The following is a 55,774-nucleotide window of genomic DNA, read 5'->3' on the forward strand; positions in this document are numbered from 1 at the left end:
GCGTGAGCAAGAGCGTGCGGGTGGCCGGGCCTGTCGCCGGCGCCAGGTGCTGGTCGATTTGTCCCAGTTGCAGCCAGGCGCGCGCATGTTCCGCCGCCTGCTCCAGCCAGGCCTGCAAGCCCTGCCGGTCCGCTTCGGTGGCAGTGCCCGAGCCGAGCAGCAATTGCCAGGCGATCGCCTGTTCCAGCACACGGGCCGGCACGGGGACATGGGCGTGCATGTCAGTGCGCTTCGCCGAATTGCAACTGATAGGCCAGGCGCGCGGCGTTGGCCAGGTATTGCCTCACGCGCGGCACCGACACCTTCATTTGTGCCGCGATGTCCGCATGCGCCAGTCCGTCGAGGCGGCTCAATAGCCACGCCTGGCGCGTTTTTGGCGTCATGGCGTCGAGGATGCGGCCCAGCGCTTCCAGCGTTTGCAGCGCGAGCAGCCGCTCCTCGGGCGACGGATGCAGCGCCGGCGGCAGGGCTGCCAGATCGGCCAGGTAGGCCTGTTCCAGGTCCGCGCGGCGGAAGCTGTCGATCATCAGGCCGCGCGCGATGGTGGTCAGGTAGGCGCGCGGTGAGCGCAGCGCCAGTGCGCCCGGCGTGGAGGATGTGGCCGGCGGTGCGCCCAGCAGGCGTGCGAAGGTATCGTGCGTGAGGTCGGCAGCCTGGTGCTGGTTGTTCAGCTTTTTGCGCAGCCAGCCCAGCAGCCAGCCATGATGGGCGCCATACAGCGCCTGCAAGCGGGTATCGGGGGTGGGGAGGGGATCGGCCAGCGGCATGGACGCCTTCAGGAATTCTGCCGCCGCGCGGCAGTAATGCAAATAAGAATTATTCGCAATTATAGGCGAAGTGCCGGGGTGGATGCAATCAGGGACATGGAATGAAAAACGCCGGGGTGGTACCCGGCGTTCAATCATGGCTGGCTGCTTATGCGCAGTGGCTTACTCGGCTGCCGGCTCGGCGCCGCAGCATTTCTTGTATTTCTTGCCGCTGCCGCAAGGGCAGTCGTCGTTGCGGCCCACTTTCGGCTCTTCGCGCTTCAGGGTTTGCACGGGAGCCTTGCGGCGCGGCACCCAGAAACGGTGGATGGCCGGCAGGTTCGCTTCCAGTTCCTGCGCCAGCTTGTGCGCCTTGACCGGGTCTTCCACCAGTTTCAGCTCTTCTTCCTTGATTTCATCGGCGCCCAGCAGGTAGATCGGCTGCATCAGCTCGGCCACTTCGGAATCCCAGATTTCGTTCCACGAGCCCGGACGCAGTTCCATGCCGTCCCAGAAGCCCCAGCACCAGGCTTCGGCGTCGATCAGGGTCTGGCCTTCGTAGTCGTGTTCGACGAACAGGGCTTCGAATTCTTTCGGCGCCACTTCAAACGTCACCAGCACTTCGTTCATGAAGCGCATGATCAGGTTGACGATGCGTTCTTCTTCCTTGCTGTTCTTGAATTTCGGTGCATCTTCGGCATCTTCGCCCCACACGCGCGGCAACCATTCGGCCGGCATGATCGGTTCCGGGCCGATGGCCACGGCCGTCAGATAGCCGTGCAGCATATCCATGGTCATGGCATCTTCGGAGCACCGGTCCGACAACAGGAATTGGTCTAATTCGTCAAATTCTTTTTCTGATAATGGCTGTTCGAGTTGCATGGCTTGCTCTTTGATTGAATGTAAGGCGCCAGTATACGCCTTGCTGCGGCTTACCGCCCAAGTGTTTGCACCGGCGGCCCGCGCGCGCCTTACAATGTCGCTCATGCACAATGAAAACCAGCCGCACGAGGACGACCGGCCCGTCCATCCCTTTTCCGCCCTGAGCCCCGACTGCGTGCTCGATGCCCTCGACAGCGTGGGCCTGCGCGGCGATGGCCGCCTGCTGGCCCTGAACAGCTATGAAAACCGCGTCTACCAGGTGGGCATCGAAGACAGCGCGCCCCTGGTGGCGAAGTTTTACCGCCCCCAACGCTGGAGCGATACGGCCATCCTGGAAGAACACGCGTTCGTGTCGGAACTGGTCGAGCGCGAAATCCAGGTGGTGCCGGCGCTGGAGATCAACGGCAGCACCCTGCACCAGTTCCAGGGCTTCCGCTTTGCCGTGTTCCCGCGCCACGGCGGCCGCGCGCCGGAACTTGACGATCCGCACACGCTGGAATGGATAGGCCGCTTCATCGGCCGCATCCATGCCGTCGGTGGACTGTCCGCCTACAAGGAACGCCCGGCGCTCGACCCGGCCACCTTTGGCGTCGAGCCGCGCGACTTCCTGCTGGCGAACGACTTCATCCCGCCCGAACTGCTGGCCGCGTATTCCAGCGTGGCGCAGCAGGCGCTCGATGGCGTCAAGCGCTGCTACGAGCGCGCCGGCGACGTGGCCGTGCTGCGCCTGCATGGAGATTGCCATGGCGGCAACGTGCTGTGGACGGACGCCGGCCCGCATTTTGTCGACTTCGACGACAGCCGCATGGGACCGGCCATCCAGGATCTGTGGATGATGCTGTCGGGCGAGCGGGGCGACATGGTGCGTCAGATGAGCGACATCCTGGCCGGCTATGAAGACTTCTGCGATTTCGACCCGCGCCAGCTGTACCTGGTCGAGGCGCTGCGCACCCTGCGCCTGATCCACTATTCGGCCTGGCTGGCACGCCGCTGGGACGACCCTGCCTTTCCCGTCGCCTTCCCGTGGTTTAACACGCAGCGGTATTGGCAGGACCGCATCCTGGAATTGCGCGAACAGGTGGCCTTGATGGATGAAGCGCCGCTCTGGCCAATTTAAGCGCGCGATAAAACGCCCATGGCGGCGTTGCATTGCCTGGGCGTACTACTCGTACTGTCTTCGGCAATGCGCCTTGCCCTGAGCATTTTCTCGGACGCTTCAATCCCTGGCAAATCCTGAAAAGAGCGGTAAAACTGGCTCTTCTTGCCGCGCTGATTTGTGCATGCCTGTTCGATAATGGTGGTAATAAATTCCCATAAGCAACGGAATTCACCCGAATAAGCGAGAAATCATGCAAGCACAGCAAAACCAGCGCCAGGCCGCCTCCCTCACCGTCGCGTATTCCGCCGACGACGAGTTCGACCAGGACAGCATCGTCTCGCTGCATGATTTCAAGGACCTGGAGCGCAAGGCGGAAGCGCCGGCGCCAGTGACTGCCGTCGCGGCACCCGAGCCGCAGGCCGAAGCGGACGCGGACAGCGACGTCAAGCCGCCCGCCGCCGACCGCCAGAAGATGGAACTCAAAGCCATCCATGAAGCCATCGCCCGCGTGGAAGCGGAAGCGAAGGCCACCTGCGCCGCCGAAAGCCGGGCCCTGGCCGAAGCGCGCGTGCGCTCGCTGGCCGAGGACCGCGCCGCCATCGACGCCGCCGCCGCCGCCGCCGCGCAGCAAAATGCCCAGGCCGCCGAAGAAGCCATCGCCGCCAACCGCGAACGCCTTGACACCATGCGCGCCGCCGCGCAAGCCAGCGTGGCGCGCCTGGAAGCCGTCAAGCAGGAAACGGCCGAACTGCGCGCCCGCGTGGAGTCCGACAATGAAATCCGCCTGGCCGCCGAACAGCGCGCCCGCGCCGAACAGGAAAGCCGTCTGCGCGCCAGCGAGCAGGTGGCCGTGCAGTCGGAACTGGCCGAGCAGGCGGCCCGCGCCGCCGAGGAATTGCAGGTGCAGACGGAGCAGGCGCGCCTGCAGGCCGTCGAGCGCGTCGCCGCCGTGCAGGCGGCCAAGGAAGAAATGGTGGGCATCGCTTCGGCGGACGCCCGTGTCGCCGTGCTGGCGCGCGAACGCGAGCGCCATGCCCACGGCGCGCGCCAGACGGCGCAGATGCTGGCCGAAGCGGAAAGCGAAGCGCTGGAATTGACGGTGCAGCGCGAGCGCGCCGACCAGATCGCTTTGGAATCGGCCTTCAACCGCGCCGCCGCCGAAGTGCGGGCGCTGGAAGAGGCACGCGCACTGGCGCACCTGGAACAGGAACGCGAAGCCATCGCCCTGGCGCAGGCGGAATCGGAACGCCATGCGGCGCAGTCGCTGCATCTGCGTCTGCAGACGGAAAAGGAATTGCGCGACGCGGCCATCCACCGCGAACGCCTGGAAATGGTGGCCGCCGCCAGCGCGCAGGCGCGCCGCGACGCCGATGTGCGCATCCTGGCCGCCACGGAAGCGCGCATCGAAGTGGACCGCCAGCTGCGCGCCGTGGCACTGGCCCGCGTGACGGCCGAACAGGATGCGGAAATCGCCGGCCATGCCAGGCTGGAAGCGGAAACGGCCGCCCTGGAACAAAACGAAATTGCGCGAAGCGGCCGAGCAGGCCGCCGCCGTTGCCGCCGCGCTGGAACTCGACGAGCAGCGCCGCGCCGCCAGCCTGGCGCACGAACGCGCCGAGCAGGCGCGCCAGGCGGCGCAACTGGCCGCCAGCCAGAATGACGCCGAACAGGCCGCGGTAGATGCCGGCACGGCGCAGTTGGCCGCGCAGGAACAGGCGTCGCAACTGGCGCAGGACAAGGCACACGAGGCAGCCCGTTTGCTGCAAGCGGAGCAGGAGCGCGTGGCCGCCGAACAGACGGCCATCGCGGCCCTGAAAGACAAGCTCGCAGCCGAAGCGCTGGCGTTCAACGCGGCGCAGGAACGCATCCATGCCGAAGCGGCACAGGCGGAACTGCTGCGTGGCCAGCACGCGGCCGAACAGGCCTTGCAGCAAGCCGCTGAAAAAGAGGCGCATGCCATCCGCATCCTGCTGGACCAGGCACTCGTCGAAGGCGAACAGAAGGCGGCAGCGGCACAAGCCGTGCAGGCGCAGGCGCGCCTGGCCGTGGAGCTGGGCCAGGTGCACAGCGAGCGCGCCCGCGTGGAAGAGAACAAGGCGCAGGCCGCCGACGCGCTGCTGGCGTCGGAGCGCGATTTCGTCGCCGCCGAGCGCGAATCGCTGGCGCTGATCGCGCAAAAGCTGGTGCAGCAGCGCCAGACGACGGCCGCCGAGGAACGCGCATCGAACGCCATTGCCGGCCGCCTGGAAGCGGAAAAGCAGGCGACGGCGGCAGCCGAAGCGCGCGCCGCCATGGAACAGCAGGCGCTCGATGCCATGCGCCAGCGCGAACAGCTGGAACTGGCGGCGCAGCAGGCTGCCGGCGAGAAGCTGGCAGCGCAGCAAGCCTTGCTGGCCAGTGCCCAGGCCCACGCCGCCTTGCAGCGCAAGGCCGCCGAAACGACGCTGGCCATGGCCGCCGCCAAGCAGCAGCTGCTGGAACTGGAGATGGCCCGCGCACAGCAGCAGGAACGTGAACTGGATGCCCTGCGCGCCAGCCTGGAACCGCAGAACAGCGCCTTTTCCAGCTCGCTGGCCGCCGCCCGCGCCAAGGCGGAGCAGGTCAGCTCGGCCAGCCTGACGCGGGAAGTGATCGAGCGCTTGACGCAGCCGAATGAATCCCCGGCGGGCGCCGTCTGGCGTTCGCGCTGAGAGCCTGGGAGCCTGACAACACGATAACAGCCGGGGGGCGGACCCTGAAGGGCCGACCCCAGTCCTGGCTGTGGCTTACGTCCGTATTTCTATCAGAACTTCCGTCCCACCCCCAGCAGTATCACGTCCGCATCGCGGTGGTAATCCGTGATGACCCGGTTCCACGCCAGTTGCGCCACCCAGCGGCGGTTGACGTGGTAGCGGCCCACGGCGGACAGCAAGCCTGTCAGCCGCGCGCCGTGATCCTGCGTATCGCGCGCGTCCCAGGCCAAGTACGGACCGGCGCCCATGCCGAACTCCACTTTTTCATTGAGCGAGCGGATCAGCCATAGCTGGCTGGCCACGCCGCGCCGGTGCGCCAGGTCGGTGCTGCCTTCGTCGATGGCCGTGGCACTCCAGTCCAGGTATTTTCCCACTGCGCGCCGGTATTCGAGGGTGAAGGGACGCGACGTCTCCGAGCGGAAGCTGTTGACGATGGTGTGTCCCGTCGAGAAGGTAACAGTGTCGTCGTGCGCCCAGTTCTGCAGATGCAGCTTGGCGCCCGGCACGCCGTCATAGCGGTAGCCGGCACCGATCAGCAGGTGGGTGGTGGCGTCCTTGCCAATGGGCACGATGCGGTTCACCTGCGCCTGCGCATACCAGCGGTTGGCGAACTGCCAGCGCGCCTGCAGGCTGATGATGCTGCCCCAGCCGTGGTCATTGTCGAAATTGTGCGGCGCCACGTCGGTCTTGGCCGTGTCGAAGAAAAAATAGCGGCCCACGCCAGCGCCTAGCATCAGGCCCTGGTCGACATTTTTCGTGCGCAGCCAGACCTGGCCCGCCATGCCGTCGCGGTGGTGGTCTTGCGGATGGCCTTCATTGATGTAGGACAGGCTGACGGCATTGTAATTGCCCACCGGCTGCGTGTAGCTGATGGCGGCCACGAAGGTGCGCTCGTCGGTGGCGCTGACTTTCAGGCCGCCGGCCATGCCGGACAGGTCCTGCGCCAGGACGGACAGGGGAGAGGTGGCGGCCAGCAGGGCCAGGACGGAGAGGCGTAGGCGCATGGTGTCTTCCAGTGAGGTTGATTGCAACGCTGAAGCTTGGCCGGACATGCGTCAAGCGCTGGCGCAAGAATCTTGCCCATTTATTACACTAGCAAAATGTTCCAGTCAGAACTAATTGTCTGAGTGTATAAGAAAGTGAGAATGTGTGAGGCGCGCAACAAATGCGCAACAAATGTACAACAAATGCGCAAAAAACGTCTTGCCGGGAATTTATTCTTGCGAAAACTGCATGGCATGGCGGGATAGTGCGGGCAGGGAGGGCGCCGGCCGGGAAAGGCAAGCCGGCGCCGGACTGCGGGAACGGCGCTGTTACTGGCTCAACACGACCTTGTCGGCATAGTATTCCGTCTCGCCGAAGCATTGCGTCGGCACGCCCTTGTGCTGGCTGTAAGTGACGAGGATGCGCTTGCCGGCCGCGGCCGTCAGCTGCTTCGCCACTTCCTCGTCGCGCACGCTGAACTGGAATTTTTCCGGGATGGTGCCCGGCAGCGCCGTCAGCAGCAGTTCACCTTCCCAGGTCTTGCAAATCCAGCCCCGCTTGGAGAACTTTTGCAGGTAGCCCGCCCGTTCGCCTTCCGAGTACGAGAAGCTGAGGGCCATCCACGTATAGGCGGACAGCAGCAGGAAGCCGGCCACGAGGAAGATGACGAAGGCGAAGGTGACTTTTTTGGTCGTAGGGGTCATGTTGACTTTTATCGTTAAATTGAAGAAAACCCGGGGTCAGACGGGGACGCCGAGTTCCGTCGGGACTGCTCCCGGGTTTTCCGCTAGTGGTGCACGTACACTCAGTCTTTCCGTCCGGCTTTCCAGTTCAGGCCAAAGCTGTATCGCTCGTCCATGGCCTGATGCGCCGTGATTTTACCTTGGCCGCCGAAGTATTCCACCAATTTTGTCACCTGCAGGTTGCCGCCGTGGTTTTCCAGCATGGCGATGGCGCACATGGCGTGCTGGCTGTCGCTGTCGAGGCGCACTTCCACCGTTGGCTGGCCGGGAATCTCGATCGTCACGACGCCATCCGTGGCGGCCCAGTTCGGCACGCCTTCGTAGATGAAGGCGTAGACGAGCACGCGCTTGATCTGGTCGAAATGGGTGCCGTTGATGAAGATGTTTTCACCGCTGCTGATGCTGCCCGTGCGGTCGTCGCCTTCCAGGTGGATGTACGGCGGGCGGTCATACGCGCCCCAGCTGTTGCCCAGCGCCTGTACGGCACTTTTGCTGCCATTGCTCATTTCGAACAGGCAGCCGATATCGAGGTCGATGCCGCCCGAGCGGCCGGCCGGCTTGTTGAACAGCTTGCCAAGAAAGCCCGTGTCCAGCTTCGAGGCGGGCGCCTGGCCTTGCGAGGCGTTCTGGTTCCAGTTCAGGTTGACCTTGATGCGGCCGTAGCCGCCGCTGTCGCGCTTGTCGAGCGAGATCTTGTCGCCGCGCTTTTCCAGGCGGATTTTTGACAGCGAAATTTTATTCGCCGGCGGCGCCGCCGCTGGCGTCGGCACGGGTGCCGGTGCTGGCGCTGGGGAGGATGCCCCCGCCTCGCTGCCGCCAAAGTGCTTCAGCAGCGCCGCCAGGCCGCCGGCGAAACCCTGGCCCACGGCGCCGAAGCGCCAGCTGCCGTCGCGGCGATACAGTTCGCCGATGATGACGGCTTTCTCGTCCTGGAAGTCATTGCCCGTGAAGGCGAACGTGGCCGCCTGGCCCAGCGCCATGCTGGAGTTGCCCAGCGCGCGCATGCTGCCCTGTTCCGTCGCCGCCGTGAAGACCAGCCTGTCGATCGAGGCGGGCAGGCGCGCCAGGTCTACCTGGAAGGTGGAACGGGGGCCGTTCAGTTCCAGCGTGACGGCGTTGTCCGGCGCGCTTTTCTGGTTGTAGAAGACCATGTAGCGGTCGTCCGACAGCTTGCCCGCCGCATCGACGCCGAAGCAGCTGACATCGACTTCCATCGAGCCGGAAACGATATCGAGAGTGACGCCAAAGGGACCGTTCAAGCCCAGGTCCGCCAGTTTGCCTTTTTGTCCGCGTGTGAAATTGGTCATGGTCGTGCAGTCCCTTCGTCGCTGGAGAGTTGAGTCAGTGAGTGATTCGGTGCGTGATGCAGTTGGACCGCCACGCCGGCCCCGTCGGCCGCATGGCGGATGCCGAACAGGCGTGCCTGCTCGATGATGCGCAGCGCCCAGCTGCTGTGGGTCGCCACTTCGCACATCGATTCCTGCATGCGGAACACGGCCGGGCTGTCCGGGTCGATGATGCGCAGCGCCAGTTCGATGTCCGACTGCGCCACCTGGTAGTGGCGCTCGATCTGCGGCACCTGGTCGGGGTGAATGGCCGTCTTGGCGATCATGCCGTGCGCCATGTCCTGCGCCACTTCCGCATCGAGCCAGCTGCCTTGCGACAGGTGCTCAAAGACGGGCGCCGTCAGCTGGAAGCCGTGCGGCTTGAAGATCGTCACGAGGCGGCCGATGACCTGGCCCAGCGGCGTCTGGTAGATGGTGCCGCTGGTGGGACGGCGCAGGCCCAGCAGGGCCAGCAGATCGTTGCCGCCGATGCGCAGGGCCAGGATGCGGCGCCGCACTTCCGGCGCGGACAGCACGATGCGGAACTGCTTCATTTCCTCGTCGTCGAACACTTCCGCCGTTTCCAGGGTCGGCATCAGCAAGTGGTGCGTGTGGCGTACCAATTCGAAATACGCGCTGAAATTGCTGCGCGTGGATTTCGGCAGCACGAAGCCGCTCAATTTGTCGGCGCCCGGCATGGCCAGCACGCGCGCCAGCACGTCGAGATTGCGCACGCGTACAAAGCGCAAGGTGTCCGATACGTCGCACATGTTTTGCAGCGCCAGCGACAGGTTGAACAGCGCGTAGCTGAGATCGCGCTCGGCGATGGCGTCTTCGGTGCACAGAATGACGGAACGCAGATGGCTGAATTTGTCGCCATTGGCAATCGCCAGCAAATCCTTGTGCGTGGTCGGCACGTACATGGAAGCGCCCAGCGCCGCCTTGTGTTCATTTTGTGGATGTAGGGAGTTGTTATCCATCGACTGCGCTCCTGATGAGGGCGACCGCCTGGTAAGGCAGCGCCGGTTCTACTGTGACGGGTATGGCTTTTTCCTGCGCCAGAAGCAGCAAATGTGCCACGTCCGGTGCATTCGTGTCGCGCACGATCAGGCGCTCGGGCACGCGGCGCAGCAGCACGCGCGTCGCTTCGCCGATGCCTGGCTTGATCAGATTGATGTCGCTGATGCCGTATGCCTGCTGCGCCGCGGCCATGTAGGCTTGCGAGCGGGCCGCCATGGCTGGCGCATCGGTCGCCTCGGCCAGCGGGATGCCGCTGCTGGCGGCGATCGCCATGGCGTCGGCCACCAGCCCGTCGGCAAAATCGCGCGACTGGTCGTGCTGCTCGAACTGCGCGTAGTAGACGCAGCCATGGAAGTCGTCCGGCCCGATGGCGTCATTCAGCACGGAGCGGCTGACCAGACCCGAGACGGTGGCGTTCAAAATGCTCGACGGGATCAGGTAGTCGCCCGACGAGGCGGCGCAGGCGGCCGTGCCGGCCAGGTCGGACAGCACGAACAGGCCGCCGTCGATCGCCGTGGCATGGGCGGCGTTGAAGTCGCTGACGGTCTGGCGCAGCTCGCGCGAGATCACGCCCTTGCCCGTCCAGCCGTCGACGAAGACGATGGAGTCGGCCGCGTGGCCCTGCGCCAGGATGTGCTGCAGGGCGTTCGTGTCGATGCCGCGGTCACGGATGATGGAAACGGAATAATGGCTGCACTCGCGCTGGAAAACCTGGCGCAGCAAGTGCCCCAGGATGACGCCCACGGGCGTGCCGGCGCGCGCCAGCGAGACCAGTGTGATGGCGCCGCTGCGGCGCGCCGCGATCAGGGCCGCCAGGCGCAGGCAGTCGCGCGCCATCTGCAGGCGGTTGGCCGCGAACGCGCTCTGGAACAGCGCCAGGTAGGCCGGCGAGGGCAGGGATTCCGGCGACAGCATTTCGCTGTAGTGGCGCTGGCCCGACTGGATCAAGCGCTCTTTTTCGGCCAGGTCGAGGATGGGTTCGAGCGCCATGGGCGTGAGCAGGAATTCCACGTCTTCCTGGCGGTAGCTGCCGCTGAAATGCGTTGTCACTGCATTCATAGCGCCGCCACGGTAAGTGCCGCCAGCTGGGTGCCGTTGGGGATGATGGCGTAGTCGCAGGCGGCCATGAAGCGCGCGTCCGAGCGGCTGTCGCCCATGCCGAAGCTCAGGATGGGGCCATGTTCGGCTTCCAGTTCCGCGCGCAGGTAGGCCACGGCGCGCGCCTTGTTCAGGGTCTTGGGCAGCACGGCCAGGTTGTTGCCGTTGCGGTGGATGAAGTAGTCGGAACCTTCACCATCGATCCACTGCTGCAGCACCTGCTCCTCGATGTCGGCCAGGCGCTCGCCGCGCGCTTCATGGTCCTTGACGACGATGTAGAACGGCGTGTTGTAGTCTTCGATCAGGCGCGCGCGCGAGGGCATGCCGGCCTTGGCCTGGAAATCGTCGATGATGCGCATGGCGTCCCGCAGGCCGGGCAGGGCCGTCTGCATGTCGTCCTGCATCAGGGCCAGCCAGCCCGCGTCGAGCGCGCCGCCCGGCTGCAGCACGATGCCGCCGTAATCGAGCACGCTGTAGCTGGTAAACGGCAGGTCGACGCGGCGGAAAGCGTCGCCATTTCGCGCCGTGGCGGGAATCAGGGTCATGCCGCTTTGCGCGAACTCAAAGAAGGCGCGCTGGCGCGCCGTTGTAAACGAACAGGCGTCGCCATTTTTCAGGTAGGCGGCCGCTTGCAGGTCGGTCTCGCCAGGGCATTTTTTCGGGGTCTGGAACAGTGTGTCGTCCAGGTCAACAAACAGGAATTTCTTCAATTTTGGTCTCTGACTGAAAGTGGAACAGGCGGCCATTCAACTGGCCGGCGAGTTGCATGAGGGCCGGGCTGGCCGGGGTTTCATGGCAGATGAAAACGTGCTGGTACTGGCCAGGCGCCACGTTGTACAGGTAATTGGCGATGCCTTCGCCGTAATTGTCGTCGCAGGAGACGATATGGCCAACGGAACCCCATGACAGGATCGGCGAGCGCGTGGTCGACTGCACCACGACGTTCTTGCCCAGGCTTTCCAGCTCGCGCGCCAGCAGGAAGGACGGGTGCATGAATTCGCCCGTGCCCAGCACCAGCACGGAGTCGCCGGCGCCGATTTCCTGTGCCAGTTGCACCGCCAGGCCTTGCGGCGGGGTCAAGGCGCGGCCCACGCCGATGCGCCCGAAGGCCGGGCTGGCGCCGCGTTCTTCGTTCGCCTCGAAGCGCTGCGCGCTGGCCGCCACCGGCGCCGGCGCAGCGCCGGCCTGGAAGGCGTATTGGCCGGAAAGGGACGCGCCGATGCTGGTGGGCAGGCCGAAACGCTGGCTCAGGCCCGCGTTGGCGGCCTGGCCCATGAAATTGGTGATCACGCCCAGGTGCAGTTTTTCCAGCTGCGGATAGCGCGCGCGGCACACTTGCACCAGGTTGGCGAAGGTGTTGCCGGTCGATGCTTCATCGTCGATCAGCACCAGGCTGCGGGCCGTGGAAAACAGCGCGCTGGCCGCGTCCGACAAATGCAGGAACTGGCGCGGCGCGTGGCTGTGCGATTCCTCGAATTCGAAGAAGGGCACGCTGCCCACGCGGTAGCGCGAGCTGTGCAGGAACAGCGCTTTTCCGTTCGGGTTGGCGCGCAGCCAGGCTTCGAACACGCCCTGGCCCAGGCCAACGGCCGTTTCCGCCATGGCGATGAAGACCACGGGGCCTGGCAGGCTGGGAGGAATCTGCGCGGCCAGGTCGTCGTGGATGGTTTGCATGGCGCGCGGCGTGACGGGCCAGTGCTTGCCCAGCACCTTGGACAGGAACAGGAAGCCGCGCTTGGCGTTGGCGCGCGCGGCAAAGCCGATCAGCCAGTCCAGCGGAAAGCGCGCCTCGTCCACCTTCAAGGTCAGTTCGCCCGTGGGCATCTGCTGCTTGACGATGTTCATGGCAGCTCCACGGCGTAGGCGGCTTCCGCCACGCGCATGCCATCGCGGATGGCGGGCACGGTGAGCTTGTCGTAGCCCTGGTCGAAGCCGGCCAGCGCCAGGTAGGGCAGGTTCGGGCCGGCCGCGCAGGCCATGCCGATGCCGCCCGACATGCGCGGGTTGATCTCCAGCAGCGCCAGGCCGTTCGCGCCTTCGCGGAACTGGATATTGAACACGCCGTTCAGGCGGTAGTCGCGCGCCAGCTTGTCGCAGGCGGCCAGCAAGTCATCGCGCAGCTCGATCAGCTGGCCGCTGCCGCCGCCATGCAGCTTCTTGCGCGGCACGGCGCAAATGAGCTTGCCCTGGTCCGCGACGCAGTCGGCGCTGTATTCGTGGCCATCGAGGTATTCCATCAGCAGCAGGGTCTTGAATGTACCCATCTGCGCCAGGCCGCTGCGCAGCTCCTGCGCATTGATCTGGTAGGCGGCGCCGGCCAGCAGCAGCTGGGCGCTGGTGCGCTCCTCATCGAGAATGGCAAAGCCCAGCGCATACACGGACTCGGACGGCTTGATGCACAGCTTGGGGTAGCGCGGGCGCAGTTCGGCGTAGGCGGCATCGTATTCCTCGATGCTGGTCACGGCGCGGTAGTCGGCCGGACGCGCCATGGGCAGGTCGAGGCCGTCGCAGAAACGCGCCTTGTCGTGCATCAGGGCCAGGGTGTCTTCGCTGGCCACGCTGAGCACGCGCGTGCCGATGGCGGCGAAGCGCGCGCTGGCGCTGCCGACCAGGCCCGCTTCCTTGCCGGGCCAGAAAATGGTGATATTGCGGTCGCGGCAAAACTCCAGGCACCACTCCACATAGTTGTGGCCCGTCAGGCCCGACGGTTCGACCGCGTATTCGTGGGCCGACAAAAAGGCCGCCGCATGGGCGTTCGTGTTGCTGCACACGATGTGGTAGCGCGGCTTGCCGCCGGTGGCTGCGCTATCGGCCTCGCGGATCAGGCGCATGGCCGTGCCGACGGAGGAAAATGTTTTGTTGAACCAGACTCTTTGCATGTACGGGGACCGGGTGGAAATAGGGGAAGCCGCGCGCAGGTGCGCGCGCGTGAATTCTAAACGGCCAGGCTTAACCTGGCCTTAGATTTTTTTGAACAACAACGTTGAGCAGCAAACTAACAGCGCCTGACAAAACCGTAGCGAGCGGAAGGAAGAGGTGGCCGAGAAGCGCAACCGTACTAAAGTACGGGGGCGCCGAGCCGGTGAGCATCGCAGGCCGCCTATGCCGAGGCGCAGTAGGTTTGGTCAGGTGCCTCTAACTAGCTTTGCCGCTGGCTGTCCATTTTAAGAACGCATCGCGGTTGCGCGAGCAGATAAATACCTTGCCGGAGCCGGAAAAGCGCAGCACGATACCTTCGCCGCTGGTGACGCTGTTGACGATATTGCCGAGGAATCCGCCGATGCCGCCGCCGCTGGCGCCGCCGCCCGTGGTCACGGAAATTTCGTATTTCAGGCTATTGTCCCAGCACACCACATGGGAATTGTCGATCACGACATCCTTGCCCGGCTCGACGTCGAGCTGGAACATGGAGCCGAAGCCCGACACCACCACTTGCCCGGTGCCGGCCGTCTCCATGACGAAGAAGCCGCCCGACTGCGCGAACAGGGCGTTGCCGATGCTTTGCGTGCGCACCTTCATTTCCGTGCCCGAGGTGGCGGCGACAAAGGCGCCGTCATTGAGCAGGTACTGGCGCGCGCCCACGTCGACCACTTCGATGGCGCCCGGCAGGGTGGGCGAGAGCAGGCAGTCGCCGCTGCCGCGCACCGCTTCGATGTGCTGCTGGAAGAACGATTCGCCATTGGCGAAACGGCGCATGATGGCGCTGCCCAGGCCACCCGTCATCTTGCCCTTCAAATCCAGCGCCGTTTCCATCATCACCATCGCGTCGGATTCGCAATAGATGGTTTCGCCCTGCTTCATGCTGACGTGGAGGAAAGGATCGACGTCGCCGGTGACACTAAATACTGGCATGATAAATCTCCAAAAAAAAGCCGCCTGAATACGTCCAGGCGGCTATGTTTAGCGCATAAAACGTTTAGGCATTCACACCGAACGAGCGAGCCAATGGGCCCAGGCCGCCGTTGAAGCCCTGGCCGATGGCCTTGAATTTCCATTCGCCGTTGTAGCGGTAGATCTCGCCAAAGATCATCGCCGTTTCGGTCGAGCTGTCTTCGGACAGGTCGTAGCGGGCGATTTCTTTTTCGCCTTCCGCGTTCAGGCAGCGGATGAAGGCTTTGGAAACCATGCCGAAGTTCTGGCGGCGCGCGTCGGCGTCGTGAATGGTGACGGTGATGCTGATGCGGTCGATGTCGGCCGGTACGCGCGACAGGTCGATTTCGATGCGCTCATCGTCGCCTTCGCCTTCGCCGGTGGTGTTGTCGCCCGTGTGGACGACGGAACCGTCGGTCGACTTCAGGTTGTTGTAGAAGATGAAGTCGGAGTCGCCACGGACTTTGCCGTCGCTCTTCAGGAGGAAAGCGCTGCCGTCAAGGTCGAAGGTGGCGCCGTCGGTCGAACGAGGATCCCAGCCGAGGCCGACGATGATCTTCTTCAGGTTCGGTGCTTCCTTGCTCAGGTTGACGTTGCCGCCTTTTTGCAAACTGATTGCCATGTGGTACTCCTTTTAGTAATTTAGCTTAAATAACCGGCCGGTGGCGTGTTGTGCCTGGCTGGCCGGTTGTCATGCCTGCATGGGATGAGCGCAAGCGCTCGTGCCATTACTCTTGCAACTGGGGGCGAAACCCCCGATTTCAAGCTTGTGCCGCGTGCCGTTTGCGATAACGCAGCGACGACCACAGCGAAACCAGAATGAAGGCCACGCCAGACAGGCCCGTGAACCATTCCGGAATATGGTACTTGACGGACGCCAGCATGATCAAGGCCAGGATGCCGATTGCATAATGGGCGCCATGTTCCAGATAGACGAATTCGTCCAGGGTGCCCTTGTGCACCAGGAATACCGTCATCGAACGCACGAACATGGCGCCGATGGCCAGGCCCAGCATGATGATGACGACGTCATTGGTGATGGCAAAAGCGCCGATCACGCCGTCAAAGCTGAACGAGGCATCCAGCACTTCCAGGTACAGGAAGCCGCCGATGCTGCCGCGCGCCACCGTTTTCACCAGTTCGCCGTTGCCGTTCTTCGCCGGCGCCGCGCCTTCTTCTTCATCGTCCTGCAGGTCCGGTTCGCCTTCTTCCAGCAAGCCGCTGATCCAGTTCACGCCGATATAGACGGCGATGCCGACGATGCCCGATGCCAGCACGCTGTATTTTTCATCGACGGGACCCATGGCCACGCAGGCGGCCACGGCGCCCATGGTGATGAGCACGGCCAGGCTTTCCGTACCCAGCGCGTTGACCTTTTCCTCGGCCCAGCCCAGCCAGTGCAATTCCTTCTCGTCGTCAAACAGGAAGTTCAGGAACACCAGCAGCAAAAAGGCGCCGCCGAAGGCCGCCACTTGCGCGTGGTTGTCCGTCAGGTGCTTGGCATACACGTCCGGCGTAGTGGTGGCCATGGTCCACACGTCGACCAGACCCAGGCCAGTGGCAACGGAGACGATGACCAGCGGAAACAGCAGGCGCATGCCGAAGACGGCGACGAGGATACCCACCGTCAAGAACAGTTTTTGCCAGAATTCATTCCAGTGGCGCAAGACCGAAGCGTTGACGACGGCATTGTCGAACGACAGCGAGACTTCCATGATGCCCAGCACGCCCGTGATCCACAGGGCCTGGATCATGCCCGGCACGCCGCCATGGCTGTAACCCCACCAGCCGGATACCGCCATCAAAATAAAGGTAACTAAAAAAGAGATTCTGAAATGCCGCATGGGGCCCCCGTTGCAAGTGTGGAAAGACGTTTATTATCAGTGCCGCGCTGCGCGCCGCACCCAGTGTTGATATACGTCAATTGTTGTATATGCCATGATTTTATATTAGTTGCCGCCATGGCCGGCGTTTTGTAGGCGGATAAAGCATAGTTCTGCTGCCGCGGTTGATCTGCGATAATTGCGGCGCGCTGCCTTGCTGCCGCAGCCCCTGACATACTTTATAGACATATAAGAAGGAATAACCCCGTGGATATCGCTTACCTCGTCACGCCCCTGATTACCTGGATCCTGGTCGGACCGGTCAAATTCCTGATCAACAGCGCCCGCACGCGCCAATGGGCGTTCGGCCTGGTGGGCAATGGCGGCTTTCCCAGCAACCATAGTGCCGTCGTGTCCAGCATGGCGACCCTGATCGCCTTGCGCGAAGGCATCGCCCATCCCGCCTTCGGCGTGGCCGTCACCTTGGCGTTCATCGTCATCATCGATGCCAACAGCCTGCGCCAGCACGTGGGCAAGCAGGCGGCAGCCATCAACCGCCTGGCGGGGGAAACGGCCAGCGCCGCGCACAAGACCTTGCGCGAGCGCATGGGCCATACCCTGGTGGAAATCACCGGCGGCCTGTGCACGGGCGTGGCGATCGGTTTCCTGATCAACGCTGTCTTTGCTAAATAACATTTTTTGCGCGGCCCGCGATGGCCGCCGGTAGCGAACAAACCCCGCCTGAAGGCGGGGTTTTGCGTTTCAGGGCGTAAAAACTACGTTTCATCCATTCAATAAAGCATTACAGGAAGCCGCCGATTGACATGCCCGGATGCGCTCATGGATACTTTGGCGCTTGTGGTTTTAATAAAAATAAATGCCTGTCTGTCGCCTGCCAGCCCTATCCGGGCCGTCCGGCTGGTGGCGGTTCAATCTATCCGGAGAAATACCCATGTTGCGCAAAACCCTGTTCGTTCTGGCAATCGCTTCTGCCTTGGCCGCCTGTGGCAAAGAGTCCAAGGATCCTGGCAAAGGCACTGGCAAGGACGCCAAGGAACAAGCCAGCGCCAGCGTCAATTTGCTGGTGTCGCCGGAAGATGTGCTGACCATCCAGAGCAATGCGCTGGCGTCGGGGCCCGTGATCACCGGTTCCGTGCAGCCTGAGCGCAATGCCGACCTGCGCGCCGAAGTCTCGGCCGTGGTCATCCAGGTGCTGAAGGAAAATGGCGAAGCCGTGAAACGCGGCGATGTGCTGGTGCGCCTGGACGAGACGTCCATCCGCGACAGCCTCAATTCGGCCGAGGAAGCCAGCCGCGCCTCGAGCCAGGTGCTGGAACAGTCCGAACGCATGTTCCAGCGCATGAAAACCCTGCGCGCCTCGGGCATGACCTCGACGCAGGCGCTGGAAGACGCGGAAATCCGCCGCAACAATGCGCAAAGCGATTTGTCGGCCGCCAAGAGCCGCGCCGCCCAGGCCCGCCAGCAGCTGCAGCGCACGCTTGTGCGCGCGCCGTTCGACGGCATCGTGAGCGAGCGCAAGGTGTCGAATGGCGACACGGCGCAAATCGGCAAGGAATTGATCCGCGTCATCGATCCCACCAGCATGCGCCTGGAAGGCCTGGTGTCGGCCGACAAGATCGGCGTCGTCAAGGTGGGCCAGCCGGTGTTGTTCCGCATTAACGGTTATCCAGGACAGGATTTCGCGGGCAAGGTGCGCCGTGTCGATCCTGCCGCCAACGCCGTCACGCGCCAGGTGGCCGTGCTGGTTGATTTCAATGACAGGGAACAGCCGCGCGTGGCCGGCCTGTATGCGGAAGGGCGCATCGAAGCGGCTACCGTCAGCGCGCTGATGATTCCGGATTCCGCCCTGGTCAAGGCGGGCGACCAGACCTACACGTGGAAGATCAAGGACAAGGCCCTGCAGAAGGCCGTCTTGCGCATCGGCGCGCGCGACGTGCGCACGGGACAGTGGGAAGTGCAAAGCGGCCTGGCCAGTGGCGACACGGTGCTGCGCACGCCCGGTTCGACCTTCAAGGATGGGCAGAAAGTGGAGTTGACGGCCAGCAAGGCCACGCCGGCCGCCGCCGTGGCCAGCAGCAGCACGGCCGTTGCCGGGAAAGGAAACTAAGCCATGTTCCTCTCCGATTTCAGTATCAAGCGGCCCACCGCCACCATCGTCCTGATCCTGGCGATGATGTGCGTCGGCTTGCTGGCGCTCAAGAAACTGCGCGTCAACCAGAATCCGGACGTCGAAGTGCCGTTCATCGTCGTCAGCATTCCTTACCCTGGCGCATCGCCCGATACGGTCGAGCGCGAAGTGGTCAACCGCCTGGAAAAGTCGCTGCAAAGCATTTCCGGCGTGACCGAAGTCAATAGCAGCGCCAATGAAGGCTCGGCCAGCATCTTCATTCAGTTCTCGTTCAAGACGAACCTGATTGAAGCGTCCGACGATATCCGCAACGCCATTGCCGCCGTGCGCTACAAGCTGCCGACGGAAATGCGCGAGCCGATATTGCAGCGCATCGACCCGTCGGCCGAACCGATCATGCAGCTGGCCCTGTCGTCGAGCGCGCAAAGCCACGCGGAAATCTCGCGCCTGGCCGAAGACGTGCTGTCGGACCGTTTCCGCGCCGTCGATGGCGTGGCGCTGGTGAATGTAGGCGGTTCGCTGAAACGCGAATTGTCGGTGCTGCTGCGCGCGGAAAAGCTGCGTGAATACAATGTGTCCGTCAGCGACGTCGTCACCGCCTTGCGCAACCAGAACACCAATGCGCCGGTGGGCAAGGTGCGCGGCATTCTGGACGAGAAAAGCATCCGCCTGGTGGGCCGCATCGAGTCGCCGTCCGACTTCGAGCAAGTGGTGATCAAGCGGCGTGGCGAGGAAATCGTGCGCCTGGCGCAAGTGGCGACCATTCAGGACGGCTTTGCCGAGATCAACAGCCTGAGCGTGCGCAGCGGCAAACCCAACGTGGGCATTTCGATCACCCGCGTGCGGGACGCCTCCACCGTCAGCGTGGCCAACAAGATTCGCGACATGGTCGCGGAAATCAACAAGACCTTGCCGAAAGGCACCGTGCTGCAAGTGACGCGCGACGGCGGCGAGAATGCCCAGCATAGCCTGAACAATGTGATCGAATCGCTGGTGCTGGGCGCCGTGCTGACCATCTTTGTCGTGTATGCGTTCCTGAACTCGTGGCGCTCGACCCTGATCACGGCGCTGAGCCTGCCGACCTCCGTCATCGCCGCCTTTATTGCCGTGTGGCTGTGCGGCTTTACCCTGAACTTCATGACCTTGCTGGGCTTGTCGTTGGCCATCGGCGTGCTGATCGATGATGCCATCGTGGTGCGGGAAAACATCGTGCGCCACATGCAGATGGGCAAGGACCGCCGCACGGCGGCACTGGAAGGCACGGCCGAGATCGGCATGGCCGTGGCGGCGACGACGTTTTCCATCATCGCCGTCTTCATTCCCGTGGCCTTCATGCCGGGCATTTCCGGCGAATGGTTCCGTCCGTTCGCCCTGACGGTGACGTGCTCGGTGCTGGTCAGCCTGGGTATCTCGTTTACGCTCGACCCCATGCTGTCGGCCTTCTGGGGCGACCCCGTCGAGGAACACGCGGCGCCGAAAAAAGGCATCGGCCGCATGTTGGAAAAATTCAATCACTGGTTCGACCACCAGGCCGACCGCTACGGCAACGTCATCGCCTGGGCCTTGCATCACCGCCGCTGGATGGCCGTGATCGCCTTCGGCAGCCTGGTGGGTGCCATCGCCCTGCATGCGACGCACGGCGGCACGAGTTTCCTGCCAGCCTCCGATTCGGGCAATCTGATGATCAATGTGCGCACGCCATCGTCGAGCAGCATCGAGTATTCGCGCCTGAAACTGGAAGCGGCGGCCGTGCTGGCGCGCACCTTGCCTGAGACCAAGGATACCAACAGCTCCGTCAACGCCAATGGCGGGCGCGTGTATGTCGATATCGGCAAGCGCAACACGCGCAGCCGTTCGGCCAAGGAAATTGCGGTCGAGCTGCGCGAGAAGATGTCGCGCCTGGTGGGCGCCGAATACGTGGTGCAGGATGACTTGAGCAATGGTTCGCAAAAACCGATCCAGGTGGAATTCACGGGTCCCGATTCGCGCAAGCTGATGGAGATCACGAATGCCTACATGGACAAGATGCGTTTGATCCCCGGCGCCGTCGACGTGGGCCTGTCGGAGCAGGATCCGAAGAACGAGCTGCAGATTGAGCTCAACCGTGGTCTGGCCAATTCGATGGGTATTTCCGTCAATGATGCGGCGCAATCCCTGCGCGTGGCGTTTGCCGGCGTGGAGGTGGGCGACTGGGTCGATCCGACGGGCGAGACGCGCGACGTGGCCGTGCGCCTGCATCCCGATGACCGCGTAGCGTCGGAGAATATCGAACGCCTGCCGATCAGCGTGACGGGCACGTCGCAAATGGTGCCGCTCGACCAGATCGCCACCATTACCATGGGCAAAGGTCCGTCCGGTATCGAGCACAAGAATGGCAAGCGCACGATTACCGTGTCGGCCAATGCGCAGGGCCGCTCGAATGGCGAAGTGACCACGGATGCCATGAAGCTGGCCAAGTCGATCGATTTCCCGCCCGGCTACGGCCTGGCCCTGGGCGGTGCCGGCCAGGACCAGCAAGAGCTGTTCACGGAAATGCTGATCGCGTTGGTGATGGGTATCGGCCTGATGTATTTGATCCTGGTGATGCAGTTTGGTTCGTTCACGGCACCCGTGGCCGTGATGATGTCCTTGCCGCTGAGTTTGATTGGCGTGGTGGTGGCGCTGGTGATCACGAATAACACCCTCAACCTGATGAGTTTTATCGGCATCATCATGCTGATGGGGCTGGTGGCCAAGAATGCCATTCTGCTGCTGGACGCGGCGCGCAAGCGCGAGGAAGAAGGCCATGGCCGCGAAGACGCGCTGATGTATGCGGGCCGCATGCGCTTGCGCCCTATCCTGATGACGACGTTTGCGCTGATCGCCGGCATGTTCCCCGTGGCGCTGGGGCTGGGCGAGGGCGGCGAGTTCTACCGTCCGCTGGCGATCGCCATCATCGGCGGCACCATCACTTCGACGATTCTGACCCTGCTGGTCGTGCCGACCTTCTATGACAGTATCGAAATCGCCCGCGATGGCGCCGTGGCCAAGTTCCACCGCCGTGCAGCGCGCATGCCAGTGGCCCTGGCCATGATCCTGACCTTCGTCGAGTGCGTGCTGACCTTGCTGATGCTGCGCTTCGTCTACCGCATGCTGAAGAAAGGCGTGCTGTTCCTGATGGGACGCCGCACGCCGAAATCGGTCAGCCTGCAAAAATAATACCGGGCCAAGGCGCAGCTGATGCTGCGCCGTGGTATTTCAAGAGCCTTCCTCGGAAGGCTCTTTTTTTTGTCCACGCGGCTGGCTGGGGCGCAATGCTAGCTGGTGCGTGGCGGCGTGGTCGTTCCCGTGCCTGTTCCGGTACCTCCCATCCCCGTTCCCGTCCCTCCCCGTGCCCGTGCCGGTTCCTGTGCCCGTGCCGGTGCCCGTGCCCGGCGTGGTGCCGTTCGGTGGCGTGGTTGGCGGCGTCGTCGTGCCATCGGGGTTGGTGGTGCCCGGCGTCATGCCCGGCGTCGTGCCTGGTGTGGTGGTATCGGGCGTCGTGGTGCCCGATGTGCCGCTGGTCCCGCTGGTGCCGGGCGCGGTTGCCGGGTTCGTCGTGTTCGGCGAGGTGGTGGCACCGGTGCCCGTGTCGGTGTCGTTACGTTTGTTGCATCCGCCCAGCAGCGCACAGACGAGGGCGCTACCGAGAACGAGCTTGCTGGTGGTCAGGAGTGGAGCCGTCATGATTGTTCCTTTTCAGTGGAATGCTGTCGTGGAAAAGCATGCCTCGCCAGATAGTGCATCTGGAACAAGGCTGGCATCGTTTGCAAAATTTAGAGTAGGTGGACGGGCACAGGTTCACCGCAGTTACAAATGAGCGGCACTGGCGCGGTATGGCGAGCGTTTGGTTTGACGTAGCGCAAACCTGTAGCGGAAATCGGCGGATGGGCCAGGACAGAACGTCCTGGCCGCGTCTAAACGGCTTACTTGGCGGCCGGGGCCTTGCTTACTTCCACTTCCCAATCCACACCCGATTCGATGTGGTGCTTGGCGGCAAAGTCGCCCTGGCTGATGGCCACGGCCACGTCGAGCAGGCTGTTCAGGTAGACCAGGGGCTTGCCCTTGGCGACGCCGCCAAACGTGTGCTCGAACGGCGCCGTGACCTTGGCTACCTGCTTGCCTTTGTGCAGGATGCGTACTTGCAGCGGATCGTGCAGTTTTACCTGCAATTCGTCGAGCAGGGATTTCGGGATGTTCGTCCACACATTGCCATACTTGACGTCCAGCACGGGCACGATGCCGCGGATGGTATTGCCGTCGCGCACAGGCTTTTGATATGCGATCCTGACCACCGATTCGCTCGGCAGTTGCGGTCCCACCTGTTCATAGCTGATGGCGCCCGAGGCCAGGCGCGCACCCACATACGCGTAGACGTCGCGGCCATGGAAGGTGTACGACTCGGCGGAGCCGGCCAGGCGGTTGACCTTTTCATCGATTTCACGCAGCTCGGCCACGCCATCGCGTTCGGCGATCAGGGTGAACAGGCCATTGTCGGGCCCGACGAAGTAGCGTCCGCCCTTGGTTTTCAGCACCACCGACTTGCGGTTCGTGCCCACGCCCGGATCGATGACGGAAACAAATACCGTGCCTTGCGGCCAGTAGTTGGCCGTCTGGTACAAACGGTAGGCGCCCAGCCAGATATCGTAGTCGGGAATCTGGTGCGTCAGATCCGAGATGGTGAGCTGGGGATCGACGCCATACGCCACGCCATGCATGGCGGAGACGGCACCGTCGGCCGTGCCGAAGTCCGTCATCAGCACCAGCGGGGACGCGGCTTGCGCGGTGGACAGCATGAGTGCGCTCAGGCAGGCGCCGGCGACGAGGTGAGAAATGCGTTTGATGATCATGTGCTCTTTCCGTTTTTAGAATGTATAGCTGAGCTTGGCGTAAAAATACGCGCCGTTCACGCCGATGGGGTTGATGAAATTGTAGGGCAGGGCGCCGCCATAGGTGGCGTTGTTGGTTTCACGCACGCGCTGCGGATAGCGGTCGAGAATGTTGTTGCCGCCCACGCTCAGGGTCAGCTGCCTGCCCAGTTTGAGCTGGCCTTCCAGGTCCAGCGACCAGACGGCGCCGAAGCGCTGCGCGGGGATGCCGTCGATCAGGGGCGCATCGCTGTCATAGGAAAAATCTTTCAACTCGCCGAAGCGCGTGGCGCGCGCCTGCACGCCCCAGCCCGCCGCCTGCCAGTCGGCACCCAGGATCAGCTTGCTGTTTGGCGAGGCGTTCCTGATGCGGAATAAACTCGTCTCCGTCAGCAGGGTCAGGTCCGGGTCGATGGCGGCCAGCGCCGTGGAACTCTGGCGTACCTTGTCCAGGCTGGTCTTGTTCAGGTTCAGCGCCGCATTCAGGTTCAGCTTGCCTGACACGAACGCCAGGTCATGGTTCAGCACCACGTCCAGGCCTTTTGTGCGCGTGTCGAGCAGGTTGGCCAGGTAGGCCACGGACTGGATGTCGCTGCGGCCATTCGCGGCCAGGTAGGCGGTGACGGCGTCGCTTTGCAAGTCGCTCGATCGCGTGATGCGGTCGCGGATGCGGATCACGTAGGCGTCCACCGTCAGGCTGGTGGCGGGCGCCGGTTTCCAGGCCAGGCCCAGCGATACATTGGTCGACTTCTCCGGCTTCAGCTGTTGCGCGCCGAAGCTGCGCGCCAGCGGGTCGCTGGCCGGCAGCAGGGCCGCCGTTTGCAGCGCCGTGCCATCCGCATTGAAGTTCAGGGTGGCGAAACGGAAACCCGTCTGCACCAGGGCCGGCGCGCGAAAGCTGTTCGACAGCGAACCGCGCACCAGGAAGGTGTCCGTCACCTTGTAGCGGCTCGACAGCTTGCCCGTGCTGGCGCTGCCGAAATCGCTGTAGTCCGAATAGCGGGCGGCGGCGCCCAGCAGCAGGCGCGGCGTGAGGTCGGTCTCCACGTCCGCATACACGGAACGGATCTGGCGGCTGCCGTCATACGTATCCGTCGGGCGCAAGCCGGGGCCGGCCTGTGCGCCCGGTGGCGCATCGGTGTTGCCGCCGGCCGCGTACGAAGCCGGGTCGCCGGCCGAGCTGGTGTAGCTCTCGCGCATCCATTCCGCGCCCAGCGCCAGGCTCAAGGGTGCGGGCAAGCCGATGTCGAGGCTGCGCGTGGCGTCGAGGTTCAGCGCGTCCTGGCGGAAGTCGAAGCCGGCCAGGTGAAAACTGGTGGGGCTGGCCGCCCCCAGCGAGGCGTTGACGGAGTGGCGCACGCCATAGTCAAAGCGGTCGCTGCCGTGGCGCGCGCTGGCGTCCCAGTTCCATTCGCCCAAGCTGCCGCGCACGCCGGCCACCACGCTCAGGTCGCGCTTGTCGCCATTGGTGACGGGGCGGTAGCCGTTCGGATACAGGGCCGGCACGTTCGACGGGTCGCCCGGGTAGCGGAAGTAGGCGCTGCCATCGGACTTGCGTTCGTTGAGGGTGGCGAACGAATACAGGTCGAGGCCATTGGCCAGGGTCAGCTGCGTGTTGTAGAACAGATAGTTGTTGCGCTGACGCGAGTCGCCCGACTTGAACAGCACCTTGCCATCGAGGGCCTGGTCGGCGGGCGTGAAATTGTAGGACGTCCAGCCCGCATCGCTGGGGCCGGCCCGCTCCGTGGGCGAGCGCCGCCGCGTTTCCGCGCCGAAGCGGAAGTAGCCGGCCTCGCCCAGCGGCACGCCGTAATCGGCGTTGACGATGACGCTCTGGCCATCCGTCAGGGTTTCACCGGTGGGGTCGAAATGCGTGTGGTTGGCGCCATAGCTGACGGACGCGGTGCCGCCCGTGCGGGCTTTTTTCAGCACGATGTTGATGACGCCGGCCACGGCATCGCTGCCGTACTGGGCGCCGGCGCCGTCGCGCAGGATTTCAATATGGTCGATGGCGTTGGGCGGAATCGCGTTGATGTCCACCGGCACCGTGCCGGCAAAGCTGCTTTCCGTGTCCAGCACGGCGCTGGTGTGGCGCCGCTTGCCGTTGATCAGCACCAGTACTTGGTCGGGCGCCAGGCCCCGCAGCTGGATGCCGCGCACGGAGTCCGACGCGCCGCTCGACTCGATGCGCGGGAAGTTGATCGACGGCGACAGCGCCTGCAGGGCCGCGCCCACGTCGCCCGATGCCAGCGCGTTGTCCACTTCGCGCGCGCCGAAGCGGTCGATCGGCACGCTGCTGTCGAACACCGTGCGGTTGCGCGCGCGCGAACCGACGACGGTAACCTGGTCGATGCTGGCCGTGGCCGTGACCGCTTCGGCGGAAGCGTTTTGTACCTCCTGTGCCCAGGCGGATGGTGCGCCCAGCATGGCGCAGGCCAGCACGATGGCGCGCAGGGGCGTGGCGGGAAGGGGGGATGGCGGGGGTGGCGGGGAGAAATGGCGCGGCTGCACGGCGGTGTCCTTTGGGCTCGATTAGTGTTCGTCTGGAAACAGTTGCCATGAGCTTAAGGGAGGCGCCCGCCGGCGCTAACGATTCTTTCCGGATATGCTTATGCTGTTGTTTTTACACCGCCAGATGGCGCAGCAGGGCGGGAATCTCGGCCGGGATTTCGCGCGCCAGGTAGCCGAGGATGCCGAAGCGCAAGGCCAGCTGTTCACCCGCCAGCGCATGCAGGGCGATGCCCCAGGCACACGCTTGCTCCAGCGGCGCGCCGCGCGCGGCCAGGCCCGTGATGATGCCGGCCAGGGTGTCGCCGGAGCCGGAAATGGCCAGGCCGATATTGCCGCCCGCATGCGTCCAGGTGGTGCCGTCGGGCATGGCGAGCACGCTGAGCGCGCCTTTCAGGGCGACGATGGCGTGCCAGCGCCGCGCCGCTTCCATGGCGCAGGCATGCGGGTCGGCCAGCACGGCCTCTTTCGGGATGCCCATCAGTTGCGCCAGCTCGCCCGCGTGCGGCGTCAGCAGCACCGGCTGCCCGAAGCGGAAATGCGGGGGTTTGCGCACGACCTGCATGGCGCAGGCGTCAAGGATCAGCCGGCTGCCGGCGAACAGGGGCAATAAATGGCGCATCAGTTCGCAAGTGGCGGGCGTATCGCACATGCCTGGGCCGACGAGCACGGCATCGACCTTGCCCGCCAGCGGCGCCAGCTGGTGCCGCGCCTCGTGCCGGAAGCCGCCCGGCGCCGTTTCGTCCAGGCCGATAACGCGCGCTTCCGGCATGGCGATGGCCACTTGCGGTGCCACCGACGTGCCCGTCGCCAGGGTCAGCTTGCCGGCACCGGCGCGCAGGGCAGCCGTGGCCGCCAGCAGGATGGCACCCGGCATTTCCGCCGAGCCGGCAACGATCAGCAAGTGGCCGCGCACTTCCTTGTCGCCATCGGCGGCGGGCATGGGCAATGGCCAGGAGCGCAGCAGGGCGGGCGTGATGTCGGTGGCGGGCATGTTCGATCTCCTGGCAGGAAGACGTTAGGACTTGGGCGCGGCCGGCATGTCGGGCTGGGCCGTGACGGGTGTGCCCGATGCCTCCAGCGGCGCGACAAAGTTGCACAGGTCCAGCTGCAGCTTGCCATGCTTGCCCAGGGCAGGGTTGAAGGCATACGAAGTGACACCGCAATTGGGCACGTCGGCCGCCTTGTCGATGGCCAGGATGGCCTGCTCGTCGCAGCGTTCCAGCAGGTAGCGCAAGCAGTTGACGATGACCTGGTGGCCGACGATCAGCACCCGCTCGCCCCGGTATTCGCGCGTGATGGTGTCGAGCACGCTGCGCAGGCGCAGGATGACGTCGCACCAGCTTTCGCCACCGGGCGGGCGGAAATAAAATTTGCCCACGTGCTGGCGCTGCGCGTGCAGTTCCGGGTATTTGCTGGCGATGCCGTGCACGGTCAGGCGGTCGAGGATGCCGAATTCCTTTTCGCGCAGGCGCTCGTCGGCCACCACGGCATTCAGGCTGTCCGCATCGAGGCGTGCCAGCACGGCCTGCGCCGTCTGGTGTGCTCGCACATACGGCGAATACAGCACCACGGTCGGTTGTTGTTCAGGGGGGAGGGTGGCGAACCAGTCGCCCAGGGCTTGCGCCTGGCGCGCGCCCAGTTCCGAGAGAGGGACATCGACATCGCGCTCGGCGATGGCGATGAGCAGCTGTTTTTCCGCTTCGGCGGCATCGCGCGCCACGTTGCCGGCACTCTGGCCGTGACGCACGATCCACAATTGCTGCGGCCATTTCTGTTCCATCGCCTTGCGCCTTCCTCTGCATTTATTGTTAATAAATATAGACGAAAGCGGCAAGGCGCGGCGCGCCGCTGGATTTTCTGGAAGGCTTAAGCCGTATGTTCCGCTTCGTCCAGGTCGGGCGCGTCGTCGCTGTTGTAGACGGCCAGGTCGGTCTGTCCCATGACCCGGCTGGTGACGGTGCCGGCCGTGATCGAGCCGCTGACGTTCAGGGCCGTGCGGCCCATGTCGATCAGCGGTTCGACGGAGATCAGCAAGCCGGCCAGCGCAACGGGCAAGTCCATCGCCGACAGCACGATCAGCGCGGCAAATGTGGCGCCGCCGCCCACGCCGGCCACGCCGACGGAACCGATGGTGATGATGGCCAGCAATGGCAACAGGAAACTGATGGTGAACGGGTCGACGCCGACTGTCGGGGCGATCATCACGGCCAGCATGGCGGGATAGATGCCGGCGCAGCCATTCTGGCCGATGGTCGAGCCGAACGAGGCGGCGAAGTTGGCGATGCCTTCCGGCGTGCCCAGGCGCTGCGTCTGCGTCTGCACGCTCATCGGGATCGAACCGGCGCTGGTGCGCGAGGTAAACGCGAAAGCCAGCACGGGGAAGACTTTCTTCACGAAGCGCAGCGGGTTCAGGCCGACGCCGGCGATGATGGCCAGGTGCACCAGGAACATCAATATCAGCGCGCTGTACGAGGCGACGACGAAGTTGATCAGTTTCAAGATGTCCGTGTAGCTCGACGAGGCCACCACTTCAAACATCAGCGCGAACACGCCATACGGCGTCAGGCGCAGCACCAGGGTGACCATGCGCATGACGATGGCGTGCGCCACTTTCATGAAACTTTCGAACGCGGCGAAGATCTCCGGCTTTTTCGCGGCAATGCCGGTGGCCGAAATGCCGATGAAGATGGAGAACACCACCACGGCGATGGTCGAGGTCTTGCGCGCGCCCGTCATGTCGAGGAAGGGGTTGGTCGGCACGAAGCTGACCAGCAGTTTCGGCAGCGACAGGGCTTTCGCCGTTTCCAGCGAGCCTTGCAGCTGCACGCCGCGCGCCACTTCGGCGGCGCTTGACGTCAGGCCGACAGCCGTCAGGCCGAACAGCTTGGCCATCAGGATGCCGATCGCGGCGGCGACCGTGGTGGTGATGAGCAGGGTGCCGATGGTCAGCGCGCTGATCTTGCCCAGCGAACTGGCGTCCTTGAGCTTCAGAATGGCGGAGATGATGGAAACCATGATCAGCGGCATGATGATCATCTGCAGCAGTTTCACATAGCCGCTGCCGACGATATCGATGTATTCATTGGTGCCCGCGATGATGGGCGAACCGGCGCCGTACAGCCCTTGCACGGCCGCGCCCAGCAGCACGCCCAGGCCCAGGCCCGTGAACACGCGCACGGTGAAGGTGGCGTGCTTGCGTTGCTGGTGGAACATGAAGGCGAAGACGATCAACGCAACGAGCAGGTTCAGGATGATGTTAATTGCCATGAGTGGGCCTTATCTTGGTTTTATTCGAGACTGCAGAAAGCAACTGTACTACAGCTCACGCCTGCCCCAGCCTGGGGCGGAAGGGCAAGCACTGTACAGTACTATGGGGGCGTTCTGCGCCATGCCGCTGCGAATATTACGCTATATGAATATTCCCCACAGGCATAAGCGCAGCGATAAGCCTTTGGGATGATTGTGCATCTGGCCATTTCATGCCAGCATGCTTTTCCCGTTTGCTAATATGGCGCGCGTTATTTTAATAAGGAAAACAATGAATGCTTTGACGGAAGTACAAGTGCTGGATGCGGAAGAGCGCCTGCGCCAGGCCATGATGGCATCCGACGTGGCCGAGCTGACTGTCCTGCTGGCGGACGACTTGCTGTTTACGAATCACCTGGGCCACTTGCTGAGCAAGCATGCGGACCTGGCCGCGCACGAGCAGCGCCTGCTGACCATCACGGATCTGCGCGCTTCCGAGCGCCATGTGCGCATCAATGGCAACGTGGCCGTGGTCTCCGTGCGCATGCAGCTGACGGGCAGCTATCACGACGTGGAAACGCATGGCGACTTCCGTTTTACGCGCGTATGGGCGCAGGATGAGGCTGGCGCGCTGCAAGTGATCGCCGCCCATTCGGGCGTGGTGGCGTAAGGAGTGGCAGTGGATCATCGTTCCAAAGGGCAGCTGCTGGAAGCTGTCATTGCCGCCGGGCCCGCCACGCTGGCCGTGACGGCCGGCTACCCCGTGCTGCTGTACCAGCTGGTGCGCACCTGGACCGAGGCGCCCGGTGCCAACGCGCTGGCGGCCCTGCTGCTGACGGGCGGCCTGTGGGCCTTGCTGGAATTCTGGCGCATCGCGCTGGCCACCGTGGCGCGCAAGGCCTATGCCTTCAACTGGCGCTTCTGGCTGGCCATCGCCGCTTTCCTTGCCTGCTTCGTGCGTTTCGTGCCGGACATGCCGGCCGGCCTGGCGCTGGTGCTGGTGGTGTTGCCGGCGCTGGCCTGGACGCATTTCATTTTGTTGCAGATCAAGCGCCCGCGCGGGCCCTGAACTGTGGCAAGCCTGCATGCCGTGGCAAGATCATCATGCCACGGCTGCCCGCTATCGATATAATCAGTTTCCACAAGCATGGCAATCAGCCTGCCTGGCGCAACTCCATTACTTTTGAAAGAATGTCAATGAAAGCTCTCTTTTTGTTGTTGTTGGTATCGGGCGCCGCCGTGGCTGATGATGCCGCGCTGTTGCAATGCCGCTCCCTGAACGATGTGCCCAGCCGCGTGAAATGCTATGACGCCATTCCATTGAGCGGCGCCGCCAGGGTGGCCGCCCCCGTGGCCGCCGCAGCGGCCGTGGTCGCCGCGCCGACGCCACAGCAGCGCGAGCAAAGCTTCGGCATGGAAGCGGTGAAGGCGCCAAAATCGGCCGAGCCGGAAGAAAACAAGTCGATCAGCAGCAGCATCGCCGGCAAGTTCGATGGCTGGAGCGGCAATGAGCTGATCAAATTGAGCAATGGCCAGGTGTGGCGCATCATCGATGGCAGCTCCGCCGTGCTGGCGCCGATGACCAATCCGAAGGTCACTGTGGAACGCAATTTTATCGGCACCTACTTCCTGAAGGTGGAAGGCACGAACAATTCGCCGAAAGTACGCCGCGTGCAATAAGCGGCCTTCGTTTCAGTCAGTCCGGGTCTTCGTCCTCGGCAGCCAGCCAGGCAATGCGCCCATTGCCGGCTTCCTCCAGATGGGCCAGCAGGGCGGTGGCCGCCGTTTCCGGCAGGCTGAAGTCGAACAGCACGATGTCGCTATGCGTCACGTTCAGCAAGGTGGCGCCGGCCGCATCGAGTTCGCGGCGCAGCATGCCTTCCATCGCGTAAGGCAGCGTGCAGCGCAGGGTGCGCTGACGCACGATGGCCGTCTTTTCCGCCTGCAGCAGCGCCTGCGCCACGCTATCCGTGTAGGCCCGCACCAGGCCGCCGGCCCCCAGCTTGATCCCGCCAAAATAACGCACGACAGTGGCCAGCACGCCTTCCAGGTCCTGGTGGCGCAGCACGTCGAGCATGGGCCGCCCGGCCGTGCCGCTCGGCTCCCCATCATCGACGGCCGCGGACTGTCCGCCCGCCAGCAGCGCCCAGCACACATGGCAGGCGCCCGGATGCTGCGCCTTCAAGTCATTGACCACCTGCTGCGCGCTGGCGCGGTCCGTCATCGGCTGCACGCAGCCAATGAAACGGCTTTTCTTGATGATCAGTTCGCTGTGGACGGGGGTGGCAATGGTAAACGGCATGGCGGGAGCAAGGGCGGGCAAAGCAGCATGATAGAGGAAATGCGCGCCCGGGACGAGCCAGGGGCTGGCTATGCCCCAGCTTTGGCCACCAGTTCGCGCAGCCGGGTGTCGCGCACCTGCAGAATGTCGAACAGCCCCAGCGCGTGCAAGGCAGGCAAGGCGTCGAGGATGTCGCGCTCGGCAGTGCTGCGCTCAACGCTGCTGCCGGACTCGTCCAGCCATCGCCTGGTATTGCCCAGGAAGGCACCCACCGTGCCCTTGCGCACGCTGATGCCATTGAACTGGCCCTCGTTCTGCTCATCCGGTAAGACGTCTTCCGCACGCATGGTGAACTCCTGAAGTATTGAAAGACTCCACTGTATGATGGCGCAATTGTCTTGTCTGCGTTGTTTATGACTATCGATACGCCAAATCAGTCAATCTTGCCGCCGCAGTTATTGCTGCGTGCCTTGCGCATTTCCCAGGCGCAGGAGCGGGTGACGCCGCCGCATCACCATGCCAGCGGGCAGCTGTTCGGCGCAGTCCAGGGCTTGCTCTCCGTGGCTGCCGACAGCGGGCAGTGGGTCGTGCCGGCCAGTCACTGCGTGTGGATGCCGCCCCATCATGTCCATGCGCTGCGCTCGCACGGTCCGTTTGCGGGCTGGAGCGTGTATGTGGACGAGGCCAGTTGCGCCAGCCTGCCCGCCGCGCCGTGCGTGATGTGTGTTTCCGGCCTGCTGCGCGAAGCCGTAGGCCGCGCCAGCGGCTGGCAAGATGGCGCGCTGGACGCGCGGCAGGCACGGGTGGCAGGCGTGATCCTCGACGAAATCACCGCCTTACCGCATGAATCCTTCGGCTTGCCCCTGCCCACGGACCCGCGCCTGCTGCGCGTGGCCCGCGCCATCCTCGACGACCTGGCCGACGAGCGGGGCGTGGCAGCGCTGGCGACCTGGGCCGGCGTCTCGCCGCGCACCCTGGCGCGCCGTTTTACGGCCGAGACCGGCTTTACGCCCTCGGCCTGGCGCCAGCGCGCCCGCATCCTGCGCGCCCTGGAATTATTGGCGGCCGGCCAGCCCGTCACGACCATTGCGCTGGATCTGGGCTACGACACGGTCAGCGCCTTCATCGCCATGTTCAAGCGGGTGATGGGGGTGACGCCGGGGAGGTATGGTCTTATGTGAATAACCTGATAATTCACGCGCAAGAATATTAGTCTTAGCATGCTCATGTCCAATGGATTACTTAAGAATACAATTTCCGAAGCAAGGCCTGCGTGATCATGCGATATGTGTGAAGCTGGGTGAAATCGGCTAGAGGGTCAGAAATGAACCAGAAAACAAAAAAGCCAACCGCGAACGGTTGGCTTCTCTGACGTATTTGGTAGGCCGTGCGGGATTCGAACCTGCGACCAACGGATTAAAAGTCCGCTGCTCTACCAGCTGAGCTAACGACCCAAAAACTTTTTACAACTGAACTGCGGTAACGCTGTGCGGCATGTGCTTGCCATGAAGGCTTGCAAACAGGCCACAAATTCTTGGTAGGCCGTGCGGGATTCGAACCTGCGACCAACGGATTAAAAGTCCGCTGCTCTACCAGCTGAGCTAACGACCCAAGGGCGGCTATTATGACGGCCAAAGGCGGTTTTGGGAAGGGCAAGGATGGAAAAAAGCCTTGCAGGGCGCGCGGAGACGGCATAATATAGGTAGATAGCCTACCTACTTATATATTCCCATGTCCACTACCGAAGACCTTCCCATCCCCGAGCGCGCGCTGGCGCTGTCCGATGAATTGCGCACGGCGTTCAAGCGCCTGCTGCGCGCCATGCAGCGCGAAGGGGGCGAGCTGGAGGGCGGCGTGTCGATGATGCAGTACATGCTGCTGGCCCTGATCCACGAGCAGCCCGGTATCGGCGTGGCCGCGCTGGCGCGCCTGCAGAATGTGCGCGGGCCCACCGTCAGCGCGCAGGTCAAATCCCTGGAAGAAGCGGGGCTGGTCGAGCGCGGCGCGCCCGATCCGCAGGACCGGCGCCGCTCGGGCCTGCAAGTGTCCGCGCAAGGCCTGGCCATCCTGGAGACCCTGCGCGCGCGCCGCCGCGATGCGCTGGCGCGGCGCATCGCCCGCCTGTCGCCGCAACAGATGGAGGCGCTGGCCGCCGCCATGCAGCCGCTGCTCGAGATTGGGCAGGCATGAGCGCCGCCGGCAAAACTGCGGGCGCGGAAGCGCCGCTGACGGAACGCGAAGTGCGTGCCACCTATCTCGGCCTGATGGCCGTGCTTGGCCTTGGCGCGCTGGATCAGAGTATCGTCGCCACGGCCTTGCCGCGCATCGTCGATGACCTGGGCGGCATGGCGCATCTGTCGTGGGTGGTAACAGCCTATGTGCTGGCCTCGACGGCCACCATGCCGCTGTATGGCAAGCTGGCCGACCAGTATGGCCGCCGCCCGATGATCTTCACGGCCCTGCTGACCTTTTTGCTCGGCTCGGTGCTGTGCGGGCTGGCGCAGAACATGACGGAACTGATCATCTTTCGCGCCATCCAGGGCTTGGGCGCGGGCGGCTTCATGCCGCTGGCGCAGATCATCATCGGCGATATCGTGCCGCCCGCCGAGCGCGGCAAGCGGCAGGGCATGGTGCCCATCGTCTTTGCCGTCACCAGCGTGCTGGGGCCGGTATTGGGCGGCGTCATCACGGATGCGCTGTCGTGGCACTGGATTTTCTATGTGAACCTGCCCGTGGGCGCGGTCGCCTTCTACATCATCGCGCGCGCCATGCGCAAACCCGTGCGCACGCATGCGCACCAGATCGACTATATGGGTTCCACCTTGCTGACGGGCGCCATCACGGCGGCGCTGCTGGTGCTGGCGCTGGGCGGCACGGAGTGGCCGTGGGATGCGCTGGCCATCAAGGTATGCGGCGGCCTGGCCGTGCTGCTGGGTATCTGGCTGGCCGTCCACGTGGGGCGGGTGGATGAACCCGTGCTGCCGCCCGACCTGTTCGGCAACCGCACCTTCAATATCGCCAGCCTGGTCATGGCCGTGACCTTCATGGGCCTGATGGGCGCCAGCGTGTTCTTCCCCCTGTTCTTCCAGCTGGTGATGGGGACGAGTCCCGCCGAGTCCGGCGTGATGACGGTAGCGATGATGGTGGGCCTGGTGGCGTCGTCGATGTTCAACGGCAGGGTGCTGTCGCGCTCGGGCAAGTACAAGATGGTGCAGGTGATAGGGCTGGCTGTGGCGGTCGTGGCGTTTGCCGTGCTGGCCTGGGCCATGGAAACGTCGCAGGGCTACTGGATCATCGAGCCGGCCATTTTCTTCCTCGGCACGGGGCTGGGGCTGGTGATGCCGAACATGACGATTGCCGTGCAAAATGCCTTGCCGCTGGCGCGGCGCGGCGTGGGCACGGCCATGCTGGCCTTCTTCCGCTCGCTGGGCGGCTTGCTGGGCGTGACGGCGTCCGGCGCCATCCTCGCGCACCAGTTGCACCAGCATGGCGTGGAAGCCGTCTCGGCGCTGGGCGCGCACGCGGCGCAGGCGCAGACGGTGGAAGTGTATCGCCACGCCATTGCCAGCGTGTTTGGCGCCGGCGCCGTGTTGCTGCTGGTGGGGCTGGTCTTCCTGCTGTTCCTGCCGGAACTGCCCCTGGATGGGCATCCGGCAACGCAAAAGGCGACGGCCGATCAGTAGCGTTCCAGCCAGTGGGCGTAGGGTGCCGGCAGGGTCCACGAGGCGCGCTCGACGCCCAGTTCCTTGGCGGCAAAGTATGCCCAGTGCGGATTGGCCAGGTGCGCCTTGCCCACCATCACCAGGTCCAGCTGTTCTTCCTTGACGACGCGCTCGGCGATGGCCGGCGTGCCGAAGCCCCAGGCGGACGAAACGGGAACGCCCGCTTCGCGGCGCACGCGTTCGGCGATCGGGCCCATGAAGGCCGGACCCCATGGAATCGAGACGTCGGGAATCGTGAAGCCCATGCTGACGCTGATCATGTCCATGCCGGCATCCTTGAACTGGCGCACCAGGCCGATCGATTCGAGCAGGGTCTGCTCGTCGCGGCCATCGAATTCCAGCACGCCAAAGCGGATTGTCAGCGGCAGGTGTTCGGGCCACACTTCGCGCACGGCTTTCAATGTTTCCAGCAGGAAGCGGCTGCGGTTTTCCAGGCTGCCGCCATAGATGTCGTCGCGCTGGTTCGAGTGGGCCGAGAAGAAACTTTGCGCCAGGTAGCCGTGGGCAAAGTGCAGTTCCAGCCACTCGAAGCCCACTTCACGGGCGCGCACGGCGGCGTCGACGAAATTCTGTTTCACGCGGGCGATATCGTCGAGGTCCATGGCGCGTGGCACTTTCGGCAGGCCGCCGCCAAAGGCGATGGCGGACGGGGCGATGGTTTGCCAGCCGCGCGCGTCGCCTTCCACGATATGGTCGTCGCCTTCCCATGGGCGGTTGGCGCTGGCCTTGCGGCCCGCGTGGGCGATCTGGATGCCGGGCACGGAGCCGGCCGCCTTGATGGCTTTCACGACAGGCACAAAGGCTTGCGCCAGATCATCGTTCCAGATGCCGGTGCAACCGGGCGTGATGCGGCCTTCCGGCGCCACGGCCGTTGCTTCGACGATCACCAGGCCGGCGCCGCCACGGGCCATGCCCGCGTAATGCGACAAATGCCAGTCATTGGCCACGCCATCGACGGCCATGTACTGGCACATGGGCGGCACGGCGATGCGGTTGCGCACGGTGATGTCTTTGAGGGTGTAGGGCTGGAAGAGGGCGGACATGGTGGCCTTTGTGTTGGTTGACATAAAAATAGGATGGAATTTGTTCGGTAGTTCGTAAATATTCGAATAATGGAATAAGTATAGCCGATGCGGTATGATTCTGCTCATGCGTCCACACAAACATCCTCCCGCCAGCGAATTCGTCCTCGAGCGCGTCCTCTACGCCTTGAGCGATTCCATCCGCCTCGACATCGTGCGCCACCTGGCCCGCGTGGAGGCGGCCGCGTGCGGCGACCTCGATGGCGGACGGCCGAAATCGACCGTCTCCCACCATTTCAAGGTCTTGCGCGAAGCGGGCCTGGTGTGCACGGAGAACGTCGGCACCACGCACATGAACACCCTGCGCCGCGCCGATATCGAGAGCCGTTTTCCTGGCTTGCTCGATGCCATCCTGGCGCAGCAGCCGCAGGCCGCGATGGCGGGCGAGGCTGGCGGGCAGGCCGCCGCCTGAGCTTCCGTGCCCCGCCATTTGCCAGGCTCGGCTATGATGTCGGCCTTTCGGTAAATCCTCAGCCGCGCGCCTGTAGCGCGCCAGGCTGGCGACACGACCTGGCACGGCAAGGATAGGGAATGACGGCAGTAGCAGTGGTATCACAGGCGGACCTGGCAAATCGTCCGCAGTTTGGCTGGATCAATGGTTTGAAGGCGGGCGCGGCGCAATTGATCGTGCTGCACCACCTGGCGTTCTATGGCCCCATGTCCGATTACGTGCAGCCGCTGTGGCCCGCCTTGCTGGACTGGCTGGGCGGCAGCGCCCGCATCGCCGTGCAAGTGTTTCTCGTCATTGGCGGCTTCCTGGCCGCCAAGTCGCTGTCGCCGGCCGGACGCGCGGGCATGGCGGCCCCCCTGCAAGCCGTCTGGCGCCGCTATGCCAAGCTGGCGCCGCCGTTCCTCGCCGCCACACTACTTGCCGCCGTGCTGACGCCTGTGGCCGGCATCTGGATGCTGCACGATTCCATGTCCGCCGCCGTCACGCTGGGCCAGTTGAGCGCCCACGCCTTGCTGCTGCACGGCGTGCTGGGCTACGAGTCGCTGTCGGCCGGCGCCTGGTACGTGGCCATCGATTTCCAGCTGTACCTGCTGACCGTGCTGCTGCTGTGGCTGGCTGGCCGCCTGGCGGGCCGGCGGACGCTGCCCTGGCTGATGCCGCTGGCCGTCACTGCGGGCATCACCTTGTCCCTGCTGTATTTCAATCTCGACGCGGATTGGGATGACTGGGCGCCATACTTCTTCGGCAGCTACGGCCTGGGCATGCTGGCCTGGTGGGCCAGCGACCCGGCCCGCAAGCCCGGCGCCATGACGGCGCTCATGGGCATGATGGCGCTGCCCGTCCTGCTGGGACTGGCCATCGACTACCGCAGCCGCATCGCGCTGGCCCTGATCGTCGCCTGCGCGCTGATCCTGTTCGGCCGCGCCCGCACGCCTTCCCATGGCCGGGCCTGGAACATCGTCAACGCGCTGGGGCGTATTTCCTACGCCGTCTTCCTTGTGCACTTTCCCGTCAGCCTGCTGGTCAACGCACTGTTTACCGCCTACGTGCCGCTCGAGCCGGCATGGCAGGCGCTGGGCATGCTGACGGCCTGGAGCGCCAGCGTGGCGGCCGGTGCCGCGTTTCACCGCTGGGTGGAGCTGCCGCTGGGACGGATCGTGCCGCTGGTCGTGGCGCATTTGCGCGCGCGGCCCGTGTTGGGCTGAGGTCCCGTCGACGGCGGTCAGCGAATTGCTGAACGGCACATTATTAGTGATCAAGATGCTATGCTGTAGGGCTTGATAATGGTCGAGCCCCGTTTAATTTCGCCTGTACTTTATAAAAATGATTATAAGAAGTCGCGCTTCATACTGCCGTCGCTTGCGCATTGCTGGCCTGGTGCTTTCTATTTTACCGCTGCTGGCGCTGTGCTATTTCCGGGTTCTCACGCTGGCGTTCGACTTCGCAATGCGTGCATGATGGGCATGAGTTCCACAATGCCGATATTGCCCCCCCCTGGGGGGGGGGGCTCGCCTTAACGGCAAACTCTCGGGGCCGATCTGGTGTCATCGGATTGGCCCCTCGGTCCGCACGCCTGAATGCATCCGAAAAATAATGACAACCAGAGGAAGAAATGACAGTGAAAAATAGTTCCGCCATAACGCTGACTATCCTTGCGGCCGGCTGCGTTAATGTTGCTTGGGCCGATGCCATTGCCGACGCTCAAATTTTTCCAGCCTGCGGTAGCACATACGGAAAGAAGCTGGAATCCAGGGTATTCACAATGCCCCGAATCGGAGTGGAAACTGTCGCCGAGATAGGCCAGACGATGATTGCGACCTATAAAACCGATGTGATGGCGGGCACCGAGAGCTATGCGTTTTCGCTCGATCAATCCGTTCAGTTGTCCGGGCGTTCCTATGGACAGGACTTTACGCTGACCTTGTTTCCCTTGAAGGTTGCAATGACGCCAGGTGCCGCATATCGTGCAGCTGATTATAATTTTCAGTACGCCAATGACAAGGAGCCCCGGACTGGCCTCGGCAAGCCGGACGTGTATTTGACGATGATTCTTCCATCGCAAGAGGTCACGGTCAAGGTCAAGATTGGATTGGGGCAGGAAATATTTCCTATTGGGAATGCGGAAATCTTGAAGACTACTCAATGTACGATTACCGGTCCTGAATCATTCCAAAGGGAGCTGGTGTACTCGGGTGTGGTGAAAGGCGTTGTTTCGGTATCATATCGCGAGTTTATCGGCAATATGGCAAGGCCAGCTTTTTCCAAAGAGTTTCAATTCGATTTGAGTGAAGGAAATGAAATAGGCTTTAAAGGTGCGCGGTTCAAGATTGTAAAGGCCAATAACCTTGGCATTACCTATCAGATGACGAAGAATCTCGATTGATCTGGCGTGTAAGGGCTGAGTAGAAGGGGAATCCTGCCTGATGGCGGGGATGGTACTCGTTTTTTATGTGGAAATTTTCACATCTGTTAGTCTTGCTTATTTGAAATATAACGATAACAAGCAGACGCATGCGTTACACCATCACTTTCATGAAGCTGACGGCAGTTGTGCTGCTAGCCGTCTTTGGCCTGGGCGCCTGTTCCTGAGCTCGTTTGACAAAAGAGGTGTACCTGAAGCAGGTGGGTAGTTCGATATCATGGGGATCGACAAGGGGAGGCGATCAGGTGGATCAGCGATGCGGGATTTATTTGCACGGAGGACCTGTATTACGCCAAAGGAAAGGTGCTTATCATCACCGGCCACGTAAAGGATAGTGGGAGCCCAGCGTCGTGGAGAAAGTGAGTTGCAACAAGGCCGGGTTGGAGTTGATGTGTCCGCAGCGCCGCTTTATCGATTTTGAATACGCAAAAGCGGACCATAAGGTGGTGTACATGCGCCCGTGGCATGGAACACAGCTGTTTCTAGGTCAGGCAGAAACGGCGGCGCAAAACAAAAAAGCCAACCGCGAACGGTTGGCTTCTCTGTAGTATTTGGTAGGCCGTGCGGGATTCGAACCTGCGACCAACGGATTAAAAGTCCGCTGCTCTACCAGCTGAGCTAACGACCCAAAAACTTTTCACAACAACTTCGGTAACACTGTGCCGTAAAAAAATGCTTGCTATAACAACTCGCAAGCAGATCAGTACTGCGTATTCGTGGTAGGCCGTGCGGGATTCGAACCTGCGACCAACGGATTAAAAGTCCGCTGCTCTACCAGCTGAGCTAACGACCCGAAGAAGAAAGATTATAGGGGGTGCCCGGGATTCTGTCAAACCTAACGGGCAACTTTTTCCCCTGTTTTACTTTTTGCCGGCCCGTTCCTTGGCCGTTTGCGCGGCGCTGGAGTCCGGATAGCGGGCGATCAGCGCGTTCAGGGTCTTGGTGGTGTTGGCCTTGTCTTTCAGTTCCGTGTAGCAGCTGGCGATGTTGAGCATGGCATCGGCCGCCTTCGGGCTGTCCGGGTAGTTCTTCACGACGGCTTGCTGGGCGCTGATGGCGTTCTTGCAGTCGCGCTGGGCGTAATACGCGTTGCCCAGCCAGTATTGCGCGTTGGCCGCGTAGGCCGACTCCGGGTAGCGCTTCACAAAGGCGTCCAGCGCCGTGGCGGCACCCTTGTAGTCACCCGACTTGAACTGCGCCAGCGCCGCTTCGTAGGAGCTTTGCTCGGAGACGCCGACGGCCGCTTCCTGGCCGTCGATGGTGACCTGGCGCGGTTCGAGCTTGCGCAGGCGCGCGTCGAGGTCGGCGTAGAAATCTTTCTGGCGCTTTTGCGCGGTCGCCAGGTCATTGCCCAGCACTTCGATCTGTCCCCGCAGGCGGGCGATCTCTTGCATGGTCTGGTCGTGCTGGTTGAGCATGGCGAGGGTGCTGGTCTTGTCCGCCTTGGTATCGATGCGGCTGTTGATGTCGCGTGCCAGTGCGTCGACTTTCGAGCGCAGCTCCAGGATGGCCTTGCGTGCTTCGTCGTCGTCGAACAGGGCTGCGTTGGCGTGCAGGGGCAGGGCGGCAAAGGCGGCCAGCAGGGCGGCGGCGACGCCGGCTTTCGAGAATGTCATCATGGGTCGGGCTTTCAAAAGTTACGCATACATGCAAACGGGGCGCCAGGCGGTAATACTCCGCGCAGCGCCCCATTATTATGCCTATGACTGGCCAGTTAGGTAAGCGCGAATCTTGCTGCGCCTACCGCTGAACATCAATAAACGATGTCAGCGCGGCGGTTTTCTGCCCATGCTGCTTCGTTGCTGCCTTGAGCTTTAGGCTTTTCTTTGCCCAGCGACACGGCTTCCATTTGACCTTCTGGCACGCCCAGGGCGGCCATCGACTTGCGCACTGCTTCAGCACGTTTCTGGCCCAGGGCCAGGTTGTACTCGGCGCCGCCGCGTTCATCGGTGTTACCCTGGATCAGGATCTTGCGTGCTGGCGTTTTGACCAGGTAAGCAGCGTGGTTTTGTACCACTGGCGTTTCCGATTCACGCACGACGTATTTGTCGAAATCGAAGTAGATGCTGCGGTTGGCCAGCACGCCTTTTGGATCGTCCAGTGGATCGACCGATGCGGTCGTTACTGGCTGAACTTGACGGGTGTCAACTGGTTCAGCGACTTTTTCAGGAGCGCGCTCAACCACTGGGGTTTCAGCTACTTTGACTGGGGTGCTGCATGCGGACAGCAGGGCGGCGGTAGCGGCGATGAAAGCCAAACTTTTAAAGTTACTCATTTTTATTCTCCGGGTCGTGGTTAAGGTAAAACGTACTGCATTACTTCATAAAAGGACCCCAGGTGGGCTCCTTGATATTGCCAGCTTGCGTAGTCAAACGCTGTTTGACGCGGCCATCCACCGATACCACTGCCAGCGACTTGCGTCGTCCGGATTCGGTCGCGTACATGATATATTTCCCGTTGGGCGAAAAGCTCGGTGATTCGTCGTTGGCGGTGTCCGACAGGCGCAGTTCCTGGCCACTAGCCAGGTCGAGCGCGTAGAGCTGGAAATTGCCGTCGCGACGGGAAATATAAGCGAGAGTCTTCCCGTCGGACGAGATCCGCGGGCTGATGTTGTAGGAGCCGCCAAACGTCACGCGCTTGGCTTCGCCGCCGCTGGTCGACATGCGGTAGATTTGTGGTCCGCCGCTGCGATCGCTGGTGAAGTAAATGCTTTGGCCATCGGCCGAGAATTGAGGTTCCGTATCGATGCCGCTGCTGGTGGTCAGGCGGCGCAAGCCGCTGCCATCGGCGTTGACGGTGTAGACCTGGGTATGGCCGTCGCGCGACAGGGCCACGGCCAGGCGCGAACCGTCAGGGCTCCAGCTCGGTGCCGAATTGCTGCCTTTTTCGTTCGAGACGATGGTGCGCTGGCGCGTTACCAGGTTTTGCACGTAGACGATGGGCTTTTTCTTTTCAAACGACACATACGCGACCTTGGTGCCGTCCGGCGACCAGGCAGGCGAAATGATCGGCTCGTTCGAGCGCAGGGCGACCTGGATGCCTTCGCCGTCGGCGTCAGCCACTTCCAGGCGGTACTCGCGGCCCGATTGCGTGACGTAGGCGATGCGCGTGGCGAACGCGCCTTTCACGCCCGTCAGTTTTTCATAGATGTCATCGGCGATCTTGTGCGCCAGCAAGCGGTTGAACTGCGGCGCGGCCGCATTATTCATGCTCGACAGCTGCGCGCCCTTGATGGTATCGAACAGCTTGTAGCGCACATCCAGGCGGCCATCGGCCATGGTTTGCACGGTGCCGGCCGCCAGCGCATCGGCGCCGCGCGACTTCCATTGCTCGTAGCTGACGGGCGCCGTTTCCGACACGGGCGCATCGGCGTCGATCAGCTTGAACACGCCGCTGCGCGCCAGGTCGGCCTTGATGATGCCCGACAGCGATTGCGGCGCCGCCGATTCATTGACAAAGCTGGCGACAGCCACGGGGATCTGGTTGCTGCCGATCCCGGTAATCTCCACGCGCAGCTGCGCCTGGGCACCCGATGCTCCCAGCATCAGGCCGGCGCAGAGCACGACATAGCTCATTTTTTTCATGGTCATCATTTAGGCAAATCCTTCATCTCGAATATGAGTTCAATCTCGCGTTCCACGGTGCCGTCTTTTTTCTTCGGCAGTGGCGACGATTTATTAATGGCGTTTTCCACCGAGCTGTCATACGCCGGCAGGCCGCTACTTTTAATCTTTCGGACCGAAATAATTTCCCCAGTTGGCAATTGCTCGATCTTGAACACGGCGCGCGGGTTGCCCGGCACGTCCGTGCTACCGCTGTACGCGATATTGCTCTTGATCTTGCTCGTCAGGGCAGCGACATAGCCGCTGTCCTTGCGTGGCGCAGTCGCTTTCGCGGCCGTGCCTGTTGTTCCCGTACCGACCGCGCCCGTGATGCGGCTCATTTCGGCGGCGCGTGCCTTGTCGGCGGCTTTTTTCTCGTCGGCCGCTTTCTTCGCCTTGGCGGCTTTTTCCGCCGCCGCTTTTTTGTCGGCCAGTTCTTTCTCGGCTTTTTCTTCCGCCGCCTTTTCTTTCTCTTTGGCCTGCTTGGCTTTCTCCAGCTTGTCGGCCTTTTCTTTTTCCAGCTTTTCAGCCTTGTCTTTTTCTTTCTGCTTCTGTTTTTCCAGTTCGCGCTTCTCTTCCTCGCGTTCCTTCAATTCCTGCTTGCGGCGCTCTTCGGCCGCCGCTTTTTCTTTCTCTTCCTTCAGCTTTGCCTTCTTGCGTTCGAGGGCGATTTCCGCCTCGCGCAGGTCGACCTTCGGCTCGGGCGCGGCCACCGGCGGTGGTGGCGGCGGGGCTGGCTGCTCCACTTCCGGTTCCGGCGGCGGCGCAGGCGTTGGCTCCGGTTCCGTCGCCACGTCGGGTGGCGGCGCGGCCGTCTGCACCTGCATGTCCCATACTTCCGCTTCCACGGCGACCGGCTCCGTATTTTGCCAGTGTACGCCTACCCACAGGAAAAACAGCAGCCCAAGGTGCATCGCCAGCGCCAGGCCCAGCGAGGGCCAGCGGCTGCGTTCGCGCGGCACGCTGTAGGGCTTGCCGAGTACATGGTCGATTTGTTTGGTCTGCAAAGTCTAGTCTATCTAAAAACGGTCAAGTCTGGAAACAGGGTGCTGCGCTTACTTGGTGGCCAGGCCAACGCGGGTGATGCCCATCTTCTTCGCTTCCGAAATGAGCTGGATCACGTCGTCGTACTTGCTTTCCTTGTCGCCCGCGATCATCACCGGATACTCGGGATTGGTTTCGTGCAAGCCGCGCAGCTTGCGCAGCAGGGCGTCGCGGTTCGGTTCCGTTTCCGGCGACAACTGCTCCTTGCCGATGACGCCGATTGACAGCGAACCATTTGGCTTGAGCACGATCTGAATATAGTCATCAGGCGGTTTCGCCGATTTTTCCGCGTTGGGCAAGTTCACCACGCTGGGATTGTTCGACGACGGCATCACCATGAAGATGATCAGCAGCACCAGCATCACGTCGATATACGGCACGACGTTGATTTCCGACTTGAACTTGCGGCCACGGCCGCCGCGCATGCCGCCGCTATTGAATGAGGAACCCATGGCTGCTGCTCCCTCTTAGCGCGACTGGCGCTGCAAGATGTTCGAGAATTCCTCGACGAAGCTCTCGAAGCGGATCGCCAGGCGGTCGATGTCATGCGAAAAGCGGTTGTAGGCGACGACGGCGGGAATCGCGGCGAACAGGCCGATGGCGGTGGCGATCAGCGCTTCGGCAATGCCGGGCGCGACGGCGGCCAGCGTGGCTTGCTGCACGTTGGCCAGGCCGCGGAAGGCGTTCATGATGCCCCACACGGTGCCCAGCAAGCCGATGTATGGCGAGACGGAACCGACGGAGGCGAGGAAGGCCAGGTGCGATTCGAGTGCATCCATCTCGCGCTGGAAAGCGGCGCGCATGGCGCGGCGGGCGCCGTCGAGCACGGCGCCGACGTCCAGCGCTTCGCGCGTCGTGTACGAGGCCTTGCCCTTGATGAATTCACCCATGCCGGCATCGAAGATGCGGGCCAGCGCGCCGCTCTGGTCGCGGTTGCCGCTGGCGTTCTGGTGCAGCGCGTGCAGGTTGCCGCCGGCCCAGAAGCTGCGTTCAAACTCGATGGTTTGCTTGCGCGCCTGGCGCACGGCGAACATCTTGCGGAAAATATAGGTCCAGCTGGTCAGGGAAATCAGCAGCAGCAGGGCCATGATCAGTTGCACGATCAGGTGGGCATTGGAGATGAGCGCGAGGAAAGAAAGATCTTGTGTAACGTTCATTGGCTGGCAGTCTGTTGGGTGAATTGTCCGGGGGTGGCGGGTAGGGCTCAGGCGGCGCGCATGCGGGCCGCCACTGCATCGGGCACGGCGCGCGGGCGCAATGCCGAATCGACGCAGCCGATCTTGACGCGGGCCGTGTTGAGCAGGCTGTCGCCGCACCAGGCTTGTTGCAGGAAAACGATGGAGGCGCGCCCCATTTTTTCTATGCTTAACGTTAATCTTAACGTGTCATCGAGCCTGGCTGGCGCATGATAGTCGGCGTTGACGCTTTTGACAACGAACATCGCGTCGTGCTGTTGCAGCAATTCCTGCTGGCCCACGTCGATGGCGCGCAGCCATTCTGTGCGCGCGCGCTCGAAGAATTTCAGGTAGTTTGCGTAATAGACGATGCCGCCGGCGTCGGTGTCTTCATAGTAGACACGTACGTTCCAGGTAAAGACTGAAGGCATGTTTATTGCGCCAGTAGTGAGATTGAGCAACATTTTACGCGATTTTTCTTGTAGTGACTGAAAGCGTTTGCCGGAATGCCATGCAAAAGCGGCATGCAAGTTGCACCGCAGCATTGTAAATCCGGGGGGCGCAATGGCAAGCCTCGTAACATACGCTTACATGCCCTGGCCAGGTTTAAGTTCAGCTTAAGAACCGGCGCCTAGTCCCCGGGCGTGGCCCGCGGCGCGCCCGGGCTGCGGTGGCGCGCGGCGATTATAGCCGCACCGTTGCATTCCTTGCTCAATTTGGGCACTTAACTTACAATTTGCATTCCATTACGTCTCACGTGACTGGCGAAAAGTCGGGCGATCTTCCTCATTGGCGGTCGGCAAACCGGCGAAAGGTGGGCACCCACCGGGAAACGTGAGATTTTTCATCAGCCGTTCGCCTGGGTAGCCACTATGGAAAAGCACGAAGAGGCTGCCCGTCCAATGTTGTTGTTCACTTAACGCCGGCTCCCCTCATTCGATCCAACCTGCCAGTACAAGCACCCTCATACTTGGAGTTTTTACATGTTTGCAAAAGATCATACCCTCGCCAACGTCGATCCTGAATTGTTCGCCGTCATTCAAAAAGAAAACACGCGCCAGCACGATCACATCGAACTGATCGCGTCGGAGAACTACACCTCGCCAGCCGTGATGGAAGCGCAAGGTTCGCAATTGACGAACAAGTACGCCGAAGGCTACCCGGGCAAGCGCTACTACGGCGGCTGCGAGTACGTCGATGTCGCCGAGCAACTGGCCATCGACCGTGTGAAGCAGCTGTTCGGCGCCGAATGCGCGAACGTGCAGCCGAACTCGGGCTCGCAGGCGAACCAGGGCGTGTTCTTCGCCATGTTGAAACCAGGCGACCTGATCATGGGTATGTCGCTGGCCGAAGGCGGCCACCTGACCCACGGCATGCCGCTGAACATGTCCGGCAAGTGGTTCGATGTCGTGTCCTATGGCTTGACGGCCGAAGAAGACATCGACTACGAAGCCATGGAACGCCTGGCCCGCGAACGCAAGCCAAAGCTGATCATCGCCGGTGCGTCCGCCTTCTCGAAAAAGATCGACTTCGAGCGCTTCGGCAAGATCGCCAAGGAAGTTGGCGCCTACTTCATGGTCGACATGGCCCACTACGCGGGCCTGATCGCCGCCGGCCTGTACCCGAACCCGGTGCCGTTCGCCGACTTCGTCACCTCGACCACGCACAAATCGCTGCGCGGCCCGCGCGGCGGCATCATCCTGATGAAGGCCGAACACGAAAAAGCCATCAACTCGGCCATCTTCCCCGGCATCCAGGGCGGCCCGCTGATGCACGTGATCGCCGGCAAGGCTGTTGCCTTCAAGGAAGCGCTGAGCCCCGAGTTCGTCGAATACCAGAAGCAAGTGGTCAAGAACGCCGACGTGCTGGCGAAGACCCTGATCAAGCGCGGCCTGCGCATCGTTTCCGGCGGCACCGAATCGCACGTCATGCTGGTCGACCTGCGCGCCAAGAACCTGACGGGCAAGGAAGCCGAAGCCATCCTCGGTTCCGCGCACATCACCTGCAACAAGAACGGTATTCCGAACGACCCGCAAAAACCCTTCGTCACCTCGGGTATCCGCCTGGGCAGCCCGGCGATGACGACGCGCGGTTTCAAGGAAGCGCAAGCGGAAGAAGTGGGCAACCTGATCGCCGACGTGCTGGACAATCCGCATGACGCCGCCACCATCGAGCGCGTGAAAGCGGCCGTGAAAGTGCTGGCCGATGCCCATCCGGTATACGCAGCTTAAGAGCCTGTTCCGGTAAACGAATACATCCGCAGCAGACACCCCGCGGAAGCGGGTACTGCCTTGCCCGTCGTAGCATGGCGCGCCATGCGTCCTCCTCGCGCCTTGTCCGCGCGACCGATGAGCAATCTGCTGCAGACGCTCCTTACCGGAATAGTCTCTAATTGTTTGTCCAGAATGTGTCATACAGAGTAAGATTGTGTATGACACATTCCTGTCGTGCCCACGGGCGCCCGGAGTGATTCGGGCGCCCGTTGATTTAAGGGCGGCGATTTCCCGTAATTATTACTATAAAGTTGTAGCCAGCCCATGAAATGTCCATTTTGCCAGCACGGCGATACCCAGGTTCTCGATACGCGCGTATCGGAGGAAGGGGATGCCATCCGGCGCCGCCGCCGCTGCAGCAAGTGCGACAAGCGTTTTACCACCTATGAGCGCATTGAACTTATCATGCCGGCCGTCGTCAAAAAGAATGGCAGCCGGACGGAGTTCGCTGCGGATAAGTTGCGCGGCAGTTTGATGCTGGCCTTGCGCAAGCGCCCCGTCGCGGCCGCCTCCGTGGATACGGCCATCGCCTCCATCCAGGAAAAACTGCTGACCAGCGGCTTGCGTGAAGTCGATTCCGGTTATATCGGCGAACTCGTCATGCAGGAATTGAAGCGCCTCGACAAGATCGCGTATATCCGCTTCGCTTCCGTGTACAAGAACTTCGAAGACCTGGCCGAGTTCCAGGATGCGATTGCCGAAGTGGGGCAGGCGCGCAAGCCGTAGGCGGCGCGTTTTGCGCCGGGCGGCTCTTGCCCCGTGCTCTTGCCCCGGTTTCTTATCGGTCTTGTGCCGGTCTCGTGCAGGGTTCTTGCCGGTTCCGTGCCGGTTTTGCGGGTTTTGCGGGTTTTTTTCGCCGGTTTCGCGGAAGCCGCCTGTTCCTGCTGGCAGTCTCCTGGATGCCCCGCGCTGATGCTACTGCTGCTGCTGCTGCTGCGTCTGCTTCTGCTGCGGCTGCCGCTTCTGCGTTTTCTTCACGTGCCTGCAGCACGCTTGACCCTATCTGATTGAACCTTGCGGTGTATCAAATGGATGCGCCATGCCCGCCGCGCCGGCGCCCGGCGTTTGCAGTCATCGCGGCGCGGCGCCGTGTCCGGGCTTTGCTTGTGTCTTGCGCGCGCCGGACGCCGGCCCTCTGTGTCGCTGCGCGATTGCCGCCTCTCCTGATCCGCCAGCGGCTGCGGCAGGCACCCGTCGCGGCACGTCTTCACCATGCATTTCTGCCAGCATCATCGGCGCGCGCCATGGTCGTTCCATCCAGCTATTTTTTCCGCTGGCAAGCCGGCTGATCAATACAAGCCCCGTTTCTGCTGTCTTTTTATCGCCATTCCACCGCCGTTTGCGCTAGCTCATGTCCAGATGTGCGCGCACGCCTATCGTGTAGCTGGGCCGCCTGTTCCTGCGACTCTTTCTGCGAAAAAGGAGTACTCGATGCGCAACGGCGGCCGCGGCATGGTGATGATGGGCGGCAGCACCCTGGTCGAGGTGCTGGTGTCGCTGCTCTTGCTGGCGCTGGGCCTGCTTGGCGCCAGCATCCTGCATCTGACTTCCCTGCGCGCGCGCCATGAATCGGCATTGCTGTCGAGCGCGGTGCAGCTGGCCGCCGGCATGGCCGAGCGCATGCGTGCGAATAGTGTGCTGATGCATGGCCCCGATGCCGGCAATGCCTATCTCGGCGTCTCCTATGAAGAGCCGCCTGACGGCGCCGCGCCTGGCCCGGCCGGTGGCCCCGCCTGTTTTGGCGCCGCCGCCTGCAGCGCCGCGCAGCTGGCGCAGTTCGATATCGCCGAATGGCGCCAGCAACTGCACGCAAGCTTGCCGGGCGCGCGCCTGCATATCTGCCGCGACGTCCAGACGTGGGATGCGTCCGCGCAAGGTTTGCACTGGACGTGCAGCGGCGGCAAGGGCGCGCCCGTCGTCATCAAGCTGGGCTGGCGTGGCCGGCATGCCAATGGTCAGCCGGTCCAGAATGGCGATGGCGTCGCACTGCCCAAGCTGGCCTTGCAAGTGGGCGGGGGCGGGGCATGAACGGCGAGGCGGCCAGGCAAGCCGGCGGCGCCAGGCGCGGCCACCGTGGCCACTGGCGCCGGCATGGCGGCCTGAGCCTGGTAGAAATGCTGGTGGGCATGGCGCTGGGTGCCTTGCTGATGCTTGCCGCCAGTGCCGTGCTGCTGGCGGCTGGCGGCAGCTACGCTGGCCAGTCCGCCAGCGCGCGTCTCGACGATAACGGCCGCTATGCGCTCGACACCATCGCCCGCGCCGTGCGGCAGACAGCCTATGTCAACTGGGACAGCAGCGCCGCGCCCGTCGCCCACGCCACGCATGACAGCGCCAATATCGCCGGACTTGACGCGCGCAGCCTGGGCAAGAACAGCGACGGCATCAGCCAGTCGTTGCCCGGCGCCGCGCATGGCAGCGATGTGCTGGCCTTGCGCTATTACGGCGCGGGCGACGACGCGGGCGGCGATGGCTCCGTGCTCAATTGCGCCGGCTTCGGCGTGGGTGCCGCGCAAACGGAAGCCCAGCGTGGCTGGAGCATCTTCTATGTTGCCGAGGGTGCCGATGGCGAGGCCGAATTGCGCTGCAAATACCGTGGCGCCAATGGCTGGGGCGCCGACGCCATCATTCGCGGCGTCGACGGTTTTCAAGTCCTGTACGGCCTCGATACGGATACGCCTGCCGATGGCGTGGCCAACAGCTATGTCCATGCCAGCGCGCTGGACGCCTACGATGCCGCGCTGGTGCTGGTCGGGGCCAGCGCGGCGGAGCGCCAGCGCGACTTGTTCCGCCGCACGCACTGGAAGCGCATTGTCGGCGTGCGCGTGGCGTTGCTGCTGCATGGCGACTCTGGCGCCGTAGGCAAAGCCGATGACATGGGGCCGGCGCAGTTCGACCTGTTCGGCCAAGCGTATGCCGAGGCGCACGGCGCAGGCGATCCGGGCGTGCGCATTGTGCGGGCGGCGCTGCCCGCCGCGGCGCAGGGCCGGCCACGGCAGATGGTGCAGATGAGCATCATGCTGCGCAACGGCGGGAGTTAGCCATGACTGTCATCGCCATGGCCATTGCCAGTTGCCGAGCCGGACCCGAGCCTTTGCGCCAGCGGGGCGCCACCCTCGTCTACGTGCTGTGCTTGCTGGTCGTGGTCCTGCTGCTGGGCGTGTCGGCGGCGCAGATGGCCTTGCAGGGCGAAAAGGCGGCACGCGGCGAACGCGACCGGCATATCGCGTTCCAGGCCGCGGAGGAAGCGTTGCTCGATGCGCAGAACGATATCGAAGGCTTGCCCGGCGCGCCCGGGCGCAGCAGCCTGTTTGCGCCGGACAGCGCCGCCGGCTTCCTCGATGGCTGCGGCGAGGCGGGCAGTGGCCAGCTGGGCTTGTGCCTGGCGGCGGCCAAGGGCATGCCGCCGCTATGGCTGGCCATGGCGCTCGATGCGCCGGACGGCGCCAGTGGCAACCGCTTCGTGCCGCACGGGCACTATACGGGTGCGGCCATGCAGACGGGACAAGGCTATCTGCCGTTCCGGCGTCCCCGCTATCTGATCGAACTGTTGCCCTTCCATGCGCCGGGCGAGGAGGCGGGCACGCCTGAGGGCAAGCTGCTCAATCCCAGTTATCTGTACCGCATCACGGCCATCGGCTTCGGTGCGCAGGAAAGCACGCAGGTGGTGCTGCAAAGCTATTACCGCAAAGCGGCGGCGGGAGCGGGGCCGTGATGGCGCCGCAGCTTGGATGCGCTGATCCACGTGGACAGCCGCGCCGGGCTGTGCACTGGTCTTCATGCTTGCGCGCGGCGCGGGTCCGGCTGGCGGCCTGCCTGTGCTGCCGATGCTGCCTGCTTTGCCTGCTGTGCCTGTTTTTTCAGCCCGTGCAGGCGGCAACCCCGGCGGTGGCGCTGGAACGGGCCGATGCGGGCTTGCAGGGCGCCAGAGTGCCGCCGAACCTGCTGCTCAATCTGTCGCTTACGCATGCGGCGGCCGCTGCCGCGCATGGCGGCGAGTATCTGCCACAGCGCGAGTACGCCGGCTATTTCGACGCGCGCATGTGCTATGTGTATCCGTATCGCAGCAAGGATGGCGCCATGCTGCCGGATTTGCGCGTAGCGACCGCTTACTTCTCCGTGCTGAAGCCGGCCGATGCGCTGCATGGCTGTGGCGGCGATAGTTTCAGTGGCAATTTCCTGAACTGGGCCAGTGCAAGCATGCTCGACATCGTCCGCTATGCATTGACGGGCGGCGCGCGCGTCATCGATGAAGTGCGCAAGACGGTCCTGCAGCGGGCCTATCTGCCCGATGGCGCCAGCGGCCCGGATTTTTTCGCCCATGCCGATTATTTTCCGCGCAAGGTCTTGCGCCAGGGCGTCGCCGCCGCGACGCCATTTGCGCTGGCGCAAGTGGCCATCGTTTCCTGCCGCAACCGCCTGCTGTTTGGCGACGCCAGCCTGCCTGGCAGTGGCAGTGGCAGTGGCAGTTGCGACGCGCCTGGCGCAGCGGGCACGCATGGGGTGTTTTTGGCAAGGGTGCGCGTGTGCGATGCCAGCGAGGGACCGCTGCGCGGCGACTTGTGCCTGGCGTACGGCAAGCAATACAAGCCGGTCGGCGCCCTGCAGCGTCTGGGCGGCAGGGTGCGCGTGGGCGTCTTTGGCCATCTGAACGGCCCCCCTGTCGTCAGCCCTTCAGTCAGCCCTTCGGTCAACCATATGTATGGCGGCGTGCTGCGCGCGCCGCTGGCCCACGTGGGCAGGCAGCGCTGGCTGGCGCCCGGCTTCGTGGCGCAGGACAATCCCGATGCCGAATGGCATCCGCTGACGGGCGTGTTCCTCGAGCATGGCCACGGTGGCGGCCATGGCGGCGGGGTGACCGCTTACATCAACGGCCTGGGCCACAGTAACCCGGCGCGCCAGGGCGCCTACGCGGGCGCGGCGCCGCTGGCCGAATTGCTGTACGAATCGTTGCGCTACCTGCAGGGGCGGCAGGCCAGTCCCGTGGTGCCGCCCGCCACGGCGCCGCCAGCCGTCGACGATGGCTTGCCGGTTGTAGGCCAGTGGAGCGATCCGCAGACGGCCAGCTGCCAGCGCCATATTGTCGTCAGCCTTGGCGATGCGGGCATGGCCGCTGACCGCTACGTGCCAGGCAATCTTCCCGTCGCAGGCGCGCCGTCCATGCCAGCGACCGCGCGCGTCCCACGGATGCCTTTGCGCCACCCCCGCTCGATACGATGGCCTGGACCAGCGCCGTAGGGATGCTGGAAAGCGGTGGCGCGCAGGGCAATCCGGCACCACGGCCCGAACTGGCCGGGCTGGAAATGCTGGCCGGCGGGGCGGATGGGGCCAGCTACCATGTGGCGGGCCTGGCGTACTGGTCGCATGTGCAGGCGCTGCGCCCCGGCGGCAAGGCCGACAACGGCAACGCGGCGACGCTGGAGCACCATGCGGGCGACTTGCGCCGTAGCGACCCGGCGACCATGCCCGCTGCCACGCCAACTGTCACGCCGCTGCTGCTGGCGGCCAAGTATGGCGGCTTTGCCGATACGAATGGCGATGCGAACCCGTTCAAGAGCGCCAGCGGCAACGCCCTTGCCGAATGGAGCCTGGATGGTCGCTGGCCCAGACACTATTTGCCCGGCAGCGATCCTGTCGCCCTGATCGCCGGCTTGCGTGCCGCCTTTGTCGCCGCGGACAAGGCAACGCGGGTGTCCACGCTGGCCGGCCCCATGCTGATGGCGCCTGCCAGCGGCGGGGAAGAGGCGTACTGGTTCCAGACGCAGATGCGATTGGCGGACGGCAGCATGAGCGTATCGCGCTTCGCCTTCGCGGTGGCTGCCGATGGCGGCGTAAGCGCTGGCAAGCCGGTGTGGCGCGCGGGCGAGCTGACGCCAGCCACGCCTGCAGACACACCGGCCACCTTGCGTCCCGTCTACACGCTCGATGCGCAGGGCGCGTTGATGCCGCTGCTCTGGAAGCGCTTGAATCCGGCGCAGCGCAGTGCCTTCAGTGCTGGCGACGACAGCGGCGACGGGCAGGGCGACGCTCACGGCGAGGTGCGGCTTGAGTATCTGCTGGGCAAACGCACGGATGAAGTGGGGTTGCCGGGTGGCTTCTTGCGCCGCCGCGCCGGCGGCCTGGGCGCTGCACCCTTCGGCAGTCTCGTGTACGTGGGCACGCCGGCGCCGGGCATGCCGGGCGCCGGTTACCAGTTGCACCGCAAGCTGCTGCAGCAGCGGCGCAAGATGCTTTACCTGGGGACAAACGATGGCTTGCTGCATGCCTTCGACGCGCGCACGGGCAGCGAACTGTTTGCATATTTGCCCCAGGCACTGCTGCGTGGCGCGGCGGGCGCGGCGAGTACTCACTACAGTCCCGCACCCTTGCTCGACGGCAGCGCGGCTGTAGCGGAAGTGCTGGCGCTGGGACACTGGAAAACGCTGCTGGTGTCGGGCATGGGCGGTGGCGCCCAGGGCGTGTTTGCGCTCGATATCACCGATCCGGCCCGCTTTGCGCAAGACGGTGCCGTGTGGGAATTTACCGACCGCGATGACAAACTGATCGGCAATGTGCGGGCGCCGCCGGCGTTTGCCCGGCTCAATATGGGTGGCAAGGAGGGCGTGCCGGCCTACCGCGACTTTGCAGTGGTGGCGAGCGGCTACAACAATTACAGCGCCGATGGCAAGGAAACGACGGCGCCTGCCGACGCTGCCGCCATCTTCCTGCTGGCACTGGACAAGGCCGTGGGCGCGCCGTGGCTCTTGGGCAGCAATTACTACCGGCTGAAAGTGCCGGTGGCCAGTGGCGGCGACGGCGGCCCCGATGCTGGCCAGGACGGGGGCGCCACTGCCCATGCGCTGGGGCCGCCCGCACTGCTGCCGGGCAGCAACGGTGCACTGGCCTATCTGTATGCGGGCGATTTGCAGGGCAATGTCTGGCGCTTCGACGTGTCAGGCGGGCCGCCGTGGAAAGACGGGGCGGGACGCAAGCTGGTCTTTGTCGCGCGCGATGCGCAAGGCTTGCGCCAGCCTGTGACACAGCAGATCAAGGTGGCGTATGCGCCGGGCGGCGGCTATCTGCTGCTGTTTGGCACGGGCAAGCTGGTCGAGGCGGCAGATACCTGGCCTGGCGCCTTCCTGCCGCAAGCGTTTTATGCCGTCCATGACGATTTGCGCCAGCAATCGGCGACGCTCGGCCGTGCCGACCTGGAGCCGCGCTCGCTGGCCGTGGTGCCCGATGGACTGGCCCTTGAGGGTGCCGACCTGCGCTACACGGGCAGCGCCGCCATGCATGGCTGGTACCTGGATTTCATGGAGGCCGCGCAGACGGGCGAACGCAGCATCCACAGCCCCGCGCTGGCGGCGGGCAAGGTGATCTTCAATACCGTTTTGCCGGGACGCGAGCCGTGCGCCCGGCCTGCCACGCGCCTGTATGCGCTGGACGTGCTGAGCGGTTTTGCCGCCGACGGCGCCGGCCTGGTGCAGGCGGGGGCGGTGACGGGCCGCCTGCTCGACGGCCTGGCACGGGCGCCGCCGATGGTGCTGGAACTGAACAGTACGGTGGGCGCCGCCACGGCGACGGGACGCGTCGAGCTACGCAAGGAGCTGGCCGTGCTGCAACCGGGCTTGTCCGGTGCGGTGCTGCAGCCGCTCAAGGTATTCGGCGCGCCGCTGCCCGCCCGCCGCCTCAGCTGGCGCGAAGTGGCGAACTGGCGTGAATTGCACGAAGCGGCCAAGAAAAAGATGCCATGAAATTCATGGCAAAGAGCTTCCATGCAGGTTCGCGGCGCGCGGTAGGCCAGGCAGCAACTGGTTTGGCAACTGGCTTGGCTACCGCAGCGGCAGCGGCAGCCGCAGCGCCCCGCATTGGCACGTCGTGGTGCGGCGGTCTGATTAAAATGATGGAAAGGGCGACACGTGACGGCGCTGCGGCGAGATGAACTGGCGTGGCGGGATGGCGGCGCGGGAGTCAGGCGGCCGGCGCAAGTCCTGCCGGCCGGGCGATGGCTGGCGTGGCAGCCACACGCCGTCGCACCGGGGTTCAGCCTGATCGAACTGCTGGCCGTGCTGGCGATCATCAGCGTGCTGCTGGCGCTGGCCGTGCCCGCCTATCACGGCCATATCGTGCGCGCCAAGCGGGTGCAAGGGCAGGCGGCGCTGTTACGGCTGATGCAGCAGCAGGAGCGTTACTACACGCAAAATAATCGCTACCTGGCCTTTTCCTCGGCATCGCCAGCGCCGCAGGTCCAGCAATTTCCCTGGTGGTCAGGTGATGGCCCCGAGTCGGGCGCCTCCGGCAGTGCCTATGAAATCGAAGCCGTCGCCTGTCCCGGCATGAGCATCGGGCTCTGCGTGCTGTTGCGGGCCATGCCGGGGACGCCAAAGGTGGATGCGCACTTTCACGATGCCGAGTGCGGCGTCTTGTCCTTGAGCAGCACGGGCCAGCGGGGCAGCAGCGGCCCGGCCAGCCGTTGCTGGCCCTAGCCATGGCCGCCCTGCGCTGTCGCGATGCCAAACTTGCCAGCGGCTGGCGCCTGCGCGTCGCTTGCTGCGGGCCACCGAAGGGCCTGCGGCCATGGCGCGCGGGGCATACCTTGCTGGAATTGCTGGCCGTGCTGTCGATCGCCGCC

At 63.6% G+C, this 55,774-nt stretch carries 54 protein-coding genes, 4 tRNA genes and 1 riboswitch (1 of these 59 cut by a window edge); of the genes, 24 read left to right on the top strand and 34 right to left on the bottom strand.

What is annotated here, in order from left to right; all coding sequences use genetic code 11:
• The 3 genes from JaAD80_RS14545 to JaAD80_RS14555 all read right to left on the bottom strand — a co-directional run.
• Positions 1–220: DUF4880 domain-containing protein (locus tag JaAD80_RS14545; RefSeq protein ID WP_146012391.1), on the bottom strand; the 220-nt coding region annotated here is incomplete at its 3' end.
• A 1-nt stretch (position 221) separates the two neighbouring features.
• Entirely contained in the window at positions 222–809 is a 588-nt protein-coding gene (locus tag JaAD80_RS14550) for a sigma-70 family RNA polymerase sigma factor (protein WP_308410607.1), read from the bottom strand.
• 120 nt (positions 810–929) lie between these two features.
• The gene (locus JaAD80_RS14555; protein WP_102294997.1) at positions 930–1,628 is read right to left on the bottom strand and encodes a UPF0149 family protein; all 699 of its coding nucleotides are present in this window, start codon (positions 1,626–1,628) and stop codon (positions 930–932) included.
• Between the two features lie 103 nt (positions 1,629–1,731).
• Here JaAD80_RS14555 and JaAD80_RS14560 point away from each other — a divergent pair, with 103 nt between their 5' ends.
• Positions 1,732–2,745, top strand: a complete 1,014-nt coding sequence (locus JaAD80_RS14560) for a serine/threonine protein kinase (protein ID WP_102295064.1) — start codon at positions 1,732–1,734, stop codon at positions 2,743–2,745.
• 232 nt (positions 2,746–2,977) lie between these two features.
• A complete protein-coding gene (locus JaAD80_RS31515; RefSeq protein ID WP_258003001.1) occupies positions 2,978–4,387 on the top strand; it encodes a hypothetical protein in 1,410 nt (469 codons plus the stop codon).
• Positions 4,388–5,509: 1,122 nt separating this feature from the next.
• Here JaAD80_RS31515 and JaAD80_RS14570 read toward each other — a convergent pair.
• The 11 genes from JaAD80_RS14570 to JaAD80_RS14620 all read right to left on the bottom strand — a co-directional run bounded on the left by JaAD80_RS14570 (position 5,510) and on the right by JaAD80_RS14620 (position 16,343).
• A complete protein-coding gene (locus JaAD80_RS14570) occupies positions 5,510–6,463 on the bottom strand; it encodes a hypothetical protein (protein WP_258003002.1) in 954 nt (317 codons plus the stop codon).
• 309 nt (positions 6,464–6,772) lie between these two features.
• Positions 6,773–7,147, bottom strand: a complete 375-nt coding sequence (locus JaAD80_RS14575) for a hypothetical protein (protein WP_076570635.1) — start codon at positions 7,145–7,147, stop codon at positions 6,773–6,775.
• A gap of 101 nt (positions 7,148–7,248) precedes the next feature.
• Complete coding sequence (locus JaAD80_RS14580; RefSeq protein WP_102294998.1) at positions 7,249–8,493, bottom strand: TerD family protein; 1,245 nt, start codon at positions 8,491–8,493, stop codon at positions 7,249–7,251.
• Positions 8,490–9,491: an HpcH/HpaI aldolase/citrate lyase family protein gene (locus JaAD80_RS14585; RefSeq protein ID WP_102295000.1), complete on the bottom strand. Its 1,002-nt coding sequence runs from the start codon at positions 9,489–9,491 to the stop codon at positions 8,490–8,492. Before JaAD80_RS14585 ends, JaAD80_RS14580 begins: the two co-directional genes overlap by 4 nt.
• A complete protein-coding gene (locus tag JaAD80_RS14590) occupies positions 9,484–10,590 on the bottom strand; it encodes a cysteine protease StiP family protein (protein WP_102295002.1) in 1,107 nt (368 codons plus the stop codon). Before JaAD80_RS14590 ends, JaAD80_RS14585 begins: the two co-directional genes overlap by 8 nt.
• On the bottom strand, positions 10,587–11,339 hold the full coding sequence (locus tag JaAD80_RS14595; RefSeq protein ID WP_102295004.1) for an HAD family hydrolase: 753 nt from the start codon (positions 11,337–11,339) through the stop codon (positions 10,587–10,589). The genes JaAD80_RS14590 and JaAD80_RS14595 overlap by 4 nt, the downstream gene beginning before the upstream one ends.
• A complete protein-coding gene (locus JaAD80_RS14600; RefSeq protein WP_102295006.1) occupies positions 11,317–12,474 on the bottom strand; it encodes a phosphoribosyltransferase domain-containing protein in 1,158 nt (385 codons plus the stop codon). The genes JaAD80_RS14595 and JaAD80_RS14600 overlap by 23 nt, the downstream gene beginning before the upstream one ends.
• Positions 12,471–13,508, bottom strand: coding sequence for an ATP-grasp domain-containing protein (locus tag JaAD80_RS14605; RefSeq protein ID WP_102295008.1), 1,038 nt, complete (start codon positions 13,506–13,508; stop codon positions 12,471–12,473). The genes JaAD80_RS14600 and JaAD80_RS14605 overlap by 4 nt, the downstream gene beginning before the upstream one ends.
• A gap of 256 nt (positions 13,509–13,764) precedes the next feature.
• A complete protein-coding gene (locus tag JaAD80_RS14610) occupies positions 13,765–14,481 on the bottom strand; it encodes a TIGR00266 family protein (RefSeq protein WP_102295010.1) in 717 nt (238 codons plus the stop codon).
• A 64-nt stretch (positions 14,482–14,545) separates the two neighbouring features.
• Positions 14,546–15,121, bottom strand: a complete 576-nt coding sequence (locus tag JaAD80_RS14615; RefSeq protein ID WP_034785104.1) for a TerD family protein — start codon at positions 15,119–15,121, stop codon at positions 14,546–14,548.
• A 139-nt stretch (positions 15,122–15,260) separates the two neighbouring features.
• A complete protein-coding gene (locus JaAD80_RS14620; RefSeq protein WP_102295012.1) occupies positions 15,261–16,343 on the bottom strand; it encodes a DUF475 domain-containing protein in 1,083 nt (360 codons plus the stop codon).
• 246 nt (positions 16,344–16,589) lie between these two features.
• Between JaAD80_RS14620 and JaAD80_RS14625 the strand changes: the two genes are divergently transcribed.
• The 3 genes from JaAD80_RS14625 (at position 16,590) to JaAD80_RS14635 (ending at position 21,669) form a co-directional block, all read left to right on the top strand.
• Positions 16,590–17,015 (top strand): divergent PAP2 family protein, encoded by a 426-nt coding sequence (locus tag JaAD80_RS14625; protein ID WP_102295013.1) that lies wholly within the window; start codon positions 16,590–16,592, stop codon positions 17,013–17,015.
• Positions 17,016–17,274: 259 nt separating this feature from the next.
• Entirely contained in the window at positions 17,275–18,450 is a 1,176-nt protein-coding gene (locus JaAD80_RS14630; protein ID WP_102295015.1) for an efflux RND transporter periplasmic adaptor subunit, read from the top strand.
• 3 nt (positions 18,451–18,453) lie between these two features.
• Entirely contained in the window at positions 18,454–21,669 is a 3,216-nt protein-coding gene (locus JaAD80_RS14635) for an efflux RND transporter permease subunit (protein WP_102295017.1), read from the top strand.
• 39 nt (positions 21,670–21,708) lie between these two features.
• Here JaAD80_RS14635 and JaAD80_RS14645 read toward each other — a convergent pair whose 3' ends face one another.
• From JaAD80_RS14645 to JaAD80_RS14670, 6 genes are all read right to left on the bottom strand, one after another.
• Positions 21,709–22,176 (bottom strand): hypothetical protein, encoded by a 468-nt coding sequence (locus JaAD80_RS14645; protein ID WP_180979426.1) that lies wholly within the window; start codon positions 22,174–22,176, stop codon positions 21,709–21,711.
• A 239-nt stretch (positions 22,177–22,415) separates the two neighbouring features.
• Entirely contained in the window at positions 22,416–23,339 is a 924-nt protein-coding gene (locus tag JaAD80_RS14650; protein ID WP_102295019.1) for an S-adenosyl-l-methionine hydroxide adenosyltransferase family protein, read from the bottom strand.
• 15 nt (positions 23,340–23,354) lie between these two features.
• Positions 23,355–25,868 (bottom strand): TonB-dependent siderophore receptor, encoded by a 2,514-nt coding sequence (locus JaAD80_RS14655; RefSeq protein ID WP_258003003.1) that lies wholly within the window; start codon positions 25,866–25,868, stop codon positions 23,355–23,357.
• 112 nt (positions 25,869–25,980) lie between these two features.
• Positions 25,981–26,859, bottom strand: coding sequence for an NAD(P)H-hydrate dehydratase (locus JaAD80_RS14660; RefSeq protein ID WP_102295020.1), 879 nt, complete (start codon positions 26,857–26,859; stop codon positions 25,981–25,983).
• A 24-nt stretch (positions 26,860–26,883) separates the two neighbouring features.
• Entirely contained in the window at positions 26,884–27,648 is a 765-nt protein-coding gene (locus JaAD80_RS14665) for a histidine phosphatase family protein (protein ID WP_102295022.1), read from the bottom strand.
• A gap of 86 nt (positions 27,649–27,734) precedes the next feature.
• Complete coding sequence (locus tag JaAD80_RS14670) at positions 27,735–29,135, bottom strand: L-cystine transporter (protein WP_102295023.1); 1,401 nt, start codon at positions 29,133–29,135, stop codon at positions 27,735–27,737.
• 271 nt (positions 29,136–29,406) lie between these two features.
• On the opposite strand from JaAD80_RS14670, the gene JaAD80_RS14675 reads away from it, so the two are divergent.
• The 3 genes from JaAD80_RS14675 to JaAD80_RS14685 all read left to right on the top strand — a co-directional run bounded on the left by JaAD80_RS14675 (position 29,407) and on the right by JaAD80_RS14685 (position 30,794).
• Positions 29,407–29,784, top strand: a complete 378-nt coding sequence (locus JaAD80_RS14675; protein ID WP_102295025.1) for a nuclear transport factor 2 family protein — start codon at positions 29,407–29,409, stop codon at positions 29,782–29,784.
• A 9-nt stretch (positions 29,785–29,793) separates the two neighbouring features.
• A complete protein-coding gene (locus tag JaAD80_RS14680) occupies positions 29,794–30,183 on the top strand; it encodes a hypothetical protein (protein WP_102295027.1) in 390 nt (129 codons plus the stop codon).
• Positions 30,184–30,311: 128 nt separating this feature from the next.
• Positions 30,312–30,794, top strand: a complete 483-nt coding sequence (locus tag JaAD80_RS14685) for a hypothetical protein (RefSeq protein WP_102295028.1) — start codon at positions 30,312–30,314, stop codon at positions 30,792–30,794.
• A 16-nt stretch (positions 30,795–30,810) separates the two neighbouring features.
• On the opposite strand, the gene JaAD80_RS14690 is transcribed toward JaAD80_RS14685, so the two are convergent.
• On the bottom strand, positions 30,811–31,416 hold the full coding sequence (locus JaAD80_RS14690) for a YigZ family protein (protein ID WP_102295030.1): 606 nt from the start codon (positions 31,414–31,416) through the stop codon (positions 30,811–30,813).
• Between the two features lie 68 nt (positions 31,417–31,484).
• Positions 31,485–31,742 (bottom strand): hypothetical protein, encoded by a 258-nt coding sequence (locus JaAD80_RS14695; RefSeq protein WP_102295031.1) that lies wholly within the window; start codon positions 31,740–31,742, stop codon positions 31,485–31,487.
• A 66-nt stretch (positions 31,743–31,808) separates the two neighbouring features.
• Here JaAD80_RS14695 and JaAD80_RS14700 point away from each other — a divergent pair, with 66 nt between their 5' ends.
• Positions 31,809–32,576 carry a helix-turn-helix domain-containing protein gene (locus JaAD80_RS14700; protein ID WP_102295034.1) on the top strand — a complete coding sequence of 256 codons (768 nt, stop codon included), beginning with the start codon at positions 31,809–31,811 and terminating at the stop codon, positions 32,574–32,576.
• 197 nt (positions 32,577–32,773) lie between these two features.
• Here the strand turns inward: JaAD80_RS14700 and JaAD80_RS14705 are convergent.
• Both JaAD80_RS14705 and JaAD80_RS14710 read right to left on the bottom strand, forming a co-directional pair.
• Positions 32,774–32,849, bottom strand: a tRNA-Lys gene (locus JaAD80_RS14705).
• Positions 32,850–32,930: 81 nt separating this feature from the next.
• A tRNA-Lys gene (locus JaAD80_RS14710) sits at positions 32,931–33,006 on the bottom strand.
• Positions 33,007–33,126: 120 nt separating this feature from the next.
• On the opposite strand from JaAD80_RS14710, the gene JaAD80_RS14715 reads away from it, so the two are divergent.
• Complete coding sequence (locus JaAD80_RS14715; protein WP_102295035.1) at positions 33,127–33,585, top strand: MarR family winged helix-turn-helix transcriptional regulator; 459 nt, start codon at positions 33,127–33,129, stop codon at positions 33,583–33,585.
• Positions 33,582–35,078, top strand: a complete 1,497-nt coding sequence (locus JaAD80_RS14720; RefSeq protein WP_258003005.1) for an MDR family MFS transporter — start codon at positions 33,582–33,584, stop codon at positions 35,076–35,078. Before JaAD80_RS14715 ends, JaAD80_RS14720 begins: the two co-directional genes overlap by 4 nt.
• On the opposite strand, the gene JaAD80_RS14725 is transcribed toward JaAD80_RS14720, so the two are convergent.
• Positions 35,072–36,160 carry an NADH:flavin oxidoreductase/NADH oxidase gene (locus JaAD80_RS14725; RefSeq protein WP_102295070.1) on the bottom strand — a complete coding sequence of 363 codons (1,089 nt, stop codon included), beginning with the start codon at positions 36,158–36,160 and terminating at the stop codon, positions 35,072–35,074. The two genes, JaAD80_RS14720 and JaAD80_RS14725, sit on opposite strands and share 7 nt — an antisense overlap.
• Positions 36,161–36,266: 106 nt before the next feature.
• Here JaAD80_RS14725 and JaAD80_RS14730 point away from each other — a divergent pair, with 106 nt between their 5' ends.
• The 4 genes from JaAD80_RS14730 (at position 36,267) to JaAD80_RS30350 (ending at position 39,620) form a co-directional block, all read left to right on the top strand.
• On the top strand, positions 36,267–36,611 hold the full coding sequence (locus JaAD80_RS14730; protein WP_102295072.1) for a helix-turn-helix transcriptional regulator: 345 nt from the start codon (positions 36,267–36,269) through the stop codon (positions 36,609–36,611).
• A gap of 119 nt (positions 36,612–36,730) precedes the next feature.
• On the top strand, positions 36,731–37,855 hold the full coding sequence (locus JaAD80_RS14735) for an acyltransferase (RefSeq protein ID WP_102295037.1): 1,125 nt from the start codon (positions 36,731–36,733) through the stop codon (positions 37,853–37,855).
• 413 nt (positions 37,856–38,268) lie between these two features.
• The gene (locus tag JaAD80_RS14740) at positions 38,269–39,033 is read left to right on the top strand and encodes a hypothetical protein (RefSeq protein ID WP_146012392.1); all 765 of its coding nucleotides are present in this window, start codon (positions 38,269–38,271) and stop codon (positions 39,031–39,033) included.
• A gap of 389 nt (positions 39,034–39,422) precedes the next feature.
• Entirely contained in the window at positions 39,423–39,620 is a 198-nt protein-coding gene (locus JaAD80_RS30350; RefSeq protein ID WP_146012393.1) for a hypothetical protein, read from the top strand.
• Between the two features lie 4 nt (positions 39,621–39,624).
• On the opposite strand, the gene JaAD80_RS14745 is transcribed toward JaAD80_RS30350, so the two are convergent.
• The 9 genes from JaAD80_RS14745 to ybgC all read right to left on the bottom strand — a co-directional run bounded on the left by JaAD80_RS14745 (position 39,625) and on the right by ybgC (position 45,324).
• Positions 39,625–39,700: transfer RNA gene (locus JaAD80_RS14745), tRNA-Lys, on the bottom strand.
• Between the two features lie 89 nt (positions 39,701–39,789).
• Positions 39,790–39,865, bottom strand: a tRNA-Lys gene (locus JaAD80_RS14750).
• Between the two features lie 67 nt (positions 39,866–39,932).
• Positions 39,933–40,691 carry a tol-pal system protein YbgF gene (gene ybgF, locus JaAD80_RS14755; protein ID WP_102295041.1) on the bottom strand — a complete coding sequence of 253 codons (759 nt, stop codon included), beginning with the start codon at positions 40,689–40,691 and terminating at the stop codon, positions 39,933–39,935.
• 134 nt (positions 40,692–40,825) lie between these two features.
• The gene (pal, locus tag JaAD80_RS14760; protein ID WP_102295043.1) at positions 40,826–41,347 is read right to left on the bottom strand and encodes a peptidoglycan-associated lipoprotein Pal; all 522 of its coding nucleotides are present in this window, start codon (positions 41,345–41,347) and stop codon (positions 40,826–40,828) included.
• Positions 41,348–41,387: 40 nt separating this feature from the next.
• Positions 41,388–42,656 carry a Tol-Pal system beta propeller repeat protein TolB gene (gene tolB / locus JaAD80_RS14765; RefSeq protein WP_374755248.1) on the bottom strand — a complete coding sequence of 423 codons (1,269 nt, stop codon included), beginning with the start codon at positions 42,654–42,656 and terminating at the stop codon, positions 41,388–41,390.
• Positions 42,657–42,661: 5 nt separating this feature from the next.
• Positions 42,662–43,681, bottom strand: coding sequence for a cell envelope integrity protein TolA (tolA, locus tag JaAD80_RS14770; RefSeq protein WP_102295047.1), 1,020 nt, complete (start codon positions 43,679–43,681; stop codon positions 42,662–42,664).
• A gap of 48 nt (positions 43,682–43,729) precedes the next feature.
• Positions 43,730–44,170, bottom strand: a complete 441-nt coding sequence (locus JaAD80_RS14775) for an ExbD/TolR family protein (protein ID WP_258003006.1) — start codon at positions 44,168–44,170, stop codon at positions 43,730–43,732.
• Between the two features lie 15 nt (positions 44,171–44,185).
• Positions 44,186–44,875 carry a protein TolQ gene (gene tolQ, locus JaAD80_RS14780; RefSeq protein ID WP_102295049.1) on the bottom strand — a complete coding sequence of 230 codons (690 nt, stop codon included), beginning with the start codon at positions 44,873–44,875 and terminating at the stop codon, positions 44,186–44,188.
• Positions 44,876–44,922: 47 nt separating this feature from the next.
• Positions 44,923–45,324 carry a tol-pal system-associated acyl-CoA thioesterase gene (gene ybgC, locus JaAD80_RS14785; RefSeq protein WP_102295051.1) on the bottom strand — a complete coding sequence of 134 codons (402 nt, stop codon included), beginning with the start codon at positions 45,322–45,324 and terminating at the stop codon, positions 44,923–44,925.
• A gap of 316 nt (positions 45,325–45,640) precedes the next feature.
• Positions 45,641–45,765: riboswitch (ZMP/ZTP riboswitch) on the top strand.
• A gap of 111 nt (positions 45,766–45,876) precedes the next feature.
• Here ybgC and glyA point away from each other — a divergent pair.
• From glyA to JaAD80_RS14830, 9 genes are all read left to right on the top strand, one after another.
• Positions 45,877–47,124 (top strand): serine hydroxymethyltransferase, encoded by a 1,248-nt coding sequence (glyA, locus tag JaAD80_RS14790; RefSeq protein WP_102295052.1) that lies wholly within the window; start codon positions 45,877–45,879, stop codon positions 47,122–47,124.
• Positions 47,125–47,430: 306 nt separating this feature from the next.
• A complete protein-coding gene (nrdR, locus tag JaAD80_RS14795; RefSeq protein WP_071324704.1) occupies positions 47,431–47,892 on the top strand; it encodes a transcriptional regulator NrdR in 462 nt (153 codons plus the stop codon).
• 705 nt (positions 47,893–48,597) lie between these two features.
• Positions 48,598–49,194, top strand: coding sequence for a type IV pilus modification protein PilV (gene pilV, locus JaAD80_RS14800; RefSeq protein ID WP_102295054.1), 597 nt, complete (start codon positions 48,598–48,600; stop codon positions 49,192–49,194).
• Complete coding sequence (locus JaAD80_RS14805) at positions 49,191–50,204, top strand: PilW family protein (protein ID WP_102295055.1); 1,014 nt, start codon at positions 49,191–49,193, stop codon at positions 50,202–50,204. Before pilV ends, JaAD80_RS14805 begins: the two co-directional genes overlap by 4 nt.
• A 2-nt stretch (positions 50,205–50,206) precedes the next feature.
• Entirely contained in the window at positions 50,207–50,878 is a 672-nt protein-coding gene (locus JaAD80_RS14810; RefSeq protein ID WP_102295057.1) for a PilX N-terminal domain-containing pilus assembly protein, read from the top strand.
• Between the two features lie 152 nt (positions 50,879–51,030).
• Positions 51,031–52,401 (top strand): hypothetical protein, encoded by a 1,371-nt coding sequence (locus JaAD80_RS14815; RefSeq protein WP_146012394.1) that lies wholly within the window; start codon positions 51,031–51,033, stop codon positions 52,399–52,401.
• Complete coding sequence (locus JaAD80_RS14820; RefSeq protein WP_102295060.1) at positions 52,380–54,896, top strand: pilus assembly protein; 2,517 nt, start codon at positions 52,380–52,382, stop codon at positions 54,894–54,896. Before JaAD80_RS14815 ends, JaAD80_RS14820 begins: the two co-directional genes overlap by 22 nt.
• A gap of 165 nt (positions 54,897–55,061) precedes the next feature.
• Entirely contained in the window at positions 55,062–55,628 is a 567-nt protein-coding gene (locus JaAD80_RS14825) for a type IV pilin protein (protein ID WP_308410611.1), read from the top strand.
• 2 nt (positions 55,629–55,630) lie between these two features.
• Positions 55,631–55,774, top strand: the start of a protein-coding gene (locus tag JaAD80_RS14830; RefSeq protein WP_308410612.1) for a GspH/FimT family pseudopilin. It continues 492 nt past the right edge of the window; the window shows 144 of its 636 coding nt (coding positions 1–144); its start codon is at positions 55,631–55,633; its stop codon lies beyond the right edge, outside the window.

It is taken from the genome of Janthinobacterium sp. AD80, assembly GCF_002878455.1.
In the GTDB taxonomy this organism is placed as follows: domain Bacteria; phylum Pseudomonadota; class Gammaproteobacteria; order Burkholderiales; family Burkholderiaceae_D; genus Janthinobacterium.

What these genes read in the sequence shown, in the direction of transcription:
- JaAD80_RS14555 (WP_102294997.1), bottom strand. Translation starts at nt 1,628, where the DNA reads ATGCAACTCGAACAGCCATTATCAGAAAAAGAATTTGACGAATTAGAC.
- JaAD80_RS14560 (WP_102295064.1), top strand. Translation starts at nt 1,732, where the DNA reads ATGCACAATGAAAACCAGCCGCACGAGGACGACCGGCCCGTCCATCCC.
- JaAD80_RS31515 (WP_258003001.1), top strand. Translation starts at nt 2,978, where the DNA reads ATGCAAGCACAGCAAAACCAGCGCCAGGCCGCCTCCCTCACCGTCGCG.
- JaAD80_RS14570 (WP_258003002.1), bottom strand. Translation starts at nt 6,463, where the DNA reads ATGCGCCTACGCCTCTCCGTCCTGGCCCTGCTGGCCGCCACCTCTCCC.
- JaAD80_RS14575 (WP_076570635.1), bottom strand. Translation starts at nt 7,147, where the DNA reads ATGACCCCTACGACCAAAAAAGTCACCTTCGCCTTCGTCATCTTCCTC.
- JaAD80_RS14580 (WP_102294998.1), bottom strand. Translation starts at nt 8,493, where the DNA reads ATGACCAATTTCACACGCGGACAAAAAGGCAAACTGGCGGACCTGGGC.
- JaAD80_RS14585 (WP_102295000.1), bottom strand. Translation starts at nt 9,491, where the DNA reads ATGGATAACAACTCCCTACATCCACAAAATGAACACAAGGCGGCGCTG.
- JaAD80_RS14590 (WP_102295002.1), bottom strand. Translation starts at nt 10,590, where the DNA reads ATGAATGCAGTGACAACGCATTTCAGCGGCAGCTACCGCCAGGAAGAC.
- JaAD80_RS14600 (WP_102295006.1), bottom strand. Translation starts at nt 12,474, where the DNA reads ATGAACATCGTCAAGCAGCAGATGCCCACGGGCGAACTGACCTTGAAG.
- JaAD80_RS14605 (WP_102295008.1), bottom strand. Translation starts at nt 13,508, where the DNA reads ATGCAAAGAGTCTGGTTCAACAAAACATTTTCCTCCGTCGGCACGGCC.
- JaAD80_RS14610 (WP_102295010.1), bottom strand. Translation starts at nt 14,481, where the DNA reads ATGCCAGTATTTAGTGTCACCGGCGACGTCGATCCTTTCCTCCACGTC.
- JaAD80_RS14615 (WP_034785104.1), bottom strand. Translation starts at nt 15,121, where the DNA reads ATGGCAATCAGTTTGCAAAAAGGCGGCAACGTCAACCTGAGCAAGGAA.
- JaAD80_RS14620 (WP_102295012.1), bottom strand. Translation starts at nt 16,343, where the DNA reads ATGCGGCATTTCAGAATCTCTTTTTTAGTTACCTTTATTTTGATGGCG.
- JaAD80_RS14630 (WP_102295015.1), top strand. Translation starts at nt 17,275, where the DNA reads ATGTTGCGCAAAACCCTGTTCGTTCTGGCAATCGCTTCTGCCTTGGCC.
- JaAD80_RS14635 (WP_102295017.1), top strand. Translation starts at nt 18,454, where the DNA reads ATGTTCCTCTCCGATTTCAGTATCAAGCGGCCCACCGCCACCATCGTC.
- JaAD80_RS14645 (WP_180979426.1), bottom strand. Translation starts at nt 22,176, where the DNA reads ATGACGGCTCCACTCCTGACCACCAGCAAGCTCGTTCTCGGTAGCGCC.
- JaAD80_RS14650 (WP_102295019.1), bottom strand. Translation starts at nt 23,339, where the DNA reads ATGATCATCAAACGCATTTCTCACCTCGTCGCCGGCGCCTGCCTGAGC.
- JaAD80_RS14660 (WP_102295020.1), bottom strand. Translation starts at nt 26,859, where the DNA reads ATGCCCGCCACCGACATCACGCCCGCCCTGCTGCGCTCCTGGCCATTG.
- JaAD80_RS14665 (WP_102295022.1), bottom strand. Translation starts at nt 27,648, where the DNA reads ATGGAACAGAAATGGCCGCAGCAATTGTGGATCGTGCGTCACGGCCAG.
- JaAD80_RS14670 (WP_102295023.1), bottom strand. Translation starts at nt 29,135, where the DNA reads ATGGCAATTAACATCATCCTGAACCTGCTCGTTGCGTTGATCGTCTTC.
- JaAD80_RS14675 (WP_102295025.1), top strand. Translation starts at nt 29,407, where the DNA reads ATGAATGCTTTGACGGAAGTACAAGTGCTGGATGCGGAAGAGCGCCTG.
- JaAD80_RS14685 (WP_102295028.1), top strand. Translation starts at nt 30,312, where the DNA reads ATGAAAGCTCTCTTTTTGTTGTTGTTGGTATCGGGCGCCGCCGTGGCT.
- JaAD80_RS14690 (WP_102295030.1), bottom strand. Translation starts at nt 31,416, where the DNA reads ATGCCGTTTACCATTGCCACCCCCGTCCACAGCGAACTGATCATCAAG.
- JaAD80_RS14695 (WP_102295031.1), bottom strand. Translation starts at nt 31,742, where the DNA reads ATGCGTGCGGAAGACGTCTTACCGGATGAGCAGAACGAGGGCCAGTTC.
- JaAD80_RS14700 (WP_102295034.1), top strand. Translation starts at nt 31,809, where the DNA reads ATGACTATCGATACGCCAAATCAGTCAATCTTGCCGCCGCAGTTATTG.
- JaAD80_RS14715 (WP_102295035.1), top strand. Translation starts at nt 33,127, where the DNA reads ATGTCCACTACCGAAGACCTTCCCATCCCCGAGCGCGCGCTGGCGCTG.
- JaAD80_RS14720 (WP_258003005.1), top strand. Translation starts at nt 33,582, where the DNA reads ATGAGCGCCGCCGGCAAAACTGCGGGCGCGGAAGCGCCGCTGACGGAA.
- JaAD80_RS14725 (WP_102295070.1), bottom strand. Translation starts at nt 36,160, where the DNA reads ATGTCCGCCCTCTTCCAGCCCTACACCCTCAAAGACATCACCGTGCGC.
- JaAD80_RS14730 (WP_102295072.1), top strand. Translation starts at nt 36,267, where the DNA reads ATGCGTCCACACAAACATCCTCCCGCCAGCGAATTCGTCCTCGAGCGC.
- JaAD80_RS14735 (WP_102295037.1), top strand. Translation starts at nt 36,731, where the DNA reads ATGACGGCAGTAGCAGTGGTATCACAGGCGGACCTGGCAAATCGTCCG.
- ybgF (WP_102295041.1), bottom strand. Translation starts at nt 40,691, where the DNA reads ATGATGACATTCTCGAAAGCCGGCGTCGCCGCCGCCCTGCTGGCCGCC.
- pal (WP_102295043.1), bottom strand. Translation starts at nt 41,347, where the DNA reads ATGAGTAACTTTAAAAGTTTGGCTTTCATCGCCGCTACCGCCGCCCTG.
- tolB (WP_374755248.1), bottom strand. Translation starts at nt 42,656, where the DNA reads ATGAAAAAAATGAGCTATGTCGTGCTCTGCGCCGGCCTGATGCTGGGA.
- JaAD80_RS14775 (WP_258003006.1), bottom strand. Translation starts at nt 44,170, where the DNA reads ATGGGTTCCTCATTCAATAGCGGCGGCATGCGCGGCGGCCGTGGCCGC.
- tolQ (WP_102295049.1), bottom strand. Translation starts at nt 44,875, where the DNA reads ATGAACGTTACACAAGATCTTTCTTTCCTCGCGCTCATCTCCAATGCC.
- ybgC (WP_102295051.1), bottom strand. Translation starts at nt 45,324, where the DNA reads ATGCCTTCAGTCTTTACCTGGAACGTACGTGTCTACTATGAAGACACC.
- glyA (WP_102295052.1), top strand. Translation starts at nt 45,877, where the DNA reads ATGTTTGCAAAAGATCATACCCTCGCCAACGTCGATCCTGAATTGTTC.
- nrdR (WP_071324704.1), top strand. Translation starts at nt 47,431, where the DNA reads ATGAAATGTCCATTTTGCCAGCACGGCGATACCCAGGTTCTCGATACG.
- pilV (WP_102295054.1), top strand. Translation starts at nt 48,598, where the DNA reads ATGCGCAACGGCGGCCGCGGCATGGTGATGATGGGCGGCAGCACCCTG.
- JaAD80_RS14805 (WP_102295055.1), top strand. Translation starts at nt 49,191, where the DNA reads ATGAACGGCGAGGCGGCCAGGCAAGCCGGCGGCGCCAGGCGCGGCCAC.
- JaAD80_RS14810 (WP_102295057.1), top strand. Translation starts at nt 50,207, where the DNA reads ATGACTGTCATCGCCATGGCCATTGCCAGTTGCCGAGCCGGACCCGAG.
- JaAD80_RS14820 (WP_102295060.1), top strand. Translation starts at nt 52,380, where the DNA reads ATGGCCTGGACCAGCGCCGTAGGGATGCTGGAAAGCGGTGGCGCGCAG.